The following is a 57183-nucleotide window of genomic DNA, read 5'->3' on the forward strand; positions in this document are numbered from 1 at the left end:
GCTTGGACAGTGGTCGCGGTTCAGGGGGAGCGCGTGGTGGGGTTCAGCGACCTCACCGACGACGGGGTGCTGGACATGCTGTTCGTGCACCCGGACGTCGGCGGGCAGGGTGTGGCGAGGTTGCTCGTCGGGGCCGTCCTGGAGGAGGCCCGACGGCGGGGTGTGTCCCGCGTGGTGACCCACGCCAGCCGTACGGCGAGGCCGGCGTTCGAGCGGCTCGGTTTCGTCGTCGGCCGCGAGAATGTGGAGAACTGGACGAGGGGAGTTCGGGTTCCGAACTACGACATGGCCGTGGTCTTTGCGGCCAAACCTGGGAATCGTGCCTAGCCTGGCTCCACTGGCGGACTACTGTGGGCACGTTGACTTGCACGAAGAGGGGTACGCGTGGCAACCGGACAGGATTGGTCTCGGCTAGAAGTCGAGGCCTGCGTGTCGGATTACCTACGCATGCTTGAGCTTGAACTGAATGGACAGAGGTACTCCAAGGCGCATCACGCTAGCGGATTGATGGCTCAACTCGAGGGACGGAGCCGCAAGTCCATCGACTTCAAGCACTGCAACATCAGCGCCGTGATGCTGCAGTTGGGGTACCCCTACATCCGGGGGTACAAGCCGCTCGCGAACTACCAAGGCCTCCTTTTCGACGTCGTCGAGGACAGGCTGCGGGGCAATCGCTCGGTCGACCAAGCCGTCGAAGCCGCGGTGGGCAGACCGGCTGCAGAGGTCAGCATCCCTGCCATGGACATTGTGTGGGTCGATCCTCCGCCAGCGGCCAAGCGCCCTGCCGAGACCTGGCGGCCCACCTTCCGGCACCTGGTTCGGGACTATCTTGCACAGGAGGCGCGCAACCGGTCACTGGGCCAGGCCGGTGAGCTTTTCGTGGCCGAATTCGAGGCGCGGAGGCTTGACGCCGCCGGAAAAAAGTCGCTGGCTGCTCGGGTTGAGCACGTTGCAGCGAGCATGGGCGACGGGCTGGGCTTCGACGTTCTGTCCTTCGACCTCGACGGGCGCGAGCGCCTCATCGAGGTGAAGACCACGTCGTTCGGCGAACTCACGCCCTTCTTCGTCTCCCGCAACGAGCTGGCTCGGTCGGAGGCGGACCGGGACCAGTACCACCTCTACCGGGTGTTCGACTTCCGGGATCAACCCCGCCTGTTTGGATTGCAGGGAGCCATCTCGGAGCAATGCAGTCTCGATCCGGTGTCGTATCTGGCACGAGTGGCGTAGGCGGTCCGGCACCTCCGACTAATCAAGTGAGAATCCGGGGAGTTGGGTCTCTATGCGGGCCATCTGCCCGGAATCCCACTCGGAGGGAATGCTGAGGGCCCGCCGAGTCGTCGACGGGCCCTCAACAGATCGGGGCTAGATCAGTCGGCCAGTTCGAAGCCGGCGGCATCGCGGTGCCACTGCTCGCCGTACTTGGAGACCAGGATCAGGATGCCCTCAACCAGACCCCAGATCGCGGAGACCCAGGAGAGGAAGCCGACGGACAGCACCGTGATGAGGAGCTGAGCCAGAGCCTTCTTGGTGAAGCCGAGGTAGAAGTTGTGGATGCCCAGGCCGCCGAGCAGGATGCCGAGGATGCCGGCGACGATCTTGGACTTCTGACCCACCTGACCACCGGGGGCGTACGGCGGCTGGCCCTGGTACGGCGCGCCGTAGGGCTGCTGGCCTTGGTACGGGGCGCCGTAGGGCTGCTGGCCTTGGTACGGGGCTCCGTACGGCTGCTGGCCGAACTGCGGCTGGGAGGTGGGCTGGCCGTACTGCGGCTGATCGCCGGAGGGCTGGCCGTGGGGCTGCTGCGGATCCTGGGGGTACTGCGTCATGGAACGATCCTTCGTCGGTGCGGCTGGCGTGCGGGGCGTCGGGCACAAGGTAGCGCAGGCGTCGGTCATCCGGGTGGGGGGATCGACGCCTGCGGCGTCGGCTTCGAGACTCGCCCGGGTGCTCCGCACCGGGCGCGACCTCAGCGAGCGGGGTGGCGTCGGCTTCGAGACTCGCCCGGGTGCTGCGCACCGGGCGCGACCTCAGCGAACGGTTCAGGCGCGACCTCAGCGAGCGGTGCAGGCGCGACCTCAGCGACCGGTGCGCAGCCAGGCGTCACCAGCGGTCGTGGACGTACTCGCGGATGTACTCGTCGTATATCCGCTCGCAGGCGGCCAACTGGTCATCCGTCAGCGACGGCAGCGACCCAGCCGCCGCGTTCGCCGCCGCCTGCTCCGGTCGGCTCGCGCCGGGGATGACGACGGAGACACCCGGCTGGTCGATGATCCACCGCAGCGCGAACTGCGCCGGGGTCACACCCTCGGGCACGATCGACGCGAACTCCCGCGCCGCCTGCACCCCCACGCCGTAGGGAACGCCGCTGAAGGTCTCGCCCTGGTCGAACGCCTCACCGTGCCGGTTGTACGTGCGATGGTCCTCCGGCGCGAAGGTGGTGTCCTCGGTGAACTTGCCCGTCAGCAGACCGCTCGCCAACGGCACCCGGGCGATGATCCCAACCCCCGCCGCGGCAGCCGCCGGCAGCACCCGCTCCAGCGGCTTGCGGCGGAACACGTTGAGGATGATCTGGATGCTCGCGACGCCCGGCCGCTCCAGCGCGGTGAGGGCCTCGTCGACCGTCTCCACCGAGACCCCGTATGCGCGGAGCCAGCCCTCCTCGACCATCTCGTCGAGCGCGTCGTAGACGGCGCCGTCGGAGTAGACAGGCGTGGGCGGGCAGTGGAGCTGGGTCAGGTCGATGGTGTCGACGCCCAGCAGCCGCCGCGACCGCTCCGTCCAGGCGCGCAGGTTCTCGCGCGTGAACTGCTCCGGGGTGTGCGGGGCGGCGCGCCGGCCGAGTTTGGTGGCCACCATGATGTCGTCGGAGGGGCGCTCCTTGAGGAATCGGCCGACCAGTTCCTCGCTGTGCCCGTCGCCGTAGACGTCGGCGGTGTCGAAGAAGGTCACGCCGGCGTCCGCGGCGGCGTGCAGCACGCCCATCGAGGCGTCGTCGCTCACGTCGCCCCAGTCGCCGCCGAACTGCCAGCAGCCCTGACCCACCACGCCGACCTCACGGCCGGTCCTGCCCAATGTTGACTTCTGCATGCCTCCACCTTGGCACAGCCCGCCCACGGTGGTGTCGCGGGTCACGCTTCGTCGGGCTCCCACCGCAGCAGGTCACCGGGCTGGCAGTCGAGGGCCTCGCACAGCGCCTCCAGCGTGGTGAACCGCACCGCCTTCGCGCGCCCGTTCTTCAGCACCGCCAGGTTCGCCGGCGTGATGCCGATCTGCTCCGCCAGCGACCCGACGGACATCCGGCGCTTCGCCAGCAGCACGTCGATGTCCACGACGATGGCCACTCAGATCACCTCGTCCAGCTCGGAGCGGAACGCGACCGCCTGCGCCAGAAGCTGCCGCATCACGTAGACAACGAGCGCGACTCCGGCGATGACCAGCGACACCCCGCAGATCATCCCGACGAGGCCCGGGGCGATCTCGTCGCCCGGCGTGGTGCGGTTCGCGTAGGCGCCCACGACGGCGAGCCCGAACGTGAGCACCGACGCCGTCGCGATGGCGCCGATGATGGTGTCGACGTAGCGGAACGACGACGGCGAGAACACCGTGCCGCGGCGGACGCGCGTGAGGAGCATCCAGATGCACACCGCGGTGACCTGGAGCGTCCCGACGCCAAGCACGACGATAGCGAGGATGGGGATCGTGATGTCGGGCCGGCCCCCGTCCATGTCGAGCCACAGCAGCGGCACGATCACGACTTGAACCGCGAGGGATCCGAGCAGCGCGATCGCGATGATCACCCGCAGCACGGTGATGGAGGCCTTGCCCATGTCCCGACTCCTGTCTATCGAGGAACGAGATTAATCTATCGTAAAACGATAGACACGGGAAGTGGGGTACCGGTGGGTGGGTGGCTTGCGTTTCTTAGGCTTCGAGGCCGCTGCGCGGCACCTCAGCCAGCGGAGAATCGCCACGTCCACAGCCGGATCGACCTGGCGCTCGCCGTCGTCGAGGACAACGTTCGCGCCCCACGTCGCGATCGCTGTCGGGGAGGTGCGGGAGGACCTCGAGGTGGCGGACGTCCTCACGGGCGTGCGGATGGTCTACGGCCTGGTGGTGACCAGTTCGGGTGGCGGCACATTGTCCGAGACGATCGGCGCGGCGTCGCGGGCGTGGTTCGGTCTGGCGCCGAACGCCGGATGAGCGACACAATTCTTCCTAGAGAGCTTCTTGCGTGCATATGCACAGATGAGGCTCCCTAGGAAGAAATGTGCAGGTGACTCCCCGTCACCGCACCCCGGAGAGGCGGCAGACATGCCCGGCATCAAGCACAACATCGCTCTCGTGGCCCACGACAACAAGAAGGCCGAGCTCCTCAGCTGGGCCAACTTCAACCGCGGCACCCTGAGCCACCACACCCTGTTCGCCACAGGGACCACCGGCACGATGCTCGAGTACGAGCTCGGCCTCCCCGTGACCCGGCTCCTGTCGGGCCCCGTCGGCGGCGATCAGCAGATCGGCGCCATGATCGCCGAGGGCCGCATCGACACGCTCATCTTTTTCTGGGACCCGCTCGAGCCGCAGCCGCACGACCCCGACGTCAAGGCGCTGCTGCGCATCGGCGCCGTCTGGAACGTGCCGATGGCGTGCAATACCGCGACCGCGGACCTGCTCATCTCCTCGCCGCTCCTCGACGAGCCGTGGGCCAACCGCCCCGACATCTCGCCGCGCGCCTGGGAGCCGGACGCCGACGACGAGGACGACTGACACCGCCCGCCTTCACCGCCGCGGATAGCGGCGGCGGCCAAGGTTGCGGCCGTGTGGAAAGCTGGGCGCGTGATGCCCCTCGAACTGCCCTTCCCGAACATCAACCCGGTGGCGATCAACCTCTTCGGGTTGAAGATCCACTGGTACGCGATCATGTACCTGCTCGCGTTCGGCCTCGCCTACCTGCTGATGCGCCGACGGCTGCACCACGAGCCGTACCGCTCCATCACGAAGCCCGAGCCGTGGGGCGCGACCGACATCGAGGACATCCTGCTCAACTCCATCGTCGGTGTCCTCGTGGGCGGAAGGCTGGGCTACACGTTGTTCTACAACCCGGGCTTCTACCTGGCGAACCCGCTGGAGATCGTGAAGATCTGGGACGGCGGGATGAGCTTCCACGGAGGCGCGATCGGCGTCGTGCTCGGGCTGGCGTGGTTCGGGTGGCGGAAGGGGCGCCCCTTCCTGCAGGTGGCGGACTTCCTGGTGCCCGCGGTCCCGATCGGCCTGGCCGCCGGGCGCTTCGGCAACTTCATCAACGGTGAGCTCTGGGGGCGCGAGGCCTCGGCGGACCTGCCCTGGGCGATGCGGTTCCCCACCGGCGGCGACGTCCTGCGCCACCCGTCGCAGCTCTACCAGATGCTCCTGGAAGGCCTGCTGCTCTTCGTCCTCCTGTGGTGGTACGCCCGCAAGCCGAGGTACCGCGGCCAGATCGCCGGTGCATTCCTGGCCGGCTACGGGTTCTTCCGGTTCGTCGCGGAGTTCTGGCGCGAGCCCGACGCGCACCTCGGTTTCCTGTCGCTGGGACTCAGCATGGGGCAGTGGCTGTCGCTGCCGATGATCGTCGCCGGTGTGGTGCTGTGGTCGTGGGCGAGGACGCGCGCGGTGTCCGACGTCGAGGCCGAGCCCGTCGTCGACGCTACGAGCTGAGCGCTACCCACACGGCCCCACAGTTCTCCACAGGTGGTGTGGACAACCCCGTCGATCCCGCGTCAGGCGTCCACATCCGGGTGTGGACAACTGTGTGGGGGGCTGTGGAAGCGACGCCTCAGGCGGCGCCGCGCGTGAGGAACGAGTCGGGGTCCTTGACCACGGGGCCGAGGGCGATGAGCCCGGCACCGATCGCCGGCCGCAGCGGCAGAGCCGGGAGCGCGCCGACGTCGATGTGCGCCTTGCGCCCCCACACGACGCGGCCCATGAGCTGGCGCGTCAACGGCTCCCTCAGCCACGGCTCGAGTTCGGCGAAGTAGCAGCACAGCCGGATGGTCGACACGTCCCAGACGTTCATAGCGGCACCCAGCCCAATGCCGAGCGCGCCGACGGTCCGGCGAAGTACCGCCTCGGCCCGCTCGTCTCCGTTGGTCAATGCCCGGCGGTAGGCCTCCAGCGACGGTTGGCGCGACGCCGACAGCAGCGCCGGGAGGCTGACGATCGTCTCCATGCAGCCGATCGACCCGCACCGGCACGGGACACCGCGGGGGTCGACGCAGATGTGCCCGAGTTCGCCGGACCATCCGTGTTCGCCGAGCACCAGCGTCCCGTCCCGGCACAGCGCACCCCCGATGCCGACGTCCCCGCACAGCAGCAGAAACGACGAGTCGGGGTCCGAGCGCATCACGGTCACGGCCGCGCACGTGGCATCGTTGGCCGCCGCCAGCGGGACCCGGCCGCCCTCGTGCGTCAGCGTCCAGTGGGCCCCGAGGGACTCGCCGTCCCAGCCGAGGTTGGGGGCGCGCACCACCCGGCCGCTGCGCACGTCCAGCAGACCAGGGATGGCGGCGAACGCACCGATCAGGTGCCCGCCCTCGGGCAGTGAGCCCAGCACCTGGCCGGAGAGCCGTTGCAGCTCCTCGACGGAGGCAGCCAGCCCGAGCTTGGGGACATCGGTCATGGTCTCAGCGGTGGCCTCAACGGTGCCGTCGAGATCGACGAGCACCGCTGACAGCCGACCGACCCCCACCTGCAAGCCGAGGCCCAGCGCCGTCCCCCGGCGCAGCGACAGTGGGACGGCGGGCCGGCCGCGACCCGTGCCGGACGCGGTGCCCTCAGCGACGAGGCCGCCGTCGATCAGGTCGTCGACGAGCCGCGACACCGTCGAGCGCGTCATCCCGAGTTGGTGGGCAATGTCGGCGCGCGAAATGCGCCCACTGTGGTCGGCGACCTTCCGCATGACCAACGCGAGGTTCGACGACCTCATCACGGCCTGTGTCATCCCGGACACGGGGCCCTGCATCTCTGACATGGTGCCTCCTCGACCGCGCCGCGGACGCCGCGCGGGAGCCCCCCACTGCCCAGTCTCCTGCATATCAGGGGCGTGTGGAAGGGTTGTTCAGGAAAGGTCTTCGACGGCGTCCGCGTAGTCAGCGGCCAGCCGGGTGAGGTCGGCCCGGCAGCGGCTGATGACGCAGTGGTCGCCGTCGACGGGGATGCCCTCGCGCTGCCACTGCTTCCGGGCCAGCGGGACGAGCGGCTCGGGGAGCCGCCCGGCGGCGCTCGTGACCCGCCACCATGCCACCTCGCCGCCCCACTCGCCCATGATGGCGCCGACGCGGCGGGGTGACGTCTCCACGAGGGCGGCGATGTCGCCGTAGCTCACGACGTGGCCGTGGGGGACCTGCTCGACGGCCCGCAGCACGCGCTCGATGACCTCGAGCGGGTCAGTCATCGGCCACGCCGAGCAGCGCCGGGAGCTCATCGTCGAGTCTGCCCCGGACCACTTGATGAGCGACGTCGTCGTAGGCCGTCGGCGCGTCGTTGACGATGACGCCGAACGCACCGTGCTCGACGGCGAGCGGGAACAGCCCGGCGACGGGATAGACGCCGAGGGTGGTGCCGACGGCGACGATCGCGTCGCAGTCCTCGGCGGCCGCCACCGCCGCGCCGAGGACGTCGGCGTCGAGGACCTCCTCGAACAGGACGACGGTCGCGCGGGTGATCCCGCCGCAGACCGGGCACCGCGGGTCCTCGTCGCCCGCCGCGACCCGCTCGAGCATCTCGGCCATCGGCCCCGTGCGGCCGCACATCTCGCACCGCCAGGTGCGGGCTGAGCCGTGGATCTCGTGGACCAGCTCGGGGCTGCTGCCCGCCACCTGGTGCAGGCCGTCGGTGTTCTGCGTGACGATCGCGCGGAGCCGGCCGGCCCTCTCCAGCGCGGCGATCGCCCGATGGGCGCGCGTCGGCTGCGCGGCCCACATCGCCGGGTCCGCCCGGCGGCGCCAGGCCGCCTTGCGGACGTCGTCGTCGCGTAGGTACCAGGAGAGCGTGGACACGAGCTCGGCATAGGGGTCGCGGGTCCAGAGCCCCTCGGGGCCCCGGAAGTCCGGGATGCCCGCGGCGGTGGACAGGCCGGCGCCGCTGAGGATGAGGATGCGGCGGGCCTCGTCGAGGCTCTGGATCGCGGCCACTCGTGTCACCCTCTCGTCACCAGGCGTACGCCTCCGGCGCGGCGCCGCCGGGGCCGGGGAAGATCTCGTCGAGCCGCTTGAGGGCGGACTCGTCGAGCTCGATCTCCAAGGCGTGCAGGGCGCTGTCGAGCTGCTCCATGGTGCGCGGGCCGATGATGGGGCCGGTCACGCCGTCCTGGTGCAGCAGCCACGCGAGGGCCACGTCGCCGGGCGCCTCGCCGAGGTCGCGGCAGAAGGACTCCCATGCCTCGAGCTGCGCACGGTTCTCCTCGACGCGCCTGAGCATGCCGGCGTCCGCGCGGCGGCCCGACTCGATCTTCTGCAGCACCCCGCCCAGCAGGCCGCCACCGAGCGGCGACCACGGGATCACACCCAGCCCGTAATGCCGGGCGGCGGGCAGCACCTCGAGCTCGACGGTGCGCGCGCCCAGGTGGTACAGCGACTGCTCGCTGACCAGTCCCAGGGAGTGCCGCGCCTTCGCGGCTTCGTTCGCGGCGGCGATGTGCCAGCCCGCGAAGTTCGACGACCCGACGTAGACGATGTCGCCGGCCGCGACCAGGCGATCCATCGACTGCCACACCTCGTCCCAGGAGGTGGCGCGGTCGACGTGATGCATCTGGTAGAGGTCGATGTGGTCGGTCTGCAGCCGCTCCAGCGACGCGATGGCGGAGCGCCGGACGTTGACGGCCGACAGCTTCGAGTAGTTCGGCTTGTCCTCGTCCAGGGTCGAGCCGTAGCACTTGGTGGCCAGGACCACTTCGTCGCGGCGGCCCGACTTCGCGAACCAGCGTCCGATGATCTCCTCGGTCCGGCCGCGGTGTCCTTGTCCGCCGTAGCCGTTGGCGGTGTCGAAGAAGTTGATGCCCGCGTCGAGGGCTCGGTCCATGATGGCGTGAGCGTCCTCCTCCGAGGTGTGCGGGCCGAAGTTCATCGTGCCGAGGACGAGGCGCGAGACGAGCAGGCCGGAGCGGCCGAGGTGCGTGTACTGCATGGTGACAGATGCCTTCCAGACGGGATCGGTTCCACCCTAGTCAGGGCATGCGACCGAGGGGTGGGGTTCGCGTGATCGGCCGGGACGCCGGGTTAGGGAAGCCTCAGCTCATTAACGCACCCCGCGCCGCGGCATTAGGTGAGGCGGTGTTAGCGTAATTTCCATGAGTCTGGTGGAACGGTTCGTGAGCCGACGGTGCGCCACCGCGCAGGCGTTGGCCGACGGCACCACGCGGTCCCTCGACACGCTCCCCGTCGGCGTGGCCGCGACCATCGCCGCGTTCGACTCCGACGACGCCGTCGCCCGCCGCCTGTTCGACCTCGGCTTCATGCCGGGCGAGCCCGTCGTCCCGCTGCGCCGCGCGCCGCTTGGAGACCCGCTGATGTTCCGCGTCGGCGGCATCGAGATCGTCCTGCGCCGGGCCGAGGCCCGCCGGATCCTCGTCGCCGCATGAGCCACGCGCACCACCACGGCGGCGGCGCCCCCGTCGCAGCGCCCACCGGTGCGCCGCGCATAGCGCTCGTCGGCAGCCCCAACGCCGGCAAGACCACCCTCTTCAACGGCCTCACCGGGCTGCGCGCGAAGACCGGCAACTACCCCGGCGTCACGGTGTCGCGGTACGAGGGTCGCGTCGACACCGACTCCGGCCCCATCGTCGTCGAGGACCTCCCCGGCACCTACTCGCTAGACCCGATCAGCCCCGACGAGGAGATCGTCGCGCAGGTGCTCGACGAGGCCGCCGAACTCGCCGGCGTGGTCGTCGTGGTCGACGCCACGAACCTGCGACGAGGGCTGGGCCTGGTGGCGCAGGTGCAGCAGGCCGCGCTGCCCACCGTCGTCGTCTTGACCTTCGTCGACGAACTGCTGCGCCGCGGCGGCCGCGTCGACCCGGAGCGCCTGGGTCGGGCCCTCGGCGTCACGGTGCTGCCGGTCGTCGCGGGCGAGCGACGGGGGGTCGAGTCCCTGCGGCGGGTGCTGGCCGGGCCGTCGCTGTGGCCGACGCCGCCGGTCCTGCCGCCCACGGCCCCCGACGAGGTCGTCGGCTGGGCGCAGTCGGTCCTCGCCGCCGGGCACTTCGCGCCCCCGGACCCCGATTCGCGTACGGGCCGGCTCGACGGCGTGCTCCTCCACCCGCTGTGGGGGACGCTCATCTTCTTCGCGACGATGTTCGCCTTCTTCCAGACGATCTTCGCCGTCGCCGCCCCGCTCCAAGGGCTCATCGAGGAGGCCTTCGCGTGGCTCGGAGAGCTGGCCCGCTCGTCGATCCCCGTCGAGTGGCTAGGCCGGTTCGTCGCCGACGCGATCCTCGCCGGTGTCGGCGGGGTACTGGTGTTCCTGCCGCAGATCGCGCTGCTGTTCGTGCTCATCTCCCTCCTCGAGGGCTCGGGGTACTTGTCGCGGGCGGCGTATCTCATGGACCGGGTGATGGCGTCGGCCGGACTGGAGGGGCGGGCGTTCGTCGCGCTGCTGAGCTCGATGGCGTGCGCCATCCCCGGCATCATGGCCACCCGCACGCTGCCGTCGGCCAAGGACCGGCTGGCCACGATGATGGCCGCCCCGCTCATGACCTGCTCCGCGCGCCTGCCCGTCTACGTGCTGCTGATCGGCATGCTCGTCCCCTCGGACGTGCGCTGGGGCCCGGTGGGCGCCCAAGGCGCCATCATGTTCGGCCTTTACCTGCTGGGCGCGGCGTCGGCGATGACGTCGGCGTGGTTCTGGAAGCGGATCGTCGGCCGCTCGGGGATGGGCCTGCCGTTCTACATGGAGATGCCGAGCTACCGGTTGCCGAGGCTGCGGACCGTGCTCATCTCGGTGTGGGACGCGTGCGCCGCGTTCCTGCGCAAGATCACGTCGATCATCCTCGTCACCACCGTCATCCTGTGGGGCCTGCTCAACCTGCCGCTGCGCGGGGACACCGAACTGGTGGCCGCCGGGGTGGACCCGGCCGACAGCGTCGCGGTGACGGCCTACACCCTCGACCACTCCGCCGCCGCCGCGGTCGGCCGCGCCATCGCGCCGGTGTTCGAGCCGCTGGGCTTCGACTGGCGGGTCAACGTCGGCGTCATCTCCTCGCTGGCCGCCCGCGAAGTGTTCGTCTCGACGATGGGCCAGGTCGCCGCCGCCACAGATCCGGAGAACCCGACGGCGGCCCTCAAGGACATGACCCACACCGACGGTCCGCGGGCCGGCGAGAAGGTGTTCACGCCGCCCACCATCGCGGCGCTGCTGATTTTCTTCGTCTACGCGATGCAGTGCATGTCGACGCTGGCGGTCATGCGCCGCGAGACCGGCACGTGGCGCTGGCCGCTGATCGCGTTCGTCCACCTGGGCGTGGTCGCGTGGCTGATGGCGTTCCTCGCCCACACGATCGTCGGAGTCCTCACATGACGCGCGCACTGCATCCTCAGGCCGTCCCCGGCCAGCCGTCGGCGGTTCGCTGGGTGGTCGACGTCGACCTGCCCGTCGGTCGCGTGACCGCCGCTCCGGGGACCGTCGGGCCCCTGCTCGAGTACGGGGTGCTGACGAGGATGTTCGTCGAACGCGGCGGGGTGTGGACCTGGCTCGCGCCCGGCCAGTCGTGGACCGAGCACGGGCCGCGGATCCGCGACGCTCTCGCGGCCGCCCTCGACCTGCCCGGCTGGGAGATCGACGAGAAGTCGGACGAGCTGCTCGGCCTCGTCGCGCGGGAGATCCTCGACGGCGAGCTCGCGGGCTACGTCGCATCGCACGGCGGGGTGATCACCGTCGCGGATGCGGCCGACGACCGCCTCACGCTGGACTTCGGCGGCGCCTGCGAGGACTGCCCGGCCGCGAGCTCCACGCTGCACGAGCGGATCGAGACCGCGGTCAGGGCGCGCTATCCGCGGCTCGTCGGCGTCGAGCGTGTCGGGGGCGCGCACCACCGCCCCCGCGGGTGGCTCGGGCTGCCGGTCCCCGGTCGCGGCCGCTGACGCCCCCACCCTCGCTCTGTCGCCGCCACGCGGCCCTGCCCCGCGCATGACCGGCACGACACGCCGTCGAACTGCCCCCTCGACGGTCCTCAGAGCGCCGAGAGGGGAGTGGAGCTGCTATTCGTGCTGCTGCGGGGCCTCGCCCGACGGCGCACCCACCGCCCCCGGCTCGGCGCCGGCACCGTGCTTGGGCGCCTCCACGGCCTCGCGGCCCGGGCCGACGGTGAGCGCCGCGATCCCCGTCGTGATCGGCACCGACAGGATCAGCCCAATCGCGGACGCGAACGTTCGCACGCCCTCCCCGGCGAACAGCTCCAGCCCGAACAGGTCGATCGGAGAGCGCGTGGTGAAGAACAGCAGCAGCAACACCGTGAGCGCCGTGCCCGCGTAGGCGAAGACGATGGTGTAGATCGTCGACGCGATGTGGTCGCGCCCGATCCGCATCCCCGCGGTGAACACCTGCAGCCGTGTCCAGCCCGGTGCCGCCGCACGCAGCTCCCACACGGCCGATGCCTGCGTGATCGTGACGTCGTTGAGGACGCCCAGGCCGCCGATGATGATGCCGACCATCAGCAGTTCCTGGAAGTTGATGCCGGGCGCCAGCTGGGCGAGGTCGTACTCGTTCTCGTCGGCGAACCCCGACAGGCGCGCGGCACCGACGGCGAGCATGCCCAGCGTCGTCGTCACGGCCAGACCCAGCAGGGTCCCCGCCAACGCGGCGGACGTGCGCATCGACACCCCGTGCGCGACGTAGAGGACGATGAACATGATCACGGTCGACCCGGACAGCGCGACGGCCATGCCGGGCTTGCCGACGATGATCGCGGGCAGCATGAAGCCCAGCAGCACCCAGCCCGCGATGACGAGCCCGACGAGCGCGAACAGCCCGCGCCAGCGCGCGACCAGCAGGGTCGCTACCGTGAACAGCGCCGCGAGCGTGATGAGGACGGGCAGCCGGTTGATGCCGCTGAACGCGTAGTGCACCCCGTCGCCGGTGGGGACGCGGGCGATCTCGATGACGTCGCCGGCCCGTAGCCCGTTGTGGACGTTCGCCCCCGACAGCTCGACGGCGGCCTGCCGGCCCTCGTCCTCGCCCGTGGTGACCGTGACGGTGGCGGTCAGGCAGGCCGCCGCACCCGTCGGGGTCTCGACGGACGACTCGCATCCGTCCGCCACCGACTCGATCCGAGCCTGTTCGTACGTGACCCCGGGGGCGTCGGCGATCTTGTTCAGCGCGGCGGAGACCTCGGACCCGGTCGGCCACAGCCAGATGAGGCCCGCGACGGCCAGCACGCCGAACACCGCGAGCAGCCCGATGAGGGACGCCCGGGCACGCTGGCCGACCTCGACCACCCCGTGGCTGCCGTGTCCATGTCCGTGACCCATGCGGCACAACTTACCTGCGCCGCTCAGGCGGGGCCGGCGGCCTGCGCTGTTCTGCCCGATGGGTACCCTCGTGGCATGGAAGAGGCTCCACCGACGTGCTATCGCCATCCGGACCAGCCCACCCGGATCACCTGCCAGCGGTGCGAGCGCCCCATCTGTCCCTCCTGCATGGTCCCCGGCGCTGTGGGGTTCCAGTGCCCGGAGTGCGTCTCGCAGGGCCACCGTGAGACGCGACAGCTCCTGCTGCCCTACGGCGGCACGCGCGTCGGGAACCCGAAGGCGACCTCCGTCGCGCTCATCGCGATCAACGCGCTCGTCTGGGTCGCGGTCCTCCTCACCGGCGGCGCCTTCGGCACGCTCTACAACCTGCTTGCCCTGGTCCCGGAGGGCCTCTGTCCCGTGGGCGACCGCGTCCTGCTCACCGGACCGGCCGGATGCGCCGCCGAGGGCTACAGCTGGCTCCCCGGGGTGGCGACGGGGGCCCCGTGGCAGGTCCTGACGTCCGGCTTCACCCACGCCGCGGCCTGGCACCTCGGGTTCAACATGCTCGTGCTGTGGCTGCTCGGGCCCACCATCGAACAGGTGCTGGGCCGGGCCCGCTACCTGGCGGTCTACCTGGTGGCGCTGCTCGGCGGGTCGGCGGGCGTCATGCTCCTGTCCCAGCCCTACTCGTCGTCAGTGGGCGCCTCGGGCGCGATCTACGGGCTGATGGGCGCGCTGCTCCTCATCGCGATCCGTCACAAGGGCGACGTCCGCGGCATCCTGTTCTGGCTCGGGCTGAACGTGGTGCTGTCGTTCACCTGGTCCGGCATCTCGTGGGAGGGACACCTCGGCGGCCTGGCCGGCGGCATGGCCGCAGCCGCGATCATCATGTATCTGCCGAAGGGCCGACGGGGGCTGCAGTGGCCGCTGGTGGCCCTGCTGGCTGCGGTGTTCGTCGCGGTCATCGTCGCCCGGGCCATGCAACTCGCCCCCTGACCCGCCGCAAACCCTGAAGGAATACTCAAGATTTATTAGGTTCCTCTCAGGAAGTCGCTTACCCTCGTAGGACCCCCGTACCGTGTCGAGGAGGAGCCTGTGCTGAGGAGACTGCTGGGAGCCGCCCTCGCGGCCATCGTCGTGGGCGTCCTGGGCGTGATCGCCACCCCCCGCGCCGAGGCGGCGTCGCTGCCGACCTTCCCGATGGCCCTTCCGGTGGGCTGGGGACTCACGGTGCAGGCCGGCGGCACACACACGCTGTCCTCGGGCGTGCGGAGCTCGGTCGACCTCGGCGCCGCGGGAGGTGCCTCCATCCCGGTGGTCGCCGCCGCCGACGGGGTCGTGGTGCGCATCGGCGGCGCGGGGTCCTTCACCCGCTGCCACGTGACGATCGAGCACGAGGACGGGTGGCAGACCAAGTACTTCCACCTCAAGGCCATCCCGACCGGACTCGTGGCGGGGCAGCGTGTGACGGCTGGCACCCAGCTCGGCATGACGGCCATGCCCGGCTCCGAGACCTGCGGCCGCGGCAGCTTCCGGCACGTGCACTTCATGCTCATGCGCAGCGGGGTCGAGGTTCCCATCAACGGCCTGTCGATCGGTGGCTACACCGTGCGCGACTACGGGGGCGCCTATTGCGGTTACTGGACCCGCAACTCTGACGGCGCGGTCGTCGCCGATGCGCGGCGCACCTGCTACGCCGTGCCGAAGGTCGTCAACAACCTGATCAACCCCTCCACCCTGGCCGGCACGAGCGAGGACGCCTCCCGCTCCGACGCTCGACCCGAGTTGGCGCCCGCCGACACCATCGACGCCGTCGCCCTCTACACCACCGAGGGCCTCCACACGGTCTCAGGCCGCTCGTGGCGCACCGAGTGCGAGCCCTACTCGCAGACCACCCGGTGCCGCACCGACATCTGGGCCTCGACCGTCCAGTCGGCTGGTGGCACCCTCAGCGTGGTCGAGGGGTGGACGTTCAACAACCTCACCTACGTGGCCTCACCGCGGGCGCTGTGGGCGGGGAACCCCCTCGGTAACACCGGCAGCTGGACCGCCGACGACGGGCGCAAGTGGCGCACGGAATGCGACACCGCCGTGACCGGCGGCAACGGGTGCCGGTCCTACACCTGGTCGAACGTGGCGGTGGCCGTGCCGAAGTCCGGCGGCGGCTACACCTACCGGTGGGAGTACAAGGAAGTGTTCAACAACATGGTCCGGTTCTCCTGACCGGGCCCCCCGGGGGCCGGCGTCCCCGGTGGTAGGTTGCGGGACATGTCCGACGACCCGCACGACCAGCTCGACCCGGCCCTACGCCGGGCCCGCTATGGAGGCGGCGACGGGGACCGCTTCGTCGGGCTCTGGCTCTCCATCATGGTGGCGGCGCGCCAGCTGAAGCTCACGCCGTCGCTCGCCGGGGTGCGCCGCACGCTCGACAGCTTCTTCCGGTCGCGGGACCTGCGGGCCGCTCTCGATGCCGTGGGCGAGGCGCCGGTCGTCGACCAGCTGCGCGACGCGGCCACGGTCTACTTCCAGACCTTCCTCACCGACCCGAACTACTCGTCGGTCGTGTGGGGGATGAACCGGCTCCAGCCCGACCAGCTCCGGGCCAAGGCCGCCAAGGACGCGGCCCAGATGCTGGTGGCGCTGGTGGGGAGCCGCGCCGGGGGTCTCAGTGCGTCCCTTCCTGCCGTGCTCATCGACGGCTTCGTCGAGGTGTTCGGCGAGCCTGGCCGCGAGGCGCTCCGCGCGGCCGCGGCCACCAGGCAGTCCCTGTCCGGGCTGACGATCTGATCAGTCGGCCGCCGGCGCCGCCCGCCGGGCCGGCGCGCTGTGCAGTGCCAGCTGGATGCGGCGCGCGAGAGCCGGGGCAAGATCCCGACCCGCCGCCCGCGCCGCCCGGGTGAGGCGCAGGGTGGCCTGGTCGGCCTCTGCCCACCGCCCCGCCCTGGCGTGCGCCAGGATCTCGCGCGCTGCCAGCTCGTCGTCGTCCGGGGCGGCCAGGCGCCCCCTGCCGACGGCCCAGAGCGCCAGGTCGACGTCTGACCGCTCCAGGGCGCGATCCGCCAGGACGCACGCCGCGTCCACGATCATCGCCGTCATGTCGGCGCGAACCTGGTGGGCCCAGACCCATTGGAAGGCGAAGCTTCCCAGCGGCTCGCCCCGGACCATGCCCAGAGCCTCGGCCAGCGCGTGGTCCGACGACACAGACACCCCGCCGCCGAGCACAGCGCGGAACCGCTCCCAGTCCGACGTCACCCGCTCGTCGAGCGCGACGCGCCCGGAGTAGGCGTCAGGGAGGTAGTTGGCTCCGTCCGCGTCGGTGCCGAGCCAGCCCCGGAGCCGCGACATGTTCGAGCGTCGGGTGGGCTCGGCGACCAGCAGCGAGCGCGTCATGGCCGAGGGGGTGCTGCCCGGGTGCTCCAGCAGCCAGGCGCAGTACTCCAGACACTGGCCCACCGCACGGGACGGCTTCGGGCCCGCCGCGCCCTCGAGGGTGACGTCGCCGAGGAGCAGCAGGGTGGGGTGGTCCGGAGCGGGAGGCGGCGGTGGCATGTCGGGGGACTCCTCGGGCGCGGAGTGGAGAGGGAGCGGGGTGATGTTGCCGGTGTGCTCCGGCCACCACGGGGCGGGCTGGGTCTCGGTGGTGCCGGTCAGGTGGAACAGGCCGAGGAGCGCCCGCTTGGCGGGCCGCTGCAGAAGTTGCGGCGCGAAGGTGAGGCCGTCCCAGCGCCCCTCGGCGGCCGCGACGTCGACCACAGCGGCACGGATGTGGGGCGGCGCGGCTGCAGCGACCAGCACGGAGACGCCGACGTCGCCGAGTGCGAGCGCATCGCCGAGCGCATCGAACTGCACCGCTGAGATCGGCGTCGGGAACACGACGACGGTGGGCTCGAACGCTGTCGCGGTGTCCGGGTCCGCCCGGAGCGTCTGCACCGACGCCTGACCCATCGCCAGCCGTCGCTCGGAGCACGTGCGCGCGAGCGTGGCCAGCCCCTCGTCCACGGTCCCGATCGCCGTCACGCGCGGATCGTCCAGCGAGTCGGACCAGTCGTGGCCTCCGACGATCGTCACGCGCACGGCCTCGGCCCACGTTCCGCACACCAGCCCCGTGATCGCCGCCGCGATCGCCGCCTCGGATTCGGGGCCCGTGACGACGGTGGCCCGCTCCTTCTCGAGGTCCAGCAGGACCGGCTCGCCGCCCGGCCTCCAGCCCAGGACGAGCGTCGTGGCCGCGGGGTCCGTGGGCAGCGCGGCGGCGCCGTGAGCGCGCCCCGCGAGCGCGGTCCAGAATCGGGTGAGCTCCTCCGAGCCGGGGATGATGCGCCGACCCACCGCCCGGCCGAGTACCTGCAGCCGCCGTCGGGTGGCGAGCCCCGCGAGGATGCCCGCGGCAGTCAGGGCGCCCAGGGAACCGAGCAGCGCGTCCGACGCGTCCTGGTCTGCGGACAGGGGAGCGGAGCCGCCATCCGTTCCGGCGGTGTTCGCGGCGCCCGGCTCCCCCTGGACGGCCACCGTGGGTCCGGGTGCCGTCGGAGCGGGCGCCGACGCCGCGGGGTCCTGCGCCCGCGTGTCCGGGCGGCCCGCGCCGTCTCCCGGCTGGGGGACCTCTGCGACGCTGGGGGCGGGCTGGGAGGGGGCTGCCGTGTCGGGCGGGATGTCGGTGGCCACGTCGCTGCGGGCGACAGGGGCATCGGCGCCGGGCACGACCAGCCGCCAGCCGACGTCGATCACGTCCGGGTCGTCGACCCGGGCCCGGTTTGCGCTGTGGATCTCGGGCCACCGCTCGCCGTCACCGAGTTCCCGCTCCGCAATGCTCCACAGGGTGTCCCCGGCCTCGACGGTGACCACCGCATCGACGGCGGGGGCGGGGAGCAGGAGCGTCGCGCCTGGGCTGAGGGCGGACGCCTCGGAGAGACCGTCGTTGAGGGCCACGATGTCGCGCCATCGCTCACCCGCGCCCAGTTCGCGTTCGGCGACGGTCCACAGCTCGTCGCCGGGTTGGACGAGATAGCGCCGCGCTGCATCCGGCGCCTGGCCGGGGGCGGCGACGCCTGCGGCGGCCGCTCCGCTCACCACGTGGTGGACCACCGGGCCAGTGTCGGCGGCCGCGACGGTTGGCGCGGCAGCGGCCGCAGCCACCAGCGCCGCGATCGCCGGCCGCAGCCACCCGGTGCCCGGGAGGTGGATCCTGATGCGCTGCCGGCTGACCACGGCGACGATCTCAGCGACGGCGGTGACGGCCACCACGGCCCAGGCGAGCCATCCGATTCCGCTGAGGAGTGCAAGCACGGTGCGGCTGTCCAACGCGACGAGCAGCGCGGTGCGCCAATCCGCCGTGATCAGGTCTCCCGCGTTGCCGACCGCGAGCAGGAACCATGGGACGCCGACGAGCAGCCCCGCCAACGCGGCGGCGGCGGCGATGGCCCGGATGAATCTCATGGTGTCCTCCTCGCGCGCCGCGTCAACGGGGCAGGCGATCCGAGACGTAGGCGGTGATGACGGTGATGATGACGAGGGCCACCGCGGCGGCGCCGGCCAGCAGGATGGCGTTCTCGGTGCTCTGGCTGAGGCCGCGCTCGTCGCGGTGGCGCAGCTGGGCGTGCGGGTACTGCAGGGAGACGAGCGTCCCGATGAGCTGATGGATCGTGGTCATGGTGTCCTCCTGGTGGTCAGTCTTGCGGGTGGTGGGGTCATATCCGGGGTTATGCACAGCTCCACGGGTATCGCGCGGCGAGTTGTCCACATGTGCCGATTGCTCTTGACATCACGTGCCGAGCAGGGTGAGCAAAGGCGGGATAAGGAGCGCGAGGCCGAGGATCATGGCCGGGATCGTCATCCACAGAGTCATCGCCTCGCTGGCCTCCTGGGCGGCGGCGCGCTGCGCGTTGAGATGGGCGTCGCGGAGCTCCCGTACCCGGGCCTGCAGCACCTCGGCCAGCCCGGCGCCCTGCTCCTCGAGCTGCATGACGTCGGCGAAGTCGGCCAGCTCCGGGACGTTCCATTCCCGCGCGACGTCCCGCAGTTCGTTCCAGGGCTGGGTCTGTTCCATCCTCGCCCGCTCAAGGCCCACGGCGATCCGCTGGAACAGCGGCGCACCGGAGATCGCGGCCGCGTTGGCGGCGGCCTGAGCGGCGGAGGAGTTGGCGAGCCGTTCCAGGACCACCAGGTCGAAGAAGGTGTGGATGCCGTCGGTGGCCGCGCGACGCTCCTGCTCCGCGCCACCCCGGAGCCGCACATCCGCCACGAAGTACCCCAGCGTTCCGCCGATGAGGGCCGCTGCAAGCGGCGCCGGGCCGACGGCGTTGCCCAGCGCCCACTGCGTCGCGGCCCACACCGTCGGCAGCCCGACGCCCGCGCCCGTCCAGACGAGCTTCTCCACGAAGAAGTCCCCCACGCTGCGGCCCTGCATGAGCAGCAGCTGCTGCTGCCGCGCCGTGAGCGGCAGGCGGAGCCTCCGCTGCAGGCGCCCGGCCACGCCCTCAACGCCGCCCGCCGTGGCCGCCGGCCCGGCGGTGTCGCGCCGCTCGAGGGCCGCCAGGGCGTCGCCCAGCCGTACCGGGGCGGCGAAGAGCCCGCGGACCATGAGCGTCAGTCCCAGGCCGGCGACCATCCCGCTGACGATGGCGGCGCCGATCATGCCGCGCTCCGCAGGAAGCGGGGCGCCGGCGCGGGGATGGTCATGCGCCGAAGCACCACCAGGCAGCCGAGGTAGGCGGCCGCGAGCACCGCGGCCAGCACCTGACCCAAGGGTGTGGAGTACGGCGCGAAGAACTGCGGGTTGAGCAGCAGCGCGCCCAGCAGCACACCCAGGGTGATGAAGGTCACCTGGCGGACCACGACCCGGGGTTTCGCGCGCTCAGCCGATACCTCACGCAGGGCCGCCAGCCGGGCCTGGATGCTGTCCGAGACCGCGCCGAGCGTGGCGCGGGCACCTGCCCCGCCCTTCGCGGAGGCGATGGCGAGCGCTGCGACGACGGCGTCGGCATCCGCGGAGGCCAGTTCGTCGGCCAGGGCGAAGAGGGCCTCTCTCGTGTGCCATCGCTGGTCCATGCGGGTGCAGAGCCGGGACACGGGCTCGTTCAGGACAGGGGAGACCTGGTGGCGCGTGGCGAAGATGGCGTCGCGGATGGACTTGCCCGACGACAGCGACGTTCCGATCAGGCGCACCCACCGGTCCAGCGCTGCCAGGACCTCCACCTCGCGGTTCGCGGGAGCGCTGAGCAGGAGCGGCACGCCCACGGTGACGGCGGGGACCAGGATCAGGGCGAGCGCCCATCCCGTGATGATCGCCACGGCGAGCGTCGCCGCCGCGACGCCCCCGAACCACCAGCGCCGCGACCGTGGCAGCGCCGTCCACCGCTGGCGCGATCTTGTCCACAGGCCTGTGGATGACTGTGTGGACGGCCGCACCGAGCTGCGCGCACCCAGCAGGACGAGCAGAACCCCGAGCCCCACCGTGGACCCCGCCGCGGCGGCGAGGATCACGTCCATGACCCGCTCCGGTCGAACTGGGCCAGTTCTGCCGCCATGGTGGCCTCGGGCTGGAACACCTCGACCCCCGACGCCCCGGGAGCCCGGTAGACGAGGTGCGTGACCGGACGGCCCGCCTCGACCGCGCCGGTCAGCTGTCGGACCTCCGAGACGTATCGCGTCCGTACCCCGCCGCGCCACGCGTCGTCCTGCAGCGTCACGTGCACGATGAAGTGGAGGTGGTGCGCGATCTGGTGCATGGCGTCGTCGACGCTGAGTACCCGGCCCTGCGCGACGCGGGCGGCCAGCCGGTCGATGGTGGACGACGCCGAGTGGGAGTGCGTCGTGGCGAGGCAGCCGGCACCGGACTGCATGGCCTCGAACATCGCCCCTGCCTCGGAGCCGCGCACCTCTCCGACGACGATGCGGGCGAGGTTCTGGCGCAGGGCCTCTGGGATGAGGTCCGCGACCGTGTAGGAGCCGACGCTGGCACCGCCCGAGGTCTCGCCCATGCCCACCCTCGCCTGCAGAGCCAGGATGTTGCGACGGTGCCCGAGCAGGTGGGTGAGCAGCTCGTAGTCGGTCTCCAGCGTGCCGAAGCGCTCGGAGGGATGGATGGCGGCGATGAGCGCGCGCAGCAGCGTCGTCTTCCCGGCGCCCTGGTCCCCGGAGATGACGATGGACTTGCGGGCCAGGACCGCCGAGCGCAGGAGCCGGGCCACAGGGTGGGGCAGCATGCCGTCGGTCGCCAGGTCGTCGAGGGTGACGTCGGTCAGCAGGTGCTGCCGGATGACCACGCTCGGCCGGAAGGACAGGCCGAAGCCGATGGCGTGGAGCCGGAACCGGTCGCCGAGTGCCAGCGTCATCGTGGGGTGCACGTCGTCGAACGGCCTGGGTGGGGTCGCGGTCTCGCCGAGGAACCGGATGGCGTCGACCAGCTCCTCGTCGGTGTCGGCGACCGGCGGGTGGCTCTCGCGATGGCCGTCGCCGTACTGCACGGTGACCGTGTCGCAGCCGTGGATCTCGATGTTCTCCGCGTCGGGGATCTCGAACAGCGGCTGCAGCCGTCCGTATCCGAATATGGCGCTCTCGACGGCGTCGGCGTAGCGCGTCTCCAGGTGGAGCGGCCAGAGCGCCTCACCCGCCTCGTTGAGCCGCTGGGCGCGGGCGTGGACGACGCTGCGGATGATCGCGCGCCCCTGTGCCCGCCGGTCCGCGTCCGGCATCGGCTGTCCCCGGCCGGCCTGCCACTCGCCGGCCGCGCGGGTGATGAGCTCGACGGCCTCGCGGCGGAGCCCGACGACGACCTGCCAGTCGACGTCCGCGGGTGCCTGGGGCTGGGTACCCGCGCGCCGCGGTGCGGGAGGCGGGGCCGCCGGCAGGTGCGCCTCGTCGGGGGCCAGACCCAGCCGTCCCAGGGCCCCGGACAGGGGCGGGAGCTGGCCGAGCGTCATGACGCCACCCCCGCGACCGCCGCCGTGTGTGCCCGGCCGCGGGCCATCCGCTCGGAGAGGCCCTTGGCCTCGGCGCGGATCCGCGACATGAAGCCCGCCTCGTGGAAGCGGCGCGGCTCATCGGCCCCGTCGCTCAGCACCTCCGCGGCGCGTGGGTCCCACGCCGGTTCGAGCCAGCAGGGCATCGCGAACTGCGCCGAGATCTCGGCGGCGGAGTACGGCCGCCCGGGGCCGACGACGGCGAGGGCCACGGGCGGCGTCGTCGGCAGGGCCCGGACCTGCTCGCCGAGAGTGGCGAGGTGGATCTGGGCGGCGGCCAGCGACCGCAGCGTGGACCGGACGCAGAGCACGACGGCGTCCGCGGCGGCGAGCAGACCCATGGGCAGGCCGTTGACCCCGATCCGGCCAGCGTCCACCACCACGTCGATCCCGCGGGCGTCCAGGCCGGCGAGGGCGTCACCCACCGCGCCCCACACGTGCTCGAACAGCCGTGACGACCCGGCGGAGGTGAAGCCGGGGAGGAACCGGCGCTCCGGTTCACTGGACTCCGTCAAGGGCAGTGTCTGCCGCCACACCTCCGGGCCCAGCGCCGCCCCGTCGCGGTGCAGGTGCGCGAGCGACACCAGGCCGCGCCCGCCGTGTTCCAGGCCGCGCAGGTACCCGGCCTGCACGGCCTGCGCCGGATCCCGGTCGCAGTCCGCGAGCAGGACGTGCCGCGGCCACGTCAACGCGAGGCCCAGGGCGGTCGTCGTCACTCCCGGCGCCCCGGTGGCGGAGGTGAGCAGTAGCACGGCCATCAGCGGCCCTCCGTCACCACGACGAGCGCCAGGAGGTCCGCGGCCGACAGGCGGGCGACGGTGGCGGCCTCGGCGTCGGCGACGCGCACGTCGACGGCGTAGGTCATCCCGTCGTCGAGCAGCGTCGGCCGGGCGGCGACGACGGCGGACGTGTCCGCGGAGCCGCCCTCCGCGAGGCCGACCAGGCGTACCGGCGTCCCCGGCGGCATGTCGGCGGTCGGCAGCTTGCCCAACGGCAGCCGGAGGCCGACCAGCGACTCGCCGTCGGGCAACGGCTGCTCGCCCACGTGCCGGGCCAGCGGGAAGGACCCGGCCGGGAGGTCGGTCAGCGTGCGCTGCCCGACGAGCGTGGGGAGGTCCGCTGCACCGAGCGCTTCGACCGTCATGGTGCCCGGGACCTCGACCACGGCCAGGTCCTCCCGCGTCAGCGCGTCACCGCGCCGGACGTCCGACGCCATGACCACGACGGCGCGCTGGTCTGCGTTGAGTGACACCAGCGCCGCGGCACCCACGCCGCCACCGACGACGAGCAGCGCCCCCAGCGCGACGAGTGCGGGGCTGCGGCGGGCCCGCAGCTGTACGCCGGACGGCCTGGGCGCCACCTCCTGAGGAGAAGCTGAGTGTTCGGTCTGCTGATGCACGCCGTGATCCCCCTTCCGGCCGTCAATGTAGGCAGCCGGGTGGGTCACATTCCGCCCCCTACCATCAACTGTGGATAAGGGGGGACGATTTGATCGTTTTTTCCACAGGATTGTCCACGGTTTGACTCTCTGAGAAACCTGAGAGATTCTTGGCTTCGACACGTTGTAGGACACCCTGGGAGACCCCTGTGCGCAGATGGATCGCCGCGATCGCCACCACGGTGGCCGTCGCCGTCGGATCCGTCGCCGCCACCAGCGCCCAGGCCCTGCCGATCGCGCCCACGCCCGCGGCCCCCGTGACCGGGATCCCCAACCCGTGCGCGTCCACCAAGCCCTTCCCGGACGACGCTCCCATCGCCGACGTGGCGGCCCAGCTGGCCGCGAACTTCGGCTTCAAGCTGGCCGGCAAGCAGTGGACCGAGCAGCGCCGCGCGTCGATCAAGATCCTGTGGGAGACGCTGGACGCCATGGAGTGCACGCCCTACCGGGCCGATCTCCAGTCCAAGGTGAGCGGCACCGTCGGCCTCAACGCCACCAGCATCTCGGGCTACGCCTGGGGGGACTGGAGCCTCACACGCTCCGGCTACGTCAGCCTGGACTTCGGCAAGTTCCAGCGGGCGCTGGACTCCGGAGACGAGGGCCGGCTCGTGCGCCTCGTCGTCCACGAACTCGGCCATGTCCGCAACTCGGACCGCTACCAGGAGCCGGAGTACTGGACGGCGTTCACCAAGCTCTTCCGCCAAGAGGGCCGCTTCTCGGAGTACGCCGGACGCAGCGTCACCGAGACCTTCGCCGACGTCGTCGGCTACTACGTCGGCCGCTGTGCACTGGACAACCCGTACGACACGGGCGCCCACGACGCCTACTACGAGTACGCCAAGACCTACATCTTCGGTGGCAAGGAGTTCGGCCCGGCCCCGGGCGAGACGCCGAACTGCACCCTCCCCGTCGACGGCGCCGAGCCGCCGATGCCCGGCAACGAGGTCCCCGGCTGGCTGGAGGGCCTCAGCGGCGAGTAGCCACGCCCGGTAGCATCGACGGCGTCCCACGTCCCGCTTCACGGAGGAAGCCATGCCCGACGTCGCCGCCTACGCCATCGACTCTCCCACCGGCCGCTACGCCAAGACCACCATCACGCGCCGCGACCCCGGCCCCACAGAGGTGTTCTTCGACATCCACTACACGGGCATCTGCCACTCCGACATCCACACCGCCCGCGGCGAGTGGGGCCCGATCACCTACCCGTTCGTCGGCGGCCACGAGATCGCCGGGGTCGTCAGCCAGGTCGGCTCGGAGGTCACGAAGTTCGCGGTGGGCGACCGCGTCGGCGTCGGCTGCTTCGTCGACTCGTGCCGCGAGTGTGACATGTGCCGCCAGGGTGAGGAGCAGTTCTGCACCGGCCGCCCCGGCACCGTCTGGACGTACAACGGCGTCGGCCGCGACGGTGAGCCGACGGCGGGCGGCTACTCGACGGGCATCACGGTCGAGCAGGACTACCTCATGCGCGTACCGGACGAGATGAGCCTCGAGCACGCGGCCCCGCTCATGTGCGCCGGCATCACGCTGTACTCCCCGCTCAAGCGCTGGGGTGCCGCCCCGGGCAAGCGCGTCGGCATCGTCGGCATGGGCGGGCTCGGGCACATGGGCGTGCAGATCTCGGCTGCCATGGGCGCCGAGACCATCGTGCTCGGCCGCTCGCTGGCGAAGCGCGACGACGGCCTGCGGCTGGGCGCCACCGACTACGTTTCCACGCAGGACCGCGACGCCATGAAGAGGCTGCGCGGCAGCTTCGACCTCATCGTCACGACCGTCTCCGACGGCGTCGACCTCGACGGTCTGCTCAAGCTGCTCAAGGCCCACGGGGTGCTGGTCAACGTCGGCCTGCCCGAGCGTCCGTCGTCGATCCACCTCGGCGTGCTGACCGGTCAGGCGCGGGTGCTGGCCGGCTCGAACATCGGCGGCATCCGGGAGACGCAGGAGATGCTCGACTTCTGCGCCGAGCATGACCTGGCGCCCATGATCGAAATGATCGACGCCGACCGGATCGACGAGGCCTACGACAACGTCGTCGCCTCCAAGGTCCGCTACCGCTACGTCATCGACATCTCGACGATCTGACGCGGGGGCCGCACCTTAGCACGCCCGCCCGCGCCGCCGGGGCTTACCCTGGCTGACCCGCCGAGAGACCCCGTGGGAGTATGGACGGGCAGGGCGCAGCGTCCACTGCCTCTGTGGCCTACAGGCCGGGTCGGCCTGGACATTTTCCCGGCGCCCGGGCCGACCCTAGGGCAGACAGCCCCGCCGCGTCGCCGCCGTCGGCGGACGCGCCCGGCACGCTCGAGGCAACATGGTGCGCGACGTTGGCCCGGTCCACACCCCAGCCCTAGGATCGTGGGCGGGAGGTCCCAGTGGAGAGCGGGTACGGGCGCGCGGCCTGGATGGTCTGGGGCGTCGGCGTGTTCGGCTACTCGCTGGCCGTCATGCACCGCAGCGCCCTCGGCGTCGCCGGCTTGGAGGCCGCCGCCCACTTCGGCACCACACCCGGCATCATCTCGACGTTCGTCGTCCTGCAGCTCGCCACCTACGCCCTGTCCCAGGTCCCCGTTGGGCTGCTCCTGGACCGCTTCGGGTCCCGCGTGCTGCTCACGACCGGCACGCTGGTCATCGCGCTGGGCCAGGGGATGCTGGCCATGGCCGACGACCTGTCCATGGCCTACGCAGCCCGCATCCTGCTCGGCGTCGGCGACGCCTGCATGTTCAACTCGGTGCTGCGGCTGCTGCCGCGCTGGTTCCCGCCCCAGCGGGTGCCCCTGCTGTCCCAGGTCACCGGCATGATCGGGGCCGTCGGCCAGGTGGCCGCCGTGGGGGTTGTGCTGCCCCTCATCCAGGTCGCGGGCTGGCGGCCGGGGCTGCTGCTCACCGTCGCCGCGAGTGGGGTCGCCGCCGTGCTCATCGTCGCCGGTGTGCGCAACGCGCCGCCGGGGGAGGCCCCGAGCGTCGTCGTCGACCCGATCAGGGAGATCCCCTCCCGCATCAGAGGCGTGACGACGCATCCCGCGACGCAGCTCGGCTTCTGGGTGCACTTCACCGCGGGGTTCTCCACCAACGCCTTCGTGTTCATGTGGGGGATCCCCTACCTCGTCGTGGGGCAGGGCCGGTCGCAGGCCGAGGCGGGGTCGCTGTTCGCGCTGCTGTCGGTCGCGGCGATGGTGGCCGGTCCCGTCGTCGGCGCCATGACGGCCCGGCACCCGCTGCGCCGCAGCACGATGGTGCTCCTGCTCGTGTGGGCCGTCGTCGCCTGCTGGGCCGCTGTGCTGCTGTGGCCGGGCCCGGCCCCCACGCCGCTGCTGGTCCTGCTGGTGCTCTCCCTCGCCGTGGCGGGCCCGGGCACCGGCGTCGGCTTCGACTTCCCGCGCACGAACCTCCCCGTCACCAGGCTCGGCGCCGCCAACGGCATCGTCATCGCGGGCGGCTTCATCGGCGGAACCGTCCTCATCCTCCTCATGGGCCTGGCGCTCGACTGGATGGCGGGCGGCGGCGCCTACACACCGGAGCAGCTGCGCCTCGCGTGGCTCCTGCAGCTGCCGTTCTTCGCGGTCGGGATCACGGGCATCCTGCTGAGCCGTCGGCGGCTGCGGCGGCTCATGGCCGCGGAGGGCGTCGTCGTGCCCACGTGGCGCGAGGTGGCGGACCGCATCCGCCGTCGCCGGGGACTTCCGGGCTAGAAGAGGCCCTCGGGCTGCGGCGGAGGCGCGTACGCCGGATCGACGTCGTTGAACAGCTTGCTCACCGAGCGGCCGTTGTGGATGCGGTCGATGGCGTCGGCGAACAGGCCCGCGACGCTCAGCGTCGTCAGGCCCGGGAAGTCGGCGGGTGCCGGCACGGTGTTGGTCGACACGACCTCGACGATGCGCTCGTGTGACGTGAGCTTCTCGACCGCCCGCCCCGCGAACAGCCCGTGCGTGCACGCCACGGACACGTCCTGGCAGCCGAAGTCGCCCAGGCGGTTGACGATCTCGACGATGGAGCCGCCGGTGGCGATCTCGTCGTCGAGCACGATGGCGCGCTTGCCGGAGACATCGCCGACGATGGCGTCGATGACCACCCTGTCGTCCGCGAGGCGCTGCTTCGATCCCGCTGCGACCGGCAGGTTGAGCAGCCGGGCCAGCAGCGTCGCCTGCTTGGCGTTGCCGAGATCGGGCGACACCACGACGGTGTTGCTGAGGTCGCGGTCGCGGTAGTGGTCCGCGATCACGCCCAGCGCGGTCAGGTGGTCGACGGGAACCGAGAAGAACCCGTGCACCTGCGGCGCGTGCAGAGCCATGGTGAGGACCCGGTCCACACCGGCGGTCGCCAGCATGTCGGCCACCAACCGGCCGCCGATGGAGATCCGCGACGCATCCTTCTTGTCCGAGCGCGCGTAGGCGTAGTGGGGGATGACGGCGGTGATCTGCCCCGCGGAGGCGCCGCGGGCGGCGTCGACCATGAGCAGGAGCTCCATGAGGTGGTCCTGGGTCGGGGGGACGAGCGGCTGCACGATGTAGACGTCGCGCTGGCGGCAGTTGGCGAGCAGCTGCGCCTGCAGGCAGTCGTTGCTGAACCGGGAGATCTTCACCGCCGATCGCCGGAGCCCGAGGTGCGCGCAGATCTCGTCGGCGAACGCCGCATGGGCGGAACCGGAGAAAACGACGATGCCCTTCACTGACAGCCCCTTCCCGTCGCCCACAGCCTAACGGCCGACGGCGGGGCGCGCCGCGGCTGGCGTCGAGCCGGACAACGATCCGCGCATCAGGGCGTCATCGAGCGGTCATCCGGCGTTCACCAGCGGCGCAGCGACTGTTCTCCGGCGCGCCCTAGCGTGCGGCGGACGGGCCAACCCGGCCCCCGAACAGAAGGAACCATCCATGAGTGGAATCCGCACGGCCGCCCTCGCGGGCCTGGCCGCAGTGTCCCTGGCGCTCACCGCCTGCGGTGGTGCCGCCCCCGCCGCCGAGACCTCCGATCCGGCCTCGACGGGGTCGGCCGGCGTCGACGCCGCGACCGCGACGTCCGCCGCCGACTTCGGCGGGATGGAAGGGCTGATCGCCGCCGCGCAGGCCGAGGGCCAGCTCAACGTCATCGCGCTGCCGCACGACTGGGCCAACTACGGCGCCGTCATCGAGGGCTTCAAGGCCAAGTACGGCATCGAGGTCAACGAGCAGTCCCCGGACGCCTCCTCGAAGGAGGAGATCGCCGCCGCCGACGCCAACAAGGGCACCGACAAGGCGCCCGACGTGTTCGACCTCGGCACCAACGTGGCGCTGGAGTCGACCGACTACTTCGCGCCCTACCAGGTGGAGCGCTTCGCCGACATCCCCGAGGACCAGAAGGACCCCGAGGGCCTGTGGGTCTCCGACTACACCGGCGTCATGGTGGTCGGCTACAACAAGACCAAGTACGGCGAGATCACCTCGCTCGACCAGCTGACCGATCCGCAGTTCGCCGGGTCGGTGGCCCTCAACGGCAAGCCCGCCGAAGCCGGCGCCGCGTTCAACGGGTTCCTCCTGGGCGCGCTCGCCAACGGCGGATCGTTCGACGACCTGCAGCCCGGCCTCGACTTCTTCGCCGAGCTCAACGACGCGGGCTCGCTCAACCTCACCGACGTCACCCCCGGCACCATCGAATCCGGGGAGCACGGCGTCGTCTTCGACTGGTCCTACAACATGGTTCCCGTCGCCGACCGCCTCGCCGAACAGGGCGTCGAGTGGGCGACGTTCCTGCCCGAGGGCATCGCGCTGGGCTCGTACTACAAGCAGGCCGTCAACAACGACGCCCCCCACCCGGCGGCCGCCCGCCTGTGGCAGGAGTACCTGTTCTCGGCGGAGGCGCAGAACCTCTGGGCCGAGGGCGGCGCCGTGCCGGTGCTGAACCAGGTGTTCGCCGACGAGTTCTCCGACGAGGCCAAGGCCGCGGCGCCCGCCGTCGAGGAACTGCTCGCCCCCACCGCCGAGCAGGCCGAGGCGGCCACCGCGTTCCTGCAGGCCAACTGGGACGCCACGATCAGCTGATGTCGACAGTGGTGGCGGGCGTGGCCACGCCCACGAGACGCGTCGCGCGGACCGCCCGCGACGCCGCGGTCACGCTTCCCTTCTTCGGGTACCTCGCCGTGTTCCTGCTGCTCCCGACGCTCATCGTGGTGGTGGGGGCGTTCCGGAGCCGCGACGGCGGGTTCACGCTCGACGGGGTCGCGCGGCTGGTCACGCCCGCCACCGCCCAGATCTTCCTTACCACCGCGTTGGTGAGCGCCGCCTCGGCGATCGCGGGTGCCGTCGTCGGGGGCGTGGCCGCCTACGCCCTGTCGACGGTGCCGCTCACGTCTCCGCTGCGCCGGATCTACACGGCCGTGTCGTCGGTCCTCGCGCAGTTCGGCGGCGTGATGCTCGCCTTCGCGTTCATCTCGGTGCTGGGCAAGAACGGCCACCTCACCCGGCTGCTGGCCGGCGCGTTCGGTGTCGCGGTGCCGGGCGACCTGCTGACCTCCGTGCCGGGGCTCATCCTCGTGTACTGCTACTTCCAGGTGCCGCTCATGATCATCGTGTTCCTGCCCGCCGTCGACGGGCTGCGTCAGGAATGGCGTGACGCCACCGAGAACCTCGGCGGATCGACGTGGACCTTCTGGAGCCGGGTCGCGGGACCCATCCTGCTGCCGAGCTTCCTCGGCAGCTTCCTCCTGCTGTTCGCCAACGCGTTCTCCGCCTACGCCACCGCGGCCGCGCTGATCTCGCAGCGGACGATCATCGTGCCCATGGCCATCGAGGGCGCCATCCGCAACGAGAACGACACCGGCATGGACGCCTACGCCCAGGCGCTCGCCGCGGGCATGATCGTCGTGGTCGGGCTGGTGATGGCCGGGTACGCCGCGCTGCAGCGTCGCGCGGGTCGGTGGACCCGGTGAGCCGGGCCGTCACCCGCCGGCGCCGCCAGCGCGCGCTGCGGATCGCGGTGCTGGGCGTGGTGGGGGTGTTCCTCGCGTATCCGCTGTACGCGCTGTTCGAGTTCTCGATCCGGTTCCCGCTCACGGGGGCCTACTCCGTCGACGCCTGGACACGGCTGTTCGGGGCCGGCGACGGGGCCCGCCTCCAGCCGCTTTACACGGGCCTGGTCAACTCGCTGCTCATCGCCGTTCTCACGCTGAGCCTCATGTTCGCGCTGCTGTTGCCGACGATGGTGTGGGTGCGGTTGCGGCTGCCGCGGCTGAACCGGGTCGTCGAGTTCCTGTGCCTGCTGCCGCTGACGCTGCCCGCCATCGTGCTCGTGGTGGGGCTGGTGCCGGTGTACCGGTTCATCGCGACCCGCCTGCTGGACACGCACGCCGTCTGGCTCAGCTTCGCGTACGTGGTGTTGGTCCTGCCCTTCGCCTACCGCGCCCTCGACGCCGGCCTCTCCGCCATCGACGTCCGCACGCTGGTCGCGGCGGCCCGCTCCCTCGGCGCCTCCTGGCCCACCGTCGTCGCCCGGGTGCTGCTGCCCAACCTGCGCGGCGCCGTCGCCTCCGCCGCCTTCATCTCGATCGCTGTCGTGCTCGGCGAGTTCACGATCGCGCGGATGCTCGCGCGCGAGAACCTCCAGACCGGCGTCATGCTGGTCAACCAGGCGGCGCCGCAGGTCGCGGCGGCGGTGTCGCTGCTCACGCTGCTGTTCGGGATTGCGCTGCTCGTGGGGCTGAGCTACATCACCAACCGTGCCCACCGCCGACCACGCAGGAGAGACTCATGACACCCACCCCCGGCGCCGTGGCCGTCGAGCTGCGGGCCCTCCGGCGCTCGTTCGGCAGCGTCGTCGCGCTCGACGACCTCGACCTAGACATCGCGCCTGGCGAGCTGGTCGCCCTCCTGGGCCCCTCCGGCTGCGGCAAGACGACGGCGCTGCGCGTCCTCTCCGGCTTGGAGGAGGCTGACTCGGGGCAGGTGCTGGTGGGCGGCCGCGACATCACGCACGTGCCGCCGAACAAGCGCTCGATGGCCATGGTCTTCCAGAGCTACTCCCTGTTCCCGCACCTCACCGCGGCGGGCAACATCGACTTCGCGCTGTCCCTGCGACGGGTGGATCGCGCCCGGCGGCGCGGCATCATCGACCACCACCTCGACCTCGTCGGGCTGGGCAGCCACCACGACCGCTTCCCGACGGAGTTGTCCGGTGGCCAGCAGCAGCGGGTCGCACTCGCCCGCGCGCTGGCGTCCAACCCCGAGGTCCTGCTGCTGGACGAACCGCTGTCGGCGCTCGACGCCCAGGTCCGGGTGCAACTGCGCGACGAAATCCGGCGCATCCAGCTGGAGCTGGGCACCACGACGCTGTTCGTCACCCACGACCAGGGCGAGGCGCTCGCGATGGCGGATCGGGTGGGCGTGATGCGCGCCGGACGACTCGAGCAGATCTCCGCGCCGCGGGACCTGTACGAGCGGCCGGTCAACGAGTTCGTGGCGCAGTTCATCGGCTCCACCAACCGCATCCACGGGAGGGTGAGCGCCGGGCACGTGCGGGTGCTGGGGGAGTGGCTGCCCGTGCTGCCGGGATCGCCGACGGAGGGCGCGGGGGTCGCGCTGGTGCGGCCGGAGCGGTTGTCGGTGACGCCCGCCGTGCACGCGGCCGACGAGCGGGGCTTCGAGGGCACCGTGCGGCAGGTCTCCTTCCTGGGCGACCATGCCCGCGTCTACGTGACGCTGCACGACGACACCGAGTTGCAGGCGTTCGTCCATTCCCGGGACACGCACGGACTCGGGTTGGGGGAGCGCGTGCTGGTCGCCGTCGACAAGGCGCCCGTGCTGGTGACCGCCTAGACGCCGATGGCCCGGCCCCCCCTGGGGAGCCGAGCCATCGTGGGAGTCTGGGTCAGGCGACGCCCGCGTCGATCTCCTCCTGCGTGAGGTAGCCGGTGTCGACCAGCGCTTCGGTGATGTTGTCCTGCGTGACGGTCACGACGTCGAGCAGGTAGGACGGGACGACCTTCACACCGTTGTCGTAATCGGTGGTGTTGTTCGCCTCGGGCTCCTCGCCCGCCAGCAGGTCCTGGGCGGCCGCCACGGCCTGCTCGGCGAGCAGTCGGGTGTCCTTGAAGATCGTCGAGTACTGCACGCCGTCCTGGATCAGCTTGGTGGACGCGATCTCGGCGTCCTGCCCGGTGACGACGGGGAAGCCGTCCTCGACGGTGCCGGAGTAGCCGTTGTTCTGCAGGGCGGTGATGATGCCGCGGGCCAGGCCGTCGTTGGCCGACAGCACGCCGTCGACCTTCTTGTCCTGGTAGTGGGCCGTCAGGAGGTCCTCCATGCGCTTCTGGGCCTTCTCCTGCTGCCACCCGAGCGTCGCGGCCTGGTCGATGCTGGTCTGGCCGGAGACGACGGTGAGGGTGCCGTTGTCGATCTCGGGCTGTAGGACGCTCATGGCCCCGTCGAAGAAGAAGTGGGCGTTGTTGTCGTCGAGCGAGCCGGCGAACAGCTCGATGTTGAACGGGCCGTCGCCGCGCTCCTTGAGGCCGTCGATGAGGGACTGGCCCTGGGCGACGCCGACCTTGAAGTTGTCGAACGAGACGTAGAAGTCGACGTTCTCGCTGTCGCGGATCAGGCGGTCGTACGCGATGACCTTGATGCCCTGGTCGGCTGCCACCTGCAGCTGCGGGGCCAGTGCGGTGCCATCGATGGCGGCGATGATCAGGACGTCGGCGCCCTGGGTGATCATCTGGTCGATCTGCTGGGACTGGGTGGGGATGTCGTCGTTGGCGAACTGCAGGTCGACGGTGAAGCCGGCCTCCTCGAGCTGCGACTTGACCGCGTCGCCGTCGGCGATCCACCGCTCCAGGGTCTTCGTCGGCATCGCGACGCCGACGGTGCCGCCCGCGCCCGCCTCGCCAACGGCGCTGGAGGTCGCGGCCGCACCCGTGCTGTCAGGGTCAGGGGTGCTGCCCGCGCCGCCACCGGCGCACGCGCTCAGGGTGAAGGCCATGGCCGCGCTCGCGGTCAGAGCCAGGAGCTTCCGCATCTTCATACATCCTCCTCGGGATGATCTGGGTCCGGAACGGCCACACGCCGCCCCCAGGAAGCAAGAGGCGCCACTGGCAACTACTCCATCGACTGGGCAGGACAACTTTGTCTCTCACTTGAACTAAATCCTGTCATGCGCACCATGTGTTGTCAAACGCCGCGCGGGGGCGCGACCGGCAACACGCCGTGGACGCGACACGGCGCCCGGGGCCGAAGCCCACGGGCGCCGCGACGACGTCGTGCTATCAGGCCTTGGCGGCCGCCGCCCGACGCTTGTTCCAGATGTCGAACGCAACCGCCAGCAGCAGCACCAGACCCTTGACGATCTGCTGGATGGACGTCTGCACGCCCATCAGCTGCATACCGTTGCTCATCACGGCCATGACCAGGCCGCCGATCATGGCGCCGATCACGGTGCCGACGCCACCGGTGACGGCAGCGCCGCCGATGAAGCACGCCGCGATCGCGTCGAGCTCGAACATGTTGCCCGCGGCCGGCTGGGCGCCGTTGGTGCGCGACGAGAACACCACGCCGGCGATGCCGGTGAGGAGGCCCATGTGCACGTAGACCCAGAAGATGGTCCGCTTGACCTTGACACCCGACAGCATGGCCGCGTTGATGTTGCCGCCGATCGCGTACACGTGACGGCCGTAGATGCTGTTCTTCGCCAGGAAGGAGTAGGTGATGATCAGCACCGCGAGGACGATCAGCACGATCGGGAAGCCACGGGCCGTGGCCAGCTTCCACGCGAAGAACATCACGACGACGGCGACCGCGGCGAGCTTGGCGACGAACAGCGCGAGCCCCTCGACCTCCTGCTCGTAGCGGATGCGCGCCCGGCGGCTGCGCCACTGCGTCCAGGCGAAACCGGCCACCGCGAAGACGCCGATCAACAATGTGAACAGGTCATATCCATAGCCGCCCAACAATCCGTTGAGGAAGCCGTTGGCGATCTGCTGGTACTCCGACGTCATGGGCGACAGCGACACCGAACCGAGGACGAGGAACGTCATGCCGCGGAACAGGAGCATGCCCGACAGCGTCACGATGAAGCCCGGGATGCCGACGTAGGCCACCCAGAAGCCGTGCCAGGCGCCGATCGCCAGGCCGACCAGCAGGCCGGCGATCACGCCGACGTACCAAGGCATGCCTTGTTTGATGATCAGCGTGGCCGACACCGCGCCCACCAACGCCACCACGGAACCCACCGACAGGTCGATGTGCCCCACGACGATGACGAAGAGCATGCCGATGGCCAGGATGAGGATGTAGGAGTACTGCAGGATCAGGTTGCTGACGTTGGTCGGGTTCAGCAGCGTCCCGCCCGTCAACACCGTGAACAGCAGGACGATCGCCACGAACGCGATGACGATGCCACTCTGGCGTAGGTTCTTGGAGAAAAGGTCCTTGACGGTGGCCATCACGCGGCCTCCCTTTCTTTGGTCATGAGCTTCATGAGGCTCTCCTGGGTCGCCTCTCCACGGGGGAGCTGGCCGGTGATCCGGCCGAAGGCCAGAGTGAAGATGCGGTCGCAGATGCCGAGCAGCTCGGGCAGCTCCGACGAGATCACGACGACGGCTTTACCGGCGTCGGCGAGCGCATTGATGATGGTGTAGATCTCGTACTTGGCGCCGACGTCGATACCGCGCGTCGGCTCGTCGAGGATCAGCACCTCGGGGGCGGTCATCATCCACTTGGACAAGACGACCTTCTGCTGGTTGCCGCCGGAGAGCTGGCCGACGACGTTCATCACCGTCGGGGTCTTGATCCGCATCTCCTTGCGGTACCGCTCCGCGTTCTTGATCTCCTCGTTCGAGTTGACGACGCCGTTGCTGGCGATCTTGTCCAGCGAGGCCGCCGAGATGTTGCGGCGGATGTCGTCGATCAGGTTCAGCCCGTACCGCTTGCGGTCCTCCGTGGCGTACGCGAGACCGGCGTCGATGGCGTCGGCCACCGAATGCAGGTGTACCTCCTTGCCGTGCAGGAACAGCCGCCCGCTGACCTTGCGGCCGTAAGCCCCACCGAAGAGGCTCATCGCCAGTTCGGTGCGGCCGGCGCCCATCAGGCCGGCGATGCCGACGATCTCACCCGCGCGGACGTCGAAGGACGCGCTGTCGGACACCTTGCGGCCGGCGACGGTGGGGTGCAGGACCGTCCAGTCCTCGACCCGCATGATCTCCTCGCCGATGTTCGGCGTGTGCTCCGGGAAGAGGTTGTCCAGCTCGCGGCCGACCATGCCCTTGATGATCCGCTCCTGCGTCATCTCGGGGCCGCGGTCGATGGTCTCGATCGTCATGCCGTCGCGGATCACCGTCGTGGCGTCGGCGATGGCGGTGATCTCGTTCAGCTTGTGCGAGATCATGATCGACGTGATGCCCTGCTCCTTCAGATGACGCAGCAGGTCCAGCAGGTGGGCCGAGTCCGTGTCGTTGAGGGCGGCGGTCGGCTCGTCCAGGATGAGCAGCTTCACGCGCTTCGAGAGCGCCTTGGCGATCTCCACGAGTTGCTGCTTGCCGACGCCGATCTGGTTGATCGGCGTGATCGGGTTCTCGTCCAGCCCCACGCGGGCCAGGAGCTTCGCGGCCTCCGCGTTGGTCTTGTGCCAGTTGATCCGGCCCTTCTCCACCTGTTCGTTGCCGAGGAAGATGTTCTCCGCGATCGACAGCAGGGGAACCAGGGCGAGCTCCTGGTGGATGATGACGATCCCGGCATGCTCCGAGTCGTTGATCGATGAGAACGTGCACTCCTTGCCCTCGAAGACGATGTCGCCCTCGTAGGTCCCGTGCGGGTAGACCCCGGACAGCACCTTCATGAGGGTCGACTTGCCCGCGCCGTTCTCGCCACAGATGGCGTGGATCTCGCCCCGCTTGACCTCAAGAGTCACGTCCGAGAGCGCCTTGACGCCGGGAAACGTCTTGGTGATGTTGCGCATCTCGAGGATGGTCTGGTTGTCGCTCATGCGTCGCCTTTCGGAAATGTGACTTGGCGACGATGGCCCGGCCCCTGAGGAGCCGGGCCATCGTGGGTGCCTGGATCAGGCAACGCCTGCGTCGATCTGCTCCTGGGTCCAGTAGCCGGTGTCGACGAGCGCTTCGGTGATGTTGTCCTGCGTGACGGTCACGACGTCGAGCAGGTAGGACGGGACGACCTTCACACCGTTGTCGTAGTCGGTGGTGTTGTTCGCCTCGGGCTCCTCGCCGGCCAGCAGCGCCTGCGCGGCGATGACAGCCTGCTCGGCGAGCAGTCGGGTGTCCTTGAAGATCGTCGAGTACTGCACGCCGTCCTGGATCAGCTTGACGGAGGCGATCTCGGCGTCCTGGCCGGTCACGACCGGGAAGCCGTCGTCGACGGTGCCGGAGTAGCCGTTGTTCTGCAGGGCGGTGATGATGCCGCGCGACAGGCCGTCGTAGGCCGACAGCACGCCGTCGATCTTCTTGTCCTGGTAGTTCGCGGTGAGGAGGTCCTCCATGCGCTTCTGCGCGGTCTCCTGCTGCCAACGCAGCGTGGCGGCCTGCTCGATGTCGGTCTGGCCGGACACGACGGTCATGGTGCCGTTGTCGATCTCAGGCTGGATGACGCTCATGGCGCCCTTGAAGAAGAAGTGGGCGTTGTTGTCGTCGAGCGAGCCGGCGAAGAGTTCGATGTTGAACGGGCCCTCGCCGCGCTCCTTGAGGCCGTCGATGAGGGACTGGCCCTGGGCGACGCCGACCTTGAAGTTGTCGAACGAGACGTAGAAGTCGACGTTCTCGCTGTCGCGGATCAGGCGGTCGTAGGAGATGATCTTGATGCCCTGGGCCGCGGCGTTCTCGAGCTGCGGGGCCAGTGCGGTGCCGTCGATCGCGGCGATGATGAGGACCTTGACGCCCTGCGTGATCATCTGGTCGATCTGCTGCGACTGGGTCGGGATGTCGTCGTTGGCGAACTGCAGGTCGACGGTGAAGCCGGCCTCCTCGAGCTGCGACTTGACGGCCTCGCCGTCGGCGATCCACCGCTCAGAGGTCTGGGTCGGCATCGACACGCCGACGGCGCCCCCTGCCTCGCCGCCCGCGGGCGCGCTGGCGCTGGCGGAGTCGGTCGACCCGGAGGTGGGCTCGGTGGTGCTGCCTGCGCCGCCGCCACCGCATGCGGTGAGGGCGAAGGCCAGAACCATGCCCGCAGCCGCGGTCATGAACTGCTTCATCTTCATTCGTTCCTCCTGAGAACGGTAAAGAGGTGACGGACGGCTGTCGACCGCCCGAGGGGTCGCATCGGGTGTGCGAGGCGAAGCGCGATGCGCGCGTGACCTGACCTCGGGCAATGAGTTCTCGACGATCAGGACGGCGTTGTCTCTCCGTTGGCCTGAGTCTGTCCCCGGGTGATAGCGCTGTCAACCGAATCGGGGGGTGCAGATGGTTGCAAAATGATAACGATCGTCGGGTGCCTCGAAACAGTGTCGACTAGGCCGGGGCTGGGGCGGATGCCGAAACGACGTTTCGTAGTATGTCCGGGTGACGCCGCACCCCAAGACCCATCCGCACGAGGCCCGCAAGGGGGTCGTGCGCACCCTCCACCACGACGCCGGCGAGCGCCCGCACGTCCTGGTGTGGGAGGTCACGCGCGCCTGCCAGTTGGCCTGTCGGCACTGCCGCGCCGATGCCTTCACGCGCGCCGACCCTCGGCAACTGACCACCGAACAGGGCAAGGCGCTCCTGGATGACTTCGCGGCCTACGGCACCCCCAAGCCGATCGTCATCCTGTCGGGGGGCGACGCGTTCGAGCGCGACGACCTCGAGGAGCTGATCGCCTACGGCACGTCGATCGGGCTGCCGATCGCGCTGTCGCCGTCGGTCACCCCGCTGCTCACCGACGAGCGGCTGGCGTCGGTGCGGGAGGCCGGTGTCAAGGCGTTCTCCCTGTCGCTCGACGGCGCCACCCCCCAGACCCACGACTCGTTCCGCGGCATCGACGGCACGTTCGCCGACACCATGGCCGCGGCCGAGCTCGTCGTGAAGCATGGCTTCCGGTTCCAGGTGAACACGACGATCTGCCGCAACAACCTGCGCGAGCTCCCGGCCCTGCTGAAGCGGACCATGGAGATGGGCGCGGGCATGTGGTACGTCCTGTTCCTCGTCCCGATGGGCCGCGGCTCAAACCTGGAGCCGCTGGATCCCGAGGAGATGGAGGACGTGCTGCACTGGCTGCACGACGTGTCGGACCGGATCGCGGTGAAGGTGACGGAGGCGCCGAACTACCGGCGCGTCGCGATCCAGCGCGACGACGCCCGCGCGGCGGGGGAGCCGCTGCCGGTGCGCGGCGAGTTGCACGCGTGGCTGACGGCGGAGACGGAGGCCCTGCTTGGTGAGGTCCTTGAGCGTCGCCCGCCGCGGCCGCCGATCGGGGTCAACAGCGGGCGCGGGTTTGCGTTCGTCGACCACATCGGCGACGTCTACCCGTCGGGCTTCCTCCCGTACCGCTGCGGGTCGGTGAAGGAGCAGTCGTTCCGGGAGATCTACGCCGAGGCTCCGATGATGAAGGCTCTGCGTGACCCGTCGTCGTACGCCGGTAAGTGCGGGGTGTGCGAGTTCAACTGGATCTGCGGGGGATCGCGGGCCCGGGCGCATGCGATGGTGGGCGACCCGCTGGCGTCGGATCCGACGTGCGTGTACCAGCCGGCGGCGTGGGTCGCGCAGCATGAACAGCAGGACAACTCGGACCTCGCGACCGTATAGGGCCTCGGAGGGCCAGTTCGACGGCGCGTCGTGCCGGTGCGCCGGGGAGGGATCTGGTCGCGTACGGCGGTGGGGCGTCTTGTGTGTCGCTGGTGTGCGCGGCGGGCTCAGAGGAGGTGGCCGTAGCCGAGCGCGACGAGGTTCGCCCGCGACATCGCCAGCGACTCGAACGGGTCGCGGCCGTAGGGTCGTCCTGCTCGACCAGAAGGTGCCGTCGCCTCAAGGAGATCGTCGAGGCGGGCGAGATCGGCGCCATCCGCCGCTCCACCTGGACCATCACCACCTGGTGGCGTCCGCAGGGCTACTACGACTCCAGCGCGTGGCGCGCGACGTGGGGCGGCGAGGGTGGCGGCGTTCTCGTCAACCAGGCCCCCCACCAGCTCGACCTGTGGCAGTGGATCTGCGGAGTCCCGAAGACCGTGGTGTCGAAGCTCGGCTATGGCGTCAACCGCGACATCGTCGTCGAGAACGAGGTCACCGCCCTGGTCGACTACGGCGACGGCGTGACCGGCACCTTCATCACCTGCACGTACGACATCGCGGGCACCGACCGGCTGGAGATCCTGGGCGACGCGGGCAAGATCGTCGTCGAGGACAGCAAGCGAGCCGTCGTGACCCGCCTGCGGAAGCCCGAGGCGGAGCTCAGCGCGGGCATGGACATGGCCGACGTGATGCGCCTGTTCACCGGCGAGGTCGACCTCGACACCCTGTACTCGCAAGAGACGCTCGAGTTCGAGTCCGCGTTCGGCAGCCAGCACGCCGACGTCCTGGAGAACTTCGCGCTCAACGTCATCGACGGCACCCCGCTCCTGGCGCCCGGTGCCGACGGCATGCACGGGGTCCGGTTGGCCAACGCGATCCACCTGTCCAGCTGGAAGGGCGCCGAGGTGCCCATCGCCTTCGACGGCGACGAGTACCTTGCCCTGCTGAACGACCGCATCCGCGAAGAGGGCAAGTTCCCCGAGCGCGGATGACAGCGCGGGACCACCACCGACACGAATAGCAGGCGAACTGATGCGTCGCGCCCCTGAAGGGCGTCGGGACCGAAGTTCGACGGCGTGTCGTGTCGGGGTGAGGGCCGGCGGATCGCGCGGTGGCTCAGGTGGGGCGCTGGTCTGGACGGTCGGTTGTGTGGCCGGGCGGCGGCTCAGTGGGCGGGCGGCGGCTCAGTGGGCGGGCGCCGTCGAGCTCGGCGCCACGCGGGCCGGCTGCTTGACGAAGAGGGCGACGAGGAACCCCGCCAGCAGGACGAGCACCACGCCGAGGATGCCCCAGTACTGCGCCGACTCCTCCGCGGACCCCGTCACCGCGACACCGACCGCGATCGCCAGGCCGAACATCGTCGGAGCCAGGAAGCTCACCGCGCGCCCCGTAGTGGCGTAGAGCCCGAACATCTCGCCGCTCATGCCCTCGGGGATCAGGCGGGCCAGGAACGACCGGCTGGCGGACTGCGCCGGGCCGACGAACAGCGTCATGCCGAGGCCGAAGATCCAGAACACGGTCTTGCCGCCGTCGTGGAGGAAGAAGATGCCCAGGCCCAGGCCGACGAGCATCGCCAGCGACACCAGGATGACGGTCTTGGGGCCGAGCCGGTCGTCGAGCAGGCCGAACAGCATCGTCGCGACGCCGGCCGTGACGTTGGCCACGACCCCGAAGATGACGACCTCGCCGAACGTGAAGCCGAAGGTGCCGGCCGCCAGGACGCCGCCGAACGTGAACACGCCGGCCAGCCCGTCGCGGAACAGTGCCGAGGCGATGAGGAAGAACAGGGTGTTGGGGTTGTCGCGCCCGACCCTGGCGATGGAGCGGAACAGCTCGCGGTAGGAGCCGACGATGCCCAGCGACGGCGGCACGTGGTCGGGCCGCCGGTCCTTGATGGCCAGGAAGATCGGGACGGTGAACATGACGGTCCACGCGCCGCAGATGAGCATGGCGAAGCGGACGTCGTCGGGCGTGAAGTCCGAGCCGAGGACGCCGATGATGACGAGCAAGATCGTGATGCCGCCGAGGTAGCCCAGCCCCCAGCCCAGCCCGCTGACCCGGCCGACGTTGGCCGGCGTGCTGACCTGGTCCAGCGCCGCGTAGTAGTTGACGTTGGCGATCTCGGAGACGACGTTGCCCGCCCCCAGCAGCACGGCCCCCAGCAGGAAGTACTCGGGGGCCGGGGCGACGAAGTACATGGCCGCGCAGATCGCGGCCAGCAGCCACGTCTGCCACCGCAGGTGGAACATGCGCTTGCCGGTGCGGTCCGCGCCCTGGCCCAGCACGGGAGCGAGCAGCGCGATGAGCAGGCCGGCGGTCCCGGTGGCCCAGGCGAGCTTCATCGTCACCTCGTCCTTGTCCCCGAAGGCGGAGCTGGTCAGGTAGACCGAGAAGACGAAGGTGGTGATGACGGTCGCGAACGGCTGCGTCCCCCAGTCCCACAGGGCCCAACTGAAGACCTTCCGGCCTGGGGCCCGGGTGGGGGACAGCGCGCCGGTGCGGGGTGCGGCGTCGTCGACGGCGGGGGGCTCGAGGGTGCTCACGCGAGCAATGTAGGCCGTGCCGGTGAACGTCGGGAGTCATCTCCCTAAACGGGGATGGTCAGATTGGGCTGGTGAGTCGTGTTTGAACCCGGCCCGCCAGGGGTAGTGTCCGAAACGAGAACCTTGACCCCCCAAGGAGGGCAATCATGCGTATCGGATCTTCCGTCTTCCTCATCGCGCTCGGCGCGATCCTGACGTTCGCCGTCGAGGCCGACATCCCCTATGTCAGCCTCGACCTCGTGGGGTACATCCTGATGGCCGCCGGCCTGATCGGCCTCATCTGGGCGCTCATGGCGCAGAACCGCAGCCGGACCACCGAGACCCGGACCGTGCACGATCCGAACACCGGCGAAACGGTGCGCCGTTCGGAGTCATCCGAAGGGATCTAACCCCCACCAGACCAGCAGCCCCTCGCCCACCCGCCCCCGGTGGCCGAGGGGCTGCTTTGTGCGCTCCCCACAACCGGAGTGGACTTCAATCAGAGGTTCCCTCCAGGGTTGTATGGTGGGGGCGCACGCCAGTTTTTGTAGACACGACGGCGCCCACGATGGTCGCCGGGACCAAAGAAAGGCAATCGCATGACCGACAGCGGAGTCCTCAAGTACGGGGATCTCGAGCTCGAACTGCCGATCGTGGAGGCCACGCAGGGCAACAACGGATTCGACATCAGCAAGGTGCTGGCCAAGACCGGCGCCACGACGCTGGACCCCGGCTTCGTGAACACCGCATCGTGCACCTCGGCGATCACGTTCATCGACGGTGACCAGGGCATCCTGCAGTACCGCGGGTACCCGATCGAGCAGCTGGCCGAGAAGGCGACCTTCATCGAGGTCGCCTATCTGCTCATCTACGGGGAGCTTCCGACGCAGGAGCAGCTGGACGAGTTCCGGCTGAAGATCTCGCGCCGCATGATGCTCGACGAGCGCATGCGCGAGCTGTACCGGTGCTTCCCGCGCGGGGCGCACCCCATGCAGGTGCTGGCCGCCGGCGTCATGGCGCTCGGCTCCTTCAACCGCGACACCTTGTCCGTGCACGACTCCGCGCAGGTGGAGGAGGCGTCGCTGCGTCTGCTCGGCTCGATGCCGACGCTCGCTGCGTACGCGTACAAGAGCTCGGTCGGGGAGCCGTTCCTGTACCCGCAGACCAAGCTGGGCTACGTCGAGAACTACCTGCGCCTGTCCTTCGGGACCCCGCAGGAGGAGTACGAGATCGATCCCGCGATCGTGCGCGCGTTCGAGACCCTGTTCATCCTGCACGCGGACCACGAGCAGAACGCCTCCACGTCGACGGTGCGGCTGGTCGGATCCGCGGACGCGAACATCTACGCGTCCATCAGCTCCGGCGTCAACGCGCTGTCGGGCCCGCTGCACGGCGGCGCCAACCAGGCCGTGCTCGAGATGCTGGCGAGGATCCACGACGAGGGCCTGGATATCAAGGAGTTCGTGTCGCTGGTCAAGGACAAGAAGTCGGGCGTCAAGCTCATGGGCTTCGGACACCGGGTCTACAAGAACTACGACCCGCGCGCGAAGATCATCAAGGGCCACGCCGACGAGCTGCTGCGCAACTCGGGCCGGAGCAACCGCCTGCTCGAGATGGCGCTGGAGCTGGAGGAGACGGCGCTCAACGACGAGTACTTCATCGAGCGCAAGCTGTACCCGAACGTCGACTTCTACACCGGCCTGATCTACGAGGCGATGGGCTTCCCGGCACAGCACTTCACCGCGCTGTTCGCACTGGGCCGTCTGCCCGGCTGGATCGCGCAGTGGCGCGAGCAGCACGCGGACCCGACGCGCAAGATCGGCCGCCCGCGGCAGATCTACGTCGGCGAGACCAAGCGCGACTACGTGCCGATCGCCGAGCGCTGATCAGTCGAGCCACGCGGCGGGCCCGTCCCCTCGGGGGCGGGCCCGCCGCTGTGTCATCGACGCCTCGCGTGGGGCGAGCGAAGGCGTCCGCGTGCGCCGGGGAAGTTCACGGGCAAGCCCTTGACCCGACTATGTTCGACGCGCCAGGATTGAGTCGTTTTCATCGATGAAAGGTCGAGCGTGACCGTCCCCCTCGTCGCTCCCGCGGCCCCGCGCCGCGCTGGCAGCCGAAGCCCCCTGTCGCTCACCGCGGTCCGCCTGGATTCCGGCTCCCGCCTCGGCGCCTGGCAGCAGAGAAACGCCGCCGCGACCATCCCGCACTGCATCGGCCAGCTCGAGGAGGCCGGCAACCTGGACAACTTCCGCCGTGTGATCGGCGAGTCCGAGGCCGAGTGGCGAGGCTTCTGGTTCGCGGACTCCGACGTCTACAAGACCATCGAGGCGGTCGCGTGGGAGATCGCCCGGACCGGCACCACCGACTTCGACTCCTGGCTCGACGACGTCATCGGGCTCGTGGCCCGCGTCCAGGAGGCCGACGGCTACGTCATGACCTGGATCCAGGGCGTGCACCCCGAGAAGAGGTTCGCCGAGCTCGACTGGACGCATGAGATGTACGTGCTCGGGCACATGGTCCAGGCCGCCGTCGCGCTGGCCCGAGCGGGCCGCACCGACCTCCTCGACCTCGCGGTCCGCTTCGTCGACCTCGTCGACGCCACCTTCGGACCGGGTGCTGACCAGGTGGGCTACTGCGGCCATCCCGAGCTGGAGACTGCGCTGGTGGAGCTCTACCGCCACACTGGCGAGCGCCGCTACCTCGACCTCGCCCGCCATCAGCTGGATCACCGAGGCTCCGGTCTGCTGAAGGTGGGCTCCCTGGGCGCGCGCTACTTCCAGGACCACGCGCCTGTCCGCGAGTCGCAGAGCGCGGTGGGACACGCTGTCCGCCAGCTCTACCTCAACGCCGGCGTCACCGACCTGGTCCTGGAGGAGGGCGACCAGTCGCTCCTCGAAGCTATGCGCGCCCAGTGGGACAGCGCGCACCACCGCAAGATGTACCTCACCGGCGCGTTCGGGTCGCGGCATCGCGACGAGGCCTTCGGCGACGACTACGAGCTCCCCTCGGACCGCGCCTACGCCGAGACCTGCGCCACCATCGCGGACCTGCACTGGAACTGGCGGATGTACCTCGCCGAGGGTGGCGCCCGCTACGCCGAGACCATCGAGCGCGAGCTGCACAACGCGCTGGCCGCCTCGCTGGACGAGACCGGCACGCGCTTCTTCTACTCCAACCCGCTGCAGCTGCGCCCGGACCGCTACTCTGAGGAGAACGCGCCCCGCGAGCGGACCCCCTGGTACGCCTGCGCCTGCTGCCCGCCCAACATCGCCCGCGTCTTCGCGCAGCTGAGCGGCTACGTGGCCTCCGTCGACGGCGACGCCCTCGCGATCCACCTCTACACCGGCGCGGAGATCGACGTTCCCGATGCCCTGGGCGGCGGCACCGTGACGGTGCGCACCAGCTACCCCGACGCCGGCCGCGTCGAGATCGCCGGCCCCGCCGGGCTGCCCGTCGCGCTCCGCATTCCCACCTGGGCGGCTGACGCCACCGTCGACGGCGCCCCGGTCGCCCCGGAGGCCGACGGCTACGCCCGGCTCACCCTGACCAGCCGGCCCAGCGTCCTCGACCTCCCCATGACCCCGCGCTGGACGCAGGCCAACCACCGCGTGGACTCGGTGCGCGGCTGCGTCGCGCTCGAGCGAGGCCCCCAGGTCTACTGCGTCGAGCAGGTGGACCTCTCCGAGCAGATCCGCCTCGACGACGTCGTCGTCGACCCCACCCAGCCGCCGCTGGAGTCCGACGGCGGGCTCCGGATCGCGGTGACCCCACGGCGGGAGGTGGGCCCGCTCTACGGCGCGCCCTCCACCGCCCCCACCGGGGAGCCCGTGACCGTGCGGGCCATCCCCTTCCACACCTGGGGCAACCGCGCCTCCGGTGCCATGCGCGTCTGGCTACCGGCTTCGTAAGACCCTCCGCTCCCCGCGATGCCGGGTGAGGGCCCACGCGGTCAACGCGGGTAGAGTGCCACGTCGAAGGAGTGACCGCACGTGCGCAGCATCGCCAAGATCATGGCCACAGCCCGAGAGCTGTGGCCGCTCTACCTCACCGTCGTCATCGGGGCCGTCGCCACCTCCGCGACCGCCCTGCTGACCCCGTTCGTCATCGCGCGGGCCACGGACACGGTCATCGACATCGCGGAGGGCCGCGGCGGCACCGTCGCCGACCTCATGTGGCTGGCGGTGATCCTGCTGATCATCGCGCTCGCGAACTCGGCGATCACCAACGTCTCCGGCTACTTCGGCGACCTCATGTCGGTCAGACTGCGCGCCATCCTCTCGGCGAACTACTACCGCAAGCTGCTGCGCCTGCCGCAGCGCTACTACGACAACGAGCTGACCGGCACCATCATCTCCCGGCTCAACCGCTCCATCACGTCGATCACCGACTTCCTGCAGACCTTCAGCAACGGATTCTTCCCCACCGTCATCACGCTGCTGGCCGTGCTCGTCATCACCGCCTTCTACTCCCCGTGGCTGAGCGTGCTGCTCATCGTCATCTACCCGACGTTCGTGTGGCTGACCGCGCTGACGTCGAAGAAGTGGCAGGTCTGGGAGAAGCAGAAGAACGACCACTACGACATCTCCGGCGGCCGGTTCTCCGAGGTCATCGGGCAGATGCGGGTGGTGAAGTCGTTCGTCACCGAGCGCCGCGAGCTCGACTCGTTCCGCGGGCACTACCGCGACGCCGTCGACCTGACCCGCCGCCAGTCGCGGTTCTGGCACACCATGGACATGTGGCGCCGCGGAGCGCTCGATCTGGTGTTCTTCGGCATCTACGCCATCATCTTCTGGCAGACCGCGACCGGCCAGTACAGCGTCGGCACCATGGTGCTGCTCATTCAGCTCACGACGATGGCGCGGATGCCGGTGACGTCGATGAGCTACTGGGTGGACATGACGCAGCGGGCGGTCGCGGGCAGCCTCGAGTACTTCAAGGTGATGGACGAGGCCGACGAGCCGAACAACCCGCTCGAGGCGGCGCCGTCGGCGGAGGTGCAGTGGGTCGACTCCGACCCGGTGGTGGAGTTCGACGACGTGAGCTTCGGCTACGGCGACGGCGACGACCTGGTCCTGCGCGACATCGATCTAACGGTCAACCGCGGCGAGCGCATCGCGTTCGTCGGTGAGTCCGGCGGCGGGAAGACGACGCTGGTCAACCTCATCATGAAGCTCTACCCGGTGACGTCTGGCACCGTGCGCGTCCACGGCCAGTCGGTCGACGACGTGCCGACGGCCGAGCTGCGCCGCGAGATCGGCGTCGTGTTCCAGGACGCCAACCTCTTCTCCGGCACCATCCGGGAGAACATGGCCTACGGTCAGGACGACGTCACGGACGAGCAGCTGGCGGTCGCGGCGCGGCGCGCCAACGCGATGACGTTCATCTCGCACCTCCACGGCGGCTTCGACACGGAGATCGGCGAGCGGGGCATCAAGCTGTCGGGCGGGCAGAAGCAGCGGCTGTCGGTGGCCCGCGCGCTCCTCAAGGACGCGCCCATCCTCATCCTCGACGAGGCCACCAGCTCGCTGGACACCAAGTCAGAACGCGCCGTGCAGGCCGGGCTCGAGGAGCTGATGGAGGGCCGGACGACGCTGATCATCGCGCACCGCCTGTCGACCATCTCGACGGTGGACCGGATCGTCACGCTGCGCGACGGCCGCATCGACGAGATCGGCACCCCTGCCGAGCTCGCCACTACCGGCGGCATCTACGCCGAGCTGCTGGCGCTGCAGGGCTCCACCCGCAAGGCGGACAAGGCCCGCCTGCTGCGCTACGACATCACCCAGTAGCGCCGCCCGCGCGGCGTTCGAGTTCGTCGGGGTCGCGGACCACGATCCGGCGCCCGGCGGGCAGCGCGATGATGCCATCGTCGGCGAGCGCGCGCAGCCGTCGGCTCAGGGTCTCCGGGGTCGTCCCCAGGTAGCTGGCGACATCCTTCTTCGCCATCGGCAGTTCCACGACGGCGCCGTCGTCTCCCCGGCGGGCGGGGAGGTCGAGCAGGTACGCGGCGATCCGGGCCTCGACGTCGGCCCCACCGAGGGCGGCCAGCATCCGCTCCGCGGCTGCAAGCCGCTCGGCCTGGACCTGCAGCATCCGCACGGCGATGTCCGGGTACCGCGCCACCAGGCCGGCGAGGTCGGCGTGGTCGAAGGCGCACACGACGACGTCGGTCTCCGCGATCGCGTGGTTCGCCGGCCGCCGGCCCAGGATGAACGACGCCTCCCCGACGACATCGCCGGGACCCAGCACGCGCAGCACTCGCTCGTGGCCGGTGTCCATCAGTTGCGACACCCGGACCCGGCCCTCGTGGATCACCAGCAGCCGACGCGCCCGGTCCGACGGGGTCAGCAGGAACTGCCCGGCGGCGGCTCTGACGGGCCGGGCGAAGCCGGCCACCTCGCTCTGCTGTCGCGGGTCGAGCCCCCGGAAGACGGGGACCCGGGCGACGCAGGTGTCGCCGTCGCGGTGATCGGTCATGGGCCCAGCCTGCCAAACCCGGCGGCGGGGAGGGCTTGATCCACGTCAAGGAGCCCCGCGTCGCGCCGCCGTACGGTCGAATCGTCGCCGCCGTCGGGGCGGCCCGATCCGAGGAGGAGACCATGTCCACCACCCACACCACGCTGCGTGCCGAGGGGTTCAGCTGCCCCAGCTGCGTCGCGAAGATCGAGAAGTCGCTGGCCGCGCTACCCGGCGTCAGCGCCGCGACGGTGCACTTCGCGTCCTCGCGCATCGAGGCTGACCACGATCCCGACCGGACCACCGTCGACGACCTCGTCGCCGCCGTCGCCCGGGCGGGCTACACCGCACGTCCGTCCGCATTCTGAGGGGGTTCGCCATGATCACGGTGCATCGACGGTGGGCGGTTCCCGCCGTCGCCGGCGCCCTCATCGCGGCGTCGTGGGTCGTCGACGCGGCCGCCGGCGGGCACCCGGCGGGGCGGTGGCTGATGCTGGCCGCCGCCGTCGTCGCCGGGGTGCCGGTGGCACGGTCCGCGGTCCGCGCGGTGCGGCTGAGGACGGTCGGCATCGACCTGCTGGTGACCGTCGCCGCCGCGGGGGCCGTGGCGATCGGCAACTACTGGGAGGCGGCTGCCGTGACGACGCTGTTCGCCATCGGCCATGCGCTGGAGGACGCCACGCTCGCCCGGACCCGGTCCGCGCTGGCCGAGCTCGTGGCCCTGGCGCCGGACGTCGCGACGGTGGTGCGCGACGGCACGCAGGTGACGGTCCCTGCGCGCGAGGTCGCGGTGGGGGAGACGGTCGTCGTCAAGCACGGCGCCCGGGTCCCCGTCGACGGGGTGGTCCTCACCGGCCGGGCCGCCGTCGACGAGGCGGCGATCACCGGGGAGTCGATCCCGGCCGAGAAGGCGGAGGGGTCGACGGTGTTCGCTGGCACGGTGGCCGTCGACGGGTTCGTCACGGTGCGTGCCGCCGGCGTCGGTGCCGACACGACGCTGGCGAGGATCGTCCACCGCGTCGAGGAGGCTCAGGACGCCAAGGCGCGCACGCAGCAGTTCATGGAACGGTTCTCCCGGTGGTACACGCCCGGCATCATCGTGCTGGCGCTGGTGATGGGGATCGCGACCCGGGACCTCGAGCTCGCGCTGACGCTGCTGGTCATCGGCTGCCCGGGGGCGCTGGTGATCTCGGTCCCGGTCGCGCTGGTCGCGGGGATCGGCCGCGCCGCCCGCGACGGCATCCTCATCAAGGGCGGCGAGTTCCTGGAGACGGCCGCACGCGTCGACACCGTCGCGCTGGACAAGACGGGGACGCTCACGACGGGCCGCCCGGAACTGACCGACGTCGTCGCCCGGGGCGACTGGTCTCCGGACGAGGTGCTGGGCTGGGCGGCCCGGGCCGAGGCCGGCTCGGAGCACCCGCTGGCCCGGCCGGTCGTCGCTGCGGCGCTGGCCCGGGGCCTGGCGGTCGGGGCGGTGCCCGACGACGTGCGCGCGGTCCCGGGCCGGGGGATCGTGGCCACGGTCGACGGGCGCGAGGTCGTCGTCGGCACCCCGGAGCTCGCCGCCGGAGCCAAGGACCAGTGGGCGGAGCAGGCGTCGGCCCGGCTGGCCGAGGAGGGCCGCACGCCGCTGGTGGTGGCGCTCGACAGCGCGGTCATCGGCGCGATCGGCGTCGCCGACGGCATCCGGCCCGAGGCGGCGGCCCTGGTGGCGGCCCTGCGGGGAGTGGGGGTGTCGCGGGTGCTGATGCTCACCGGCGACCAGGCACGCGTCGCGTCCGCGGTCGCGGGACGGGTCGGCATCGCGGACGCCCGAGCCGGACTCCTCCCCGAGGAGAAGCTCGACGTCGTGCGGGCACTGCAGGCCGAGGGCCGCGTCGTCGCGATGGTGGGCGACGGCGTCAACGACGCCCCGGCGCTGGCGCTCGCCGACGTCGGGATCGCGATGGGTGCGGCGGGCTCGGCGGTCGCCGTCGAGACGGCGGACATCGCGCTGATGACGAGCCGCCTGGACCGCATCCCGCAGGCCATCGGTCTGGCGAAGCGGACGGCGCGGGTGATGCGGCAGAACATCGCCATCGCGCTGGTGACGGTCGCGCTGCTGCTCGCCGGTGTGCTGGTGGGTGGTGTGACGATGGCGATCGGGATGCTGGTCCACGAGGCGTCGGTGCTCGTGGTGATCGCCAACGGCATGCGCCTCCTCCGCCCCACGCGCTGACCGGGCCCGGGCGGCCCGGCGTCCGGCGCCCGGGGGGCGGCAGGCGTCAGCCGCGGTCGAGCATCGAGCGGATCGCCCCGACGGTGGCCGCGCGCCCGTCCGCCCACCGCGGCTCATCGTCGGACAGCAGCGCCAGCATCCCGGTGAGCTCGTCGGACGCCAGCTGATGCAGGCGTTCGAGCGCCGCGCGACCCGACGGCCGCGTCGGCAACGCGGCCTCGACGGCGGCCGCCCCCTCGTCGGTCGTCACCCCGTTGGCGAGGATCCCGGCCCAGAACAGCCAGGTCCGGGTCTCCTCCCACAGCTCGTCGTCGGTCACCTGGCGTGGGCCTCGATCACCTCGACGATCGACGGCCGCAGCTCCGCCGGCGCGATCACGCGGTCCACGGAGCCGACCGCCACCGCGCGGTGGATGTTGTGCACACCGTCGAACTCCGCTGCGATCTCCGAGATCTTCTCCGCCCGCACCGCGGCGCGGACATCGGCCAACTCCACCTGCAGTTCGGCCCGCTGCTCGGGTGCCGCGTCACGCAGCGCGGCCTCCAGCTCCGCGACCCGAGGATCGGCCGCCGTCCGCTTCGCGACGTCGCCGGCGAACACCACCGCCGCCGCCGGAGCGCCGCCGATGACGGAGGCGAACGACCCCTCGATGGCGAGCACCGTCATGTTCTCGTTGAGCCGCTTGGAGAACACGACGAACGCGCCGCCGTGGTAGCGCGAGATGACGACGAAGACGATGGGCCCGTCGAAGTTCACGATGGCCCGCCCGATCTCGGCGCCGTACTCCAGCTGGAGGTTACGCATCGACTCGGGCGAGCCGTCGAACCCGGACAGGTTCGCAAGCACCACGAGCGGCCGGTTGCCCGACGCGGCGTTGATCGCGCGGGCCACCTTCTTCGACGACCGCGGGAACAGCGTGCCGCCCGTGAAGGTGTCGGGGCCGTCGGCGGGCGGGAAGCCCGCCCGCGACACGGGCATCGACTCGATGCCCACGACGCTGACCGAGTGCCCGCCGATCCGGGCGTCGACCACGACCGCGGTCTCCGCCTCCGCCATGCCGGCCCAGCGCTCTACGCGCGGGTGGTCCTGGTCGCACACCGCCGCGATGACGGTGCGGATGTCGAACGGCTTCTTCCGGTCCGGGTTGTGCTCGCGGGAGAAGATCTGCCCGACGGTCGCGAAGTCCGTGCCGAGGTTGTGCGGGTAGTCGGACACGTCCCGATCCACCGGGTCGCCCGTCACCGCCCGGCGGGGCGCCGTCTCGCCCGGCGCGACGTACGTGTGGTCGTAGTGCGACATGAGGATGCCCATGGCCGCGCCCAGGTCCTTGGCCCAGTACTGCGCCTGCCCGTTGGGCCCCATCACGCGGTCGTAGCCGCCGATGCCGAAGTTGTCCTCGGCCGACACACCGCCCGAGAAGTCCAGCGACTGCTTGCCGGTCAACACCATCGCGGAATCGGGCGTCATGACGAGGATGCCCTTGGTGTGCATCAGCATCGTGGCCTCGGCGTTCCAGTACGGCTGGGCGCCGACGTTGATGCCCGCGACCACGACGTTGATCTCCCCGCCCGCCTGGGTGAACTCGACGATGCGGCGCAGCGCGGCCCCCACCCAGTCCATGTTCTCGGTGCCGGACTCCATGGAGATCCGGGCCCCGGAGCTGAGGGTGAACCACTCGACGGGCACGCCCGTCTCCTCGGCGAGGTCGAGCGCGGCCATGATGCGCGAGCACTCGGGCTCCGCGACGGCGCCCAGGCCCTTCGTCGGGTCGCCCGACAACACGATGCGCGTCACGCCCTCCGGGTGCAGCGCCGTCGGCGTGGTCACCTTGGCGACGATGATGCCGGCCTTGTTCCGGCCCGGCGCGCGGTCCACCTCGACGAGGCGGCCCGAGTCGTCCAGGTCCAACTCGGCGAGGGAGCCGCCCGGGCCGGCGAGGGTCGCGGACAGCTCGTAGGGGTAGACCAGGCCGCGACGGCGGGCGCGCACGACCTTCCCGGCGTAGTCGTCGAGCGGCTTGAGCGGCTCGGTCGGGGGCGGGGTCACCGTGGTGGTGACGCCGGCGCCGGGCTGTGCGTGGAAGCGGACGGCGAGGGGGATCGTGTGTCGCCCCGTCGCCGACCCTTCGCGACGCTCGCCCGCGTCGGGTGCGTCGTCGCGGAACGGGGGTCGCACGAAGCGGCCCTGGCAGAGGACCTCCTCGATGCCCGCGCCGTCGGACAGCGGCGTGATCCGGTCCTGCAGCGGCGTGATGTCGTCGATGTCGAGATCGATCTCGGGCCAGACGTGCACCCACACGTGGTTCATATCCAGCTTCGAGCCGGCCTTCCCGCGCGCGGACCGGGTCCGGCGGATCGCCTCCAGGCAGTTGGCGACGGAGCGCTCCGCGTGGGGCAGCCCGATGAGGCGGCCGTCGGCGTCGCGCACGACCGCCAGCTGCCGGACCTGCGCCATCGCGACGAGGCGACGGTCGTCGGGGTTGGCCTTGGCGACGCAGTCGAACAGCAGCACGTCGGCGGGGGCGTCGAGGCGCGTGATGTCGAAGTCGCGGAGGCGCCACAGGTCGAGGCGCCGCCCCACCATAGGGGGCAGGCCGCGGATCTTCTCGTCCTCGACGATCTCGCCGTGCGGGAAGCGGAAGGTGCGGTACTCGACGGCCCCGTCGGCCGTGCAGACGCCCACCGCGACCCGCGTCACGGCGTCGTCCCACGACCACGAGCGCAGCCGCGCCAGCAGCTCCGTGCCCAGCGCCTCTGGATCCGGCCGTTCGGGCCAGAGCACGTAGAGCTCGACGACCGCGTCGTACCCGGGCGTGCGCGCCGCGACCTGGCTCGCCACCAGCGACTCCAGCGGACCGCCGGCGGCCATCTCTTCGGCGAGCCCGACGGTGCCGACGAACCGGCGCGGCCGCTCGCCCAGCATGTAGTCGCCCAGCACGACGGAGCGCCCGCCGACCGTCAGCCGCTGCACGCCGCTGAGGTCGTAGTCGGTGTAGTACTTCCGCAGGAGGACCTCGAGCATCGGCTCATGCGCCGGGACCCCGCGACCCAGCCGCGTGGCGAGGAAGTTCGCCGTCCACTCGGGGATCGCGGCGAGCCGGGCGATGCGCTCGTCGTAGTCAGCGGCGTCGGGGGCGGCGGCCAGGGCCTCCACCTCGTCGCCGACCCCCGCGACGATGGCCGCGCGCTCCGCGTCCACCTGCGGCTGATCGAACCAGCGGAACCGCACGGAGCGGGCGAGGTCGCCGACGGCCGGGAACCGCAGCTGGGTGGCGCGCACCAGGCGCTCGAGTTGGGCCCGGGCGTTGACGGCGCGGTCGGCGTCGGGCGCGGGCTCGCTGATCCAGCGGTCGAGGAGGCCCAGGATGAGCGGGACGTCGGACGCGACGCGCTTCTGCGCGAGGAAGATCCGGAACACGGCTGCCTCGAGGGCCGGGGTCCGGTCCAGGGACTCGACGCCGTAGTGACGCAGCGCCGCCGCGAGCCGGTCCACGAACTGCGTCGGCAGCCCGGCCCGGTCGACGTCCAGCGTGGTCAGGTAGCGGTGGAAGTGCTCGCGGTCCGAGTGGACCCGCAGTTCGGTGTTGGCCTGCTCGCCGAACGGCCGGTTGCGGCTGAGTTCGGCGAGGTCCGCGAACAACGTCACCAGGCCGATCTCACCGGACAGGACGTCCGCGCCGGCGGCGCGGGCCTCGTCGCGGGCCTCCAGGTAGCTCGGCAGGGTCTTGGCCGAGGGGTCGACGTCAAAGCCCATGAGCGTGGCGGACAGGTCCGACAGCAGCCGCGCGGCGCGCTCGGCCGGGTCGGCCACGGGCGGGCAGGTGGGGATCTCGACGGCGGGCACGTCGGCGGCGGCGGAGGCGTCGCCCCCGTTGCCGAGCGGCTCGAGGCGCACCAGCGGCGCCATCGACTCGACCTGCGAGCCCGTCATGACCAGCAGTTCCTTCACGCGGCCGGCGAAGGGCGCGTGGATGGCGGTCTCCATCTTCATGGATTCGAGCACGATGACGGGGGCGCCGGCCTCGACCTCGTCACCGACGGCCACCGGGGTGGCGACGACCAGCGCCGGTGCGGGGGAGCGCAGCACGCCGCCCTCGTCGCGGGAGACGCGGTGCGTCACGCCGTCGACCTCGATGAGGTGGATGGGGCCGTGCGTGGCGGAGATGATGCGATGACGGCGCCCGCCGACGACCGCGCGTCCGTGGACCTCGTCCAGGCGGTGCAGTTCCGCCTCGGTGCTGGTGCCGTCGACCACGACGCGGTAGCGCCCAGGTGCGGTCGCGAATGCGGTGACCGTGTGGACGGCGCCGCGGAGCTTGAGGTCCACCAGCAGGCCCGACTTGTGCTGCGTCTGCGGGCGGCCGCCGTGCGCGGTCGTCAGCAGGCGGTCCGTCTCGATGGCGGTGGTCTCCTCATACGCCTCGATGGCCGCGATGACGAGCGCGACGCCGGCGTGCTCGTCGGCGATGAGGCCGCCCTCGGCGCGGGTGCGGTCGATCCATCCGGTGTCGGCCCACTCGAAGGGCTCGTCGACGGCGCCCGCGGCGGCGCGGCGCGGGGCGTCGCCCTGCAGGCGCGGTCCCACGACCTCCGGCTGCTGCAGCAGCTCCAGGATGAAGCTCTTGTTCGTCGCGCCGCCCTCGATCACGACGGTGGTCTCGGCCATGGCGCGGCGCAGGCGGCCGAGCGCCTCGTCGCGGGTGCGGCCGTGGGCGATGATCTTGGCGATCATGGAGTCGAAGTCGGCGGGGATGGAGTCGCCCTCCGCGACGCCGGTGTCGACGCGGATGCCGGGGCCCGCCGGCAGGTCGAGGCGGGCGATGAGGCCGGGGGCGGGGGCGAAGTCGCGGTCCGGATCCTCGGCGTTCAGGCGGGCCTCGACGGCGTGCCCGAACTCGGTGGGCCGCTCCTCGAGCGCGCCGCCGGCCGCGACATGGATCTGGGCCTTGACCAGGTCGAAGTCGTTGGTGACCTCGGTGATGGGGTGCTCCACCTGCAGGCGGGTGTTGACCTCGAGGAAGGCGAACATCTTCTCGCCGGGGTGGTAGAGGAACTCGACGGTGCCCGCGCCGCGGTACCCGACCGCCAGCGCCAGGCGCTCGGCGGCGGCCTTGAGCTCATCGGTCTGCTCGGGCGCCAGGAGCGGGGAGGCGGACTCCTCGATGATCTTCTGGTTGCGTCGCTGGACGGTGCAGTCGCGGACCCCGATGGCCCAGGCGTTGCCGTGGGAGTCGGCGATCACCTGCACCTCGACGTGACGGGCGCCGGTGACCAGCTTCTCGAGGAACACGACGCCGGAGCCGAACGCGCGTTCCGCCTCGTCGCGGGTGCGCTGGTAGGCGTCGGCGAGCTCGTCGGCCGAGGTCACCTTGCGGATGCCGCGGCCACCGCCGCCCGCCGTCGCCTTGAGCATGAGGGGATAGCCCACGCGCTCGGCGGCCTCGAGGGCCTCGTCGAGCGTGTCGACGCCGCCGCGGGACCATGGCGCCACCGGGACGCCCACCTCCTCGGCGATGAGCTTGGAGCCGATCTTGTCGCCCAGCTTGCGCATCGCATCGCCCGACGGGCCGATGAAGGTGATGCCGAGGGACTCGACGAGGTCGGCGAACGCGGCGTCCTCCGCGACGAAGCCCCACCCGACCCAGACCGCGTCCGCGCGGGCTTCGGTCAGCACCCGGGCCAGGAGCTCGTGGTTCAGGTAGGGCCGCTCGGCGGCCGGGCCCAGCGGGTAGGCCTCGTCGGCCTCGCGGGCGAACATGGCGGAGCGCTCGGCGTCGGTGTACAGCGCGATGGTGGCGATGGGATCGCGGTCGGGGTGCTCGGCATTGAGGTCGCGCACCGCGTGGATGAGCCGCATGGCGGCTTCTCCGCGGTTGACGATGGCGATGCGTCGGAACACCGGTACCTCCTCGGGTGGGCGAGCGCCCGGGTCGGGCTGACTGCCAATTTCGCATCCTTTGCCTGAGCGCGCGAGTCGGCGCGGCCGATTGCCGCCCGATTGGCCGTCGAGCATCGCGCGCGCTCAAGGGCGCACGGAAATCCTTGTGGGGTTTCCACAAGCGCCCCGGTGTTCGCCGTGGGCTGTTCCGGGGCGCGTTCCGCGGGCTGCGCGGGGGGGTAGGCTGTCCCGGTAGTCAAAAGTTCAAGGAGTTTGCCCATGAGGATCGCCATCATCGGGGCCACGGGGATGGTCGGGTCGCGCATCGCGGCCGAGGCCGTGCAGCGGGGCCATGAAGTCGTCGCCTACAGCCGCTCGGGGGGGCGGGTCGACCGCGCCGTCGAGAGCCGGACCCTCGACCTCGGGGACACTGCCGCCGTCGTCGCGGCCGGCGAGGACGCGGACGCGGCCGTCGTTGCCGTGCCGCCGGACCGCACCGGCGGCTCGCACGAGCCCACCCTGGCCGCCCACCGGGCCCTCATCGCCGCGGCACCCGCGACGCGCCTGCTC

At 70.9% G+C, this 57183-nt stretch carries 52 protein-coding genes (2 of these 52 running past the window's edge); 27 read left to right on the top strand and 25 right to left on the bottom strand.

Translation table 11 applies throughout. The features are described from left to right. Together BCR15_RS08725 and BCR15_RS08730 are read left to right on the top strand one after the other, a co-directional pair. On the top strand, positions 1-327 hold the 3' portion of the coding sequence (locus BCR15_RS08725; protein ID WP_068751820.1) for a GNAT family N-acetyltransferase. The gene continues 168 nt to the left of window position 1, outside the view; the window shows 327 of its 495 coding nt (coding positions 169-495); its start codon lies beyond the left edge, outside the window; its stop codon occupies positions 325-327. A 180-nt stretch (positions 328-507) separates the two neighbouring features. Beyond that, complete coding sequence (locus tag BCR15_RS08730) at positions 508-1227, top strand: protein NO VEIN domain-containing protein (protein WP_197971730.1); 720 nt, start codon at positions 508-510, stop codon at positions 1225-1227. Between the two features lie 140 nt (positions 1228-1367). On the opposite strand, the gene BCR15_RS08735 is transcribed toward BCR15_RS08730, so the two are convergent. The 4 genes from BCR15_RS08735 to BCR15_RS08750 all read right to left on the bottom strand — a co-directional run bounded on the left by BCR15_RS08735 (position 1368) and on the right by BCR15_RS08750 (position 3827). Next, positions 1368-1826, bottom strand: coding sequence for an NINE protein (locus BCR15_RS08735; protein WP_068751822.1), 459 nt, complete (start codon positions 1824-1826; stop codon positions 1368-1370). A 274-nt stretch (positions 1827-2100) separates the two neighbouring features. Further along, positions 2101-3087 (bottom strand): aldo/keto reductase, encoded by a 987-nt coding sequence (locus tag BCR15_RS08740; protein ID WP_068751823.1) that lies wholly within the window; start codon positions 3085-3087, stop codon positions 2101-2103. A 41-nt stretch (positions 3088-3128) separates the two neighbouring features. Then, entirely contained in the window at positions 3129-3341 is a 213-nt protein-coding gene (locus BCR15_RS08745) for a helix-turn-helix domain-containing protein (protein ID WP_068751824.1), read from the bottom strand. Then, positions 3342-3827 carry a DUF2975 domain-containing protein gene (locus BCR15_RS08750; RefSeq protein ID WP_068751825.1) on the bottom strand — a complete coding sequence of 162 codons (486 nt, stop codon included), beginning with the start codon at positions 3825-3827 and terminating at the stop codon, positions 3342-3344. A gap of 85 nt (positions 3828-3912) precedes the next feature. On the opposite strand from BCR15_RS08750, the gene BCR15_RS08755 reads away from it, so the two are divergent. The 3 genes from BCR15_RS08755 to lgt all read left to right on the top strand — a co-directional run bounded on the left by BCR15_RS08755 (position 3913) and on the right by lgt (position 5691). Next, positions 3913-4200 carry a hypothetical protein gene (locus tag BCR15_RS08755; protein ID WP_141680086.1) on the top strand — a complete coding sequence of 96 codons (288 nt, stop codon included), beginning with the start codon at positions 3913-3915 and terminating at the stop codon, positions 4198-4200. Between the two features lie 111 nt (positions 4201-4311). After that, a complete protein-coding gene (locus BCR15_RS08760) occupies positions 4312-4764 on the top strand; it encodes a methylglyoxal synthase (RefSeq protein ID WP_068751827.1) in 453 nt (150 codons plus the stop codon). A gap of 72 nt (positions 4765-4836) precedes the next feature. Then, entirely contained in the window at positions 4837-5691 is an 855-nt protein-coding gene (gene lgt, locus BCR15_RS08765) for a prolipoprotein diacylglyceryl transferase (RefSeq protein WP_068751828.1), read from the top strand. A gap of 118 nt (positions 5692-5809) precedes the next feature. Here lgt and BCR15_RS08770 read toward each other — a convergent pair whose 3' ends face one another. The 4 genes from BCR15_RS08770 to BCR15_RS08785 form a co-directional block, all read right to left on the bottom strand. Beyond that, entirely contained in the window at positions 5810-7003 is a 1194-nt protein-coding gene (locus tag BCR15_RS08770) for an ROK family transcriptional regulator (protein ID WP_176715215.1), read from the bottom strand. Positions 7004-7090: 87 nt separating this feature from the next. Beyond that, entirely contained in the window at positions 7091-7426 is a 336-nt protein-coding gene (locus BCR15_RS08775) for an MGMT family protein (RefSeq protein WP_068751829.1), read from the bottom strand. After that, on the bottom strand, positions 7419-8165 hold the full coding sequence (locus BCR15_RS08780; protein WP_068751830.1) for an SIR2 family NAD-dependent protein deacylase: 747 nt from the start codon (positions 8163-8165) through the stop codon (positions 7419-7421). The genes BCR15_RS08775 and BCR15_RS08780 overlap by 8 nt, the downstream gene beginning before the upstream one ends. 16 nt (positions 8166-8181) lie before the next feature. Beyond that, entirely contained in the window at positions 8182-9156 is a 975-nt protein-coding gene (locus BCR15_RS08785) for an aldo/keto reductase (protein ID WP_068751831.1), read from the bottom strand. Between the two features lie 163 nt (positions 9157-9319). On the opposite strand from BCR15_RS08785, the gene BCR15_RS08790 reads away from it, so the two are divergent. The 3 genes from BCR15_RS08790 to BCR15_RS08800 are packed head-to-tail and all read left to right on the top strand — an operon-like array spanning position 9320 to position 12107. Continuing rightward, positions 9320-9610 carry a FeoA family protein gene (locus tag BCR15_RS08790; protein ID WP_068751832.1) on the top strand — a complete coding sequence of 97 codons (291 nt, stop codon included), beginning with the start codon at positions 9320-9322 and terminating at the stop codon, positions 9608-9610. Next, positions 9607-11544 carry a ferrous iron transporter B gene (gene feoB, locus BCR15_RS08795; protein ID WP_068751833.1) on the top strand — a complete coding sequence of 646 codons (1938 nt, stop codon included), beginning with the start codon at positions 9607-9609 and terminating at the stop codon, positions 11542-11544. The genes BCR15_RS08790 and feoB overlap by 4 nt, the downstream gene beginning before the upstream one ends. Beyond that, on the top strand, positions 11541-12107 hold the full coding sequence (locus tag BCR15_RS08800) for a NifU family protein (RefSeq protein WP_068751834.1): 567 nt from the start codon (positions 11541-11543) through the stop codon (positions 12105-12107). Before feoB ends, BCR15_RS08800 begins: the two co-directional genes overlap by 4 nt. 117 nt (positions 12108-12224) lie before the next feature. Here the strand turns inward: BCR15_RS08800 and BCR15_RS08805 are convergent, their stop codons facing one another. Next, on the bottom strand, positions 12225-13493 hold the full coding sequence (locus BCR15_RS08805) for a YibE/F family protein (protein ID WP_176715217.1): 1269 nt from the start codon (positions 13491-13493) through the stop codon (positions 12225-12227). 75 nt (positions 13494-13568) lie between these two features. Between BCR15_RS08805 and BCR15_RS08810 the strand changes: the two genes are divergently transcribed. The 3 genes from BCR15_RS08810 to BCR15_RS08820 all read left to right on the top strand — a co-directional run bounded on the left by BCR15_RS08810 (position 13569) and on the right by BCR15_RS08820 (position 16262). Further along, positions 13569-14471 (top strand): rhomboid family intramembrane serine protease, encoded by a 903-nt coding sequence (locus tag BCR15_RS08810; RefSeq protein ID WP_068751835.1) that lies wholly within the window; start codon positions 13569-13571, stop codon positions 14469-14471. Positions 14472-14570: 99 nt separating this feature from the next. Further along, positions 14571-15698 carry a M23 family metallopeptidase gene (locus BCR15_RS08815; protein WP_068751836.1) on the top strand — a complete coding sequence of 376 codons (1128 nt, stop codon included), beginning with the start codon at positions 14571-14573 and terminating at the stop codon, positions 15696-15698. Between the two features lie 45 nt (positions 15699-15743). After that, on the top strand, positions 15744-16262 hold the full coding sequence (locus tag BCR15_RS08820; protein ID WP_068751837.1) for a DUF6553 family protein: 519 nt from the start codon (positions 15744-15746) through the stop codon (positions 16260-16262). On the opposite strand, the gene BCR15_RS08825 is transcribed toward BCR15_RS08820, so the two are convergent. From BCR15_RS08825 to BCR15_RS08855, 7 genes are all read right to left on the bottom strand, one after another. Further along, complete coding sequence (locus BCR15_RS08825) at positions 16263-18911, bottom strand: AfsR/SARP family transcriptional regulator (RefSeq protein WP_068751838.1); 2649 nt, start codon at positions 18909-18911, stop codon at positions 16263-16265. 22 nt (positions 18912-18933) lie between these two features. Then, positions 18934-19125, bottom strand: a complete 192-nt coding sequence (locus BCR15_RS08830; protein WP_141680087.1) for a hypothetical protein — start codon at positions 19123-19125, stop codon at positions 18934-18936. A gap of 111 nt (positions 19126-19236) precedes the next feature. Continuing rightward, positions 19237-20109: a type II secretion system F family protein gene (locus tag BCR15_RS08835; protein WP_068751839.1), complete on the bottom strand. Its 873-nt coding sequence runs from the start codon at positions 20107-20109 to the stop codon at positions 19237-19239. Further along, positions 20106-20963, bottom strand: a complete 858-nt coding sequence (locus BCR15_RS08840; RefSeq protein WP_068751840.1) for a type II secretion system F family protein — start codon at positions 20961-20963, stop codon at positions 20106-20108. Before BCR15_RS08840 ends, BCR15_RS08835 begins: the two co-directional genes overlap by 4 nt. Beyond that, positions 20954-22396 (bottom strand): TadA family conjugal transfer-associated ATPase, encoded by a 1443-nt coding sequence (locus BCR15_RS08845; protein ID WP_068751841.1) that lies wholly within the window; start codon positions 22394-22396, stop codon positions 20954-20956. The genes BCR15_RS08840 and BCR15_RS08845 overlap by 10 nt, the downstream gene beginning before the upstream one ends. After that, a complete protein-coding gene (locus tag BCR15_RS08850; protein WP_068751842.1) occupies positions 22393-23193 on the bottom strand; it encodes a hypothetical protein in 801 nt (266 codons plus the stop codon). Before BCR15_RS08850 ends, BCR15_RS08845 begins: the two co-directional genes overlap by 4 nt. After that, positions 23193-23834 (bottom strand): SAF domain-containing protein, encoded by a 642-nt coding sequence (locus tag BCR15_RS08855; RefSeq protein ID WP_141680088.1) that lies wholly within the window; start codon positions 23832-23834, stop codon positions 23193-23195. The genes BCR15_RS08850 and BCR15_RS08855 overlap by 1 nt, the downstream gene beginning before the upstream one ends. Before the next feature lie 188 nt (positions 23835-24022). Here BCR15_RS08855 and BCR15_RS08860 point away from each other — a divergent pair, with 188 nt between their 5' ends. The 3 genes from BCR15_RS08860 (at position 24023) to BCR15_RS08870 (ending at position 27559) form a co-directional block, all read left to right on the top strand. After that, positions 24023-24853 carry a hypothetical protein gene (locus BCR15_RS08860; RefSeq protein ID WP_068751844.1) on the top strand — a complete coding sequence of 277 codons (831 nt, stop codon included), beginning with the start codon at positions 24023-24025 and terminating at the stop codon, positions 24851-24853. Positions 24854-24905: 52 nt separating this feature from the next. Next, the gene (locus tag BCR15_RS08865; RefSeq protein ID WP_068751845.1) at positions 24906-25952 is read left to right on the top strand and encodes an NAD(P)-dependent alcohol dehydrogenase; all 1047 of its coding nucleotides are present in this window, start codon (positions 24906-24908) and stop codon (positions 25950-25952) included. Positions 25953-26242: 290 nt separating this feature from the next. Next, a complete protein-coding gene (locus BCR15_RS08870) occupies positions 26243-27559 on the top strand; it encodes an MFS transporter (RefSeq protein WP_218058952.1) in 1317 nt (438 codons plus the stop codon). Here BCR15_RS08870 and BCR15_RS08875 read toward each other — a convergent pair. Beyond that, positions 27556-28536, bottom strand: a complete 981-nt coding sequence (locus BCR15_RS08875) for a ribose-phosphate diphosphokinase (RefSeq protein WP_068751846.1) — start codon at positions 28534-28536, stop codon at positions 27556-27558. The two genes, BCR15_RS08870 and BCR15_RS08875, sit on opposite strands and share 4 nt — an antisense overlap. A 202-nt stretch (positions 28537-28738) precedes the next feature. Here BCR15_RS08875 and BCR15_RS08880 point away from each other — a divergent pair, with 202 nt between their 5' ends. Genes BCR15_RS08880 through BCR15_RS08895 form a run of 4 tightly spaced genes read left to right on the top strand, consistent with a single transcriptional unit; the run spans position 28739 to position 32650 of the window. Beyond that, positions 28739-29881, top strand: a complete 1143-nt coding sequence (locus BCR15_RS08880; RefSeq protein ID WP_068751847.1) for an ABC transporter substrate-binding protein — start codon at positions 28739-28741, stop codon at positions 29879-29881. Beyond that, positions 29881-30768, top strand: coding sequence for an ABC transporter permease (locus BCR15_RS08885; protein WP_068751848.1), 888 nt, complete (start codon positions 29881-29883; stop codon positions 30766-30768). Before BCR15_RS08880 ends, BCR15_RS08885 begins: the two co-directional genes overlap by 1 nt. Next, positions 30765-31589, top strand: coding sequence for an ABC transporter permease (locus BCR15_RS08890; protein WP_068752011.1), 825 nt, complete (start codon positions 30765-30767; stop codon positions 31587-31589). Before BCR15_RS08885 ends, BCR15_RS08890 begins: the two co-directional genes overlap by 4 nt. Then, entirely contained in the window at positions 31586-32650 is a 1065-nt protein-coding gene (locus BCR15_RS08895) for an ABC transporter ATP-binding protein (protein WP_068751849.1), read from the top strand. The genes BCR15_RS08890 and BCR15_RS08895 overlap by 4 nt, the downstream gene beginning before the upstream one ends. Positions 32651-32702: 52 nt before the next feature. Here the strand turns inward: BCR15_RS08895 and chvE (BCR15_RS08900) are convergent, their stop codons facing one another. The 4 genes from chvE (BCR15_RS08900) to chvE (BCR15_RS08915) form a co-directional block, all read right to left on the bottom strand. Next, the gene (gene chvE / locus BCR15_RS08900) at positions 32703-33851 is read right to left on the bottom strand and encodes a multiple monosaccharide ABC transporter substrate-binding protein (RefSeq protein WP_256094523.1); all 1149 of its coding nucleotides are present in this window, start codon (positions 33849-33851) and stop codon (positions 32703-32705) included. Between the two features lie 241 nt (positions 33852-34092). Further along, the gene (gene mmsB, locus BCR15_RS08905; RefSeq protein WP_068751850.1) at positions 34093-35268 is read right to left on the bottom strand and encodes a multiple monosaccharide ABC transporter permease; all 1176 of its coding nucleotides are present in this window, start codon (positions 35266-35268) and stop codon (positions 34093-34095) included. Further along, positions 35268-36806 (bottom strand): multiple monosaccharide ABC transporter ATP-binding protein, encoded by a 1539-nt coding sequence (gene mmsA, locus BCR15_RS08910; RefSeq protein WP_068751851.1) that lies wholly within the window; start codon positions 36804-36806, stop codon positions 35268-35270. Before mmsA ends, mmsB begins: the two co-directional genes overlap by 1 nt. A gap of 75 nt (positions 36807-36881) precedes the next feature. Further along, positions 36882-38033 (bottom strand): multiple monosaccharide ABC transporter substrate-binding protein, encoded by a 1152-nt coding sequence (chvE, locus tag BCR15_RS08915; RefSeq protein ID WP_068751852.1) that lies wholly within the window; start codon positions 38031-38033, stop codon positions 36882-36884. A gap of 301 nt (positions 38034-38334) precedes the next feature. Between chvE (BCR15_RS08915) and BCR15_RS08920 the strand changes: the two genes are divergently transcribed. Both BCR15_RS08920 and BCR15_RS08925 read left to right on the top strand, forming a co-directional pair. Continuing rightward, entirely contained in the window at positions 38335-39555 is a 1221-nt protein-coding gene (locus tag BCR15_RS08920; protein WP_068751853.1) for a TIGR04053 family radical SAM/SPASM domain-containing protein, read from the top strand. 116 nt (positions 39556-39671) lie between these two features. Then, a complete protein-coding gene (locus BCR15_RS08925) occupies positions 39672-40529 on the top strand; it encodes a Gfo/Idh/MocA family protein (RefSeq protein WP_228383360.1) in 858 nt (285 codons plus the stop codon). Between the two features lie 192 nt (positions 40530-40721). On the opposite strand, the gene BCR15_RS08930 is transcribed toward BCR15_RS08925, so the two are convergent. Further along, entirely contained in the window at positions 40722-42080 is a 1359-nt protein-coding gene (locus BCR15_RS08930) for an MFS transporter (protein WP_078919952.1), read from the bottom strand. A gap of 146 nt (positions 42081-42226) precedes the next feature. Here BCR15_RS08930 and BCR15_RS08935 point away from each other — a divergent pair, with 146 nt between their 5' ends. From BCR15_RS08935 to BCR15_RS08950, 4 genes are all read left to right on the top strand, one after another. Beyond that, positions 42227-42469: a DUF6458 family protein gene (locus BCR15_RS08935; protein ID WP_068751854.1), complete on the top strand. Its 243-nt coding sequence runs from the start codon at positions 42227-42229 to the stop codon at positions 42467-42469. A gap of 189 nt (positions 42470-42658) precedes the next feature. After that, positions 42659-43945, top strand: a complete 1287-nt coding sequence (locus BCR15_RS08940; protein WP_068751855.1) for a citrate synthase — start codon at positions 42659-42661, stop codon at positions 43943-43945. 180 nt (positions 43946-44125) lie between these two features. After that, the gene (locus tag BCR15_RS08945) at positions 44126-45967 is read left to right on the top strand and encodes a glycoside hydrolase family 127 protein (protein WP_068751856.1); all 1842 of its coding nucleotides are present in this window, start codon (positions 44126-44128) and stop codon (positions 45965-45967) included. A gap of 81 nt (positions 45968-46048) precedes the next feature. Continuing rightward, positions 46049-47848, top strand: coding sequence for an ABC transporter ATP-binding protein (locus BCR15_RS08950; protein ID WP_068751857.1), 1800 nt, complete (start codon positions 46049-46051; stop codon positions 47846-47848). On the opposite strand, the gene BCR15_RS08955 is transcribed toward BCR15_RS08950, so the two are convergent. Beyond that, positions 47838-48536, bottom strand: coding sequence for a Crp/Fnr family transcriptional regulator (locus tag BCR15_RS08955; RefSeq protein WP_068751858.1), 699 nt, complete (start codon positions 48534-48536; stop codon positions 47838-47840). The two genes, BCR15_RS08950 and BCR15_RS08955, sit on opposite strands and share 11 nt — an antisense overlap. 122 nt (positions 48537-48658) lie before the next feature. Here BCR15_RS08955 and BCR15_RS08960 point away from each other — a divergent pair, with 122 nt between their 5' ends. Next, entirely contained in the window at positions 48659-48883 is a 225-nt protein-coding gene (locus BCR15_RS08960) for a heavy-metal-associated domain-containing protein (RefSeq protein ID WP_068752014.1), read from the top strand. An 11-nt stretch (positions 48884-48894) separates the two neighbouring features. Further along, entirely contained in the window at positions 48895-50736 is a 1842-nt protein-coding gene (locus tag BCR15_RS08965) for a heavy metal translocating P-type ATPase (RefSeq protein WP_068751859.1), read from the top strand. Positions 50737-50782: 46 nt separating this feature from the next. Here BCR15_RS08965 and BCR15_RS08970 read toward each other — a convergent pair whose 3' ends face one another. Continuing rightward, a complete protein-coding gene (locus BCR15_RS08970; RefSeq protein WP_068751860.1) occupies positions 50783-51055 on the bottom strand; it encodes a hypothetical protein in 273 nt (90 codons plus the stop codon). Then, on the bottom strand, positions 51052-56634 hold the full coding sequence (locus BCR15_RS08975; protein ID WP_068751861.1) for an ATP-binding protein: 5583 nt from the start codon (positions 56632-56634) through the stop codon (positions 51052-51054). The genes BCR15_RS08970 and BCR15_RS08975 overlap by 4 nt, the downstream gene beginning before the upstream one ends. Before the next feature lie 258 nt (positions 56635-56892). Between BCR15_RS08975 and BCR15_RS08980 the strand changes: the two genes are divergently transcribed. After that, positions 56893-57183 carry the start of an NAD(P)-dependent oxidoreductase gene (locus tag BCR15_RS08980; protein WP_068751862.1) on the top strand. 318 nt of this gene lie beyond the right edge of the window, so only the first 291 of its 609 coding nucleotides appear in the window; the start codon lies at positions 56893-56895; its stop codon lies off the right edge, out of view.

Source organism: Tessaracoccus lapidicaptus (assembly GCF_001693815.1).
GTDB lineage: Bacteria > Actinomycetota > Actinomycetes > Propionibacteriales > Propionibacteriaceae > Arachnia > Arachnia lapidicapta.

Excerpts from the sequence above, each read along its gene's own strand:
- BCR15_RS08730 (WP_197971730.1), top strand. The coding sequence starts at position 508 with ATGGCTCAACTCGAGGGACGGAGCCGCAAGTCCATCGACTTCAAGCAC.
- BCR15_RS08735 (WP_068751822.1), bottom strand. The coding sequence starts at position 1,826 with ATGACGCAGTACCCCCAGGATCCGCAGCAGCCCCACGGCCAGCCCTCC.
- BCR15_RS08740 (WP_068751823.1), bottom strand. The coding sequence starts at position 3,087 with ATGCAGAAGTCAACATTGGGCAGGACCGGCCGTGAGGTCGGCGTGGTG.
- BCR15_RS08750 (WP_068751825.1), bottom strand. The coding sequence starts at position 3,827 with ATGGGCAAGGCCTCCATCACCGTGCTGCGGGTGATCATCGCGATCGCG.
- BCR15_RS08760 (WP_068751827.1), top strand. The coding sequence starts at position 4,312 with ATGCCCGGCATCAAGCACAACATCGCTCTCGTGGCCCACGACAACAAG.
- lgt (WP_068751828.1), top strand. The coding sequence starts at position 4,837 with ATGCCCCTCGAACTGCCCTTCCCGAACATCAACCCGGTGGCGATCAAC.
- BCR15_RS08770 (WP_176715215.1), bottom strand. The coding sequence starts at position 7,003 with ATGTCAGAGATGCAGGGCCCCGTGTCCGGGATGACACAGGCCGTGATG.
- BCR15_RS08775 (WP_068751829.1), bottom strand. The coding sequence starts at position 7,426 with ATGACTGACCCGCTCGAGGTCATCGAGCGCGTGCTGCGGGCCGTCGAG.
- BCR15_RS08785 (WP_068751831.1), bottom strand. The coding sequence starts at position 9,156 with ATGCAGTACACGCACCTCGGCCGCTCCGGCCTGCTCGTCTCGCGCCTC.
- BCR15_RS08790 (WP_068751832.1), top strand. The coding sequence starts at position 9,320 with ATGAGTCTGGTGGAACGGTTCGTGAGCCGACGGTGCGCCACCGCGCAG.
- feoB (WP_068751833.1), top strand. The coding sequence starts at position 9,607 with ATGAGCCACGCGCACCACCACGGCGGCGGCGCCCCCGTCGCAGCGCCC.
- BCR15_RS08800 (WP_068751834.1), top strand. The coding sequence starts at position 11,541 with ATGACGCGCGCACTGCATCCTCAGGCCGTCCCCGGCCAGCCGTCGGCG.
- BCR15_RS08805 (WP_176715217.1), bottom strand. The coding sequence starts at position 13,493 with ATGGGTCACGGACATGGACACGGCAGCCACGGGGTGGTCGAGGTCGGC.
- BCR15_RS08810 (WP_068751835.1), top strand. The coding sequence starts at position 13,569 with ATGGAAGAGGCTCCACCGACGTGCTATCGCCATCCGGACCAGCCCACC.
- BCR15_RS08820 (WP_068751837.1), top strand. The coding sequence starts at position 15,744 with ATGTCCGACGACCCGCACGACCAGCTCGACCCGGCCCTACGCCGGGCC.
- BCR15_RS08825 (WP_068751838.1), bottom strand. The coding sequence starts at position 18,911 with ATGAGATTCATCCGGGCCATCGCCGCCGCCGCCGCGTTGGCGGGGCTG.
- BCR15_RS08830 (WP_141680087.1), bottom strand. The coding sequence starts at position 19,125 with ATGACCACGATCCATCAGCTCATCGGGACGCTCGTCTCCCTGCAGTAC.
- BCR15_RS08835 (WP_068751839.1), bottom strand. The coding sequence starts at position 20,109 with ATGATCGGCGCCGCCATCGTCAGCGGGATGGTCGCCGGCCTGGGACTG.
- BCR15_RS08840 (WP_068751840.1), bottom strand. The coding sequence starts at position 20,963 with ATGGACGTGATCCTCGCCGCCGCGGCGGGGTCCACGGTGGGGCTCGGG.
- BCR15_RS08845 (WP_068751841.1), bottom strand. The coding sequence starts at position 22,396 with ATGACGCTCGGCCAGCTCCCGCCCCTGTCCGGGGCCCTGGGACGGCTG.
- BCR15_RS08850 (WP_068751842.1), bottom strand. The coding sequence starts at position 23,193 with ATGGCCGTGCTACTGCTCACCTCCGCCACCGGGGCGCCGGGAGTGACG.
- BCR15_RS08865 (WP_068751845.1), top strand. The coding sequence starts at position 24,906 with ATGCCCGACGTCGCCGCCTACGCCATCGACTCTCCCACCGGCCGCTAC.
- BCR15_RS08880 (WP_068751847.1), top strand. The coding sequence starts at position 28,739 with ATGAGTGGAATCCGCACGGCCGCCCTCGCGGGCCTGGCCGCAGTGTCC.
- BCR15_RS08885 (WP_068751848.1), top strand. The coding sequence starts at position 29,881 with ATGTCGACAGTGGTGGCGGGCGTGGCCACGCCCACGAGACGCGTCGCG.
- BCR15_RS08895 (WP_068751849.1), top strand. The coding sequence starts at position 31,586 with ATGACACCCACCCCCGGCGCCGTGGCCGTCGAGCTGCGGGCCCTCCGG.
- chvE (WP_256094523.1), bottom strand. The coding sequence starts at position 33,851 with ATGAAGATGCGGAAGCTCCTGGCTCTGACCGCGAGCGCGGCCATGGCC.
- mmsB (WP_068751850.1), bottom strand. The coding sequence starts at position 35,268 with ATGGCCACCGTCAAGGACCTTTTCTCCAAGAACCTACGCCAGAGTGGC.
- mmsA (WP_068751851.1), bottom strand. The coding sequence starts at position 36,806 with ATGAGCGACAACCAGACCATCCTCGAGATGCGCAACATCACCAAGACG.
- chvE (WP_068751852.1), bottom strand. The coding sequence starts at position 38,033 with ATGAAGATGAAGCAGTTCATGACCGCGGCTGCGGGCATGGTTCTGGCC.
- BCR15_RS08935 (WP_068751854.1), top strand. The coding sequence starts at position 42,227 with ATGCGTATCGGATCTTCCGTCTTCCTCATCGCGCTCGGCGCGATCCTG.
- BCR15_RS08940 (WP_068751855.1), top strand. The coding sequence starts at position 42,659 with ATGACCGACAGCGGAGTCCTCAAGTACGGGGATCTCGAGCTCGAACTG.
- BCR15_RS08955 (WP_068751858.1), bottom strand. The coding sequence starts at position 48,536 with ATGACCGATCACCGCGACGGCGACACCTGCGTCGCCCGGGTCCCCGTC.
- BCR15_RS08960 (WP_068752014.1), top strand. The coding sequence starts at position 48,659 with ATGTCCACCACCCACACCACGCTGCGTGCCGAGGGGTTCAGCTGCCCC.
- BCR15_RS08965 (WP_068751859.1), top strand. The coding sequence starts at position 48,895 with ATGATCACGGTGCATCGACGGTGGGCGGTTCCCGCCGTCGCCGGCGCC.